This is a genomic window from Micromonospora sp. DT48 (genome assembly GCF_049844495.1).
GTDB lineage: Bacteria > Actinomycetota > Actinomycetes > Mycobacteriales > Micromonosporaceae > Micromonospora.
Window position 1 is genome coordinate 1 of the sequence record NZ_JBNCLE010000014.1, and the last position, 57671, is coordinate 57671.

The 57671-nt window shown below is 70.6% G+C and carries 43 protein-coding genes (1 of these 43 running past the window's edge); 29 read left to right on the plus strand and 14 right to left on the minus strand.

Annotation, left to right across the window (positions count from 1 at the left end):
- Positions 1-60: 60 nt before the first annotated feature.
- The 7 genes from ACLQ2S_RS18100 (at position 61) to ACLQ2S_RS18130 (ending at position 7185) form a co-directional block, all read left to right on the plus strand.
- A complete protein-coding gene (locus tag ACLQ2S_RS18100; protein WP_196222627.1) occupies positions 61-315 on the plus strand; it encodes a phosphopantetheine-binding protein in 255 nt (84 codons plus the stop codon).
- 9 nt (positions 316-324) lie between these two features.
- The gene (locus ACLQ2S_RS18105; protein ID WP_425702156.1) at positions 325-954 is read left to right on the plus strand and encodes a 4'-phosphopantetheinyl transferase superfamily protein; all 630 of its coding nucleotides are present in this window, start codon (positions 325-327) and stop codon (positions 952-954) included.
- Between the two features lie 174 nt (positions 955-1128).
- Positions 1129-2796, plus strand: coding sequence for a fatty acyl-AMP ligase (locus ACLQ2S_RS18110; RefSeq protein WP_425702157.1), 1668 nt, complete (start codon positions 1129-1131; stop codon positions 2794-2796).
- 112 nt (positions 2797-2908) lie between these two features.
- Positions 2909-3172: an MbtH family protein gene (locus tag ACLQ2S_RS18115; protein WP_309223857.1), complete on the plus strand. Its 264-nt coding sequence runs from the start codon at positions 2909-2911 to the stop codon at positions 3170-3172.
- Positions 3169-4578, plus strand: a complete 1410-nt coding sequence (locus ACLQ2S_RS18120; protein ID WP_196222625.1) for a cation:proton antiporter — start codon at positions 3169-3171, stop codon at positions 4576-4578. Before ACLQ2S_RS18115 ends, ACLQ2S_RS18120 begins: the two co-directional genes overlap by 4 nt.
- A gap of 66 nt (positions 4579-4644) precedes the next feature.
- Complete coding sequence (locus ACLQ2S_RS18125; protein WP_155221865.1) at positions 4645-5214, plus strand: helix-turn-helix domain-containing protein; 570 nt, start codon at positions 4645-4647, stop codon at positions 5212-5214.
- A 177-nt stretch (positions 5215-5391) separates the two neighbouring features.
- Positions 5392-7185 (plus strand): non-ribosomal peptide synthetase, encoded by a 1794-nt coding sequence (locus tag ACLQ2S_RS18130; protein ID WP_309223856.1) that lies wholly within the window; start codon positions 5392-5394, stop codon positions 7183-7185.
- A 109-nt stretch (positions 7186-7294) separates the two neighbouring features.
- Here the strand turns inward: ACLQ2S_RS18130 and ACLQ2S_RS18135 are convergent, their stop codons facing one another.
- From ACLQ2S_RS18135 to ACLQ2S_RS18150, 4 genes are all read right to left on the minus strand, one after another.
- The gene (locus tag ACLQ2S_RS18135) at positions 7295-8869 is read right to left on the minus strand and encodes a flavin-containing monooxygenase (protein ID WP_155221863.1); all 1575 of its coding nucleotides are present in this window, start codon (positions 8867-8869) and stop codon (positions 7295-7297) included.
- Positions 8870-8989: 120 nt separating this feature from the next.
- On the minus strand, positions 8990-10201 hold the full coding sequence (locus ACLQ2S_RS18140; RefSeq protein ID WP_155221862.1) for a cytochrome P450: 1212 nt from the start codon (positions 10199-10201) through the stop codon (positions 8990-8992).
- A gap of 76 nt (positions 10202-10277) precedes the next feature.
- Positions 10278-10958: a response regulator transcription factor gene (locus ACLQ2S_RS18145; RefSeq protein WP_309223855.1), complete on the minus strand. Its 681-nt coding sequence runs from the start codon at positions 10956-10958 to the stop codon at positions 10278-10280.
- Positions 10955-12187: a sensor histidine kinase gene (locus ACLQ2S_RS18150; protein ID WP_230462910.1), complete on the minus strand. Its 1233-nt coding sequence runs from the start codon at positions 12185-12187 to the stop codon at positions 10955-10957. Before ACLQ2S_RS18150 ends, ACLQ2S_RS18145 begins: the two co-directional genes overlap by 4 nt.
- A 152-nt stretch (positions 12188-12339) precedes the next feature.
- On the opposite strand from ACLQ2S_RS18150, the gene ACLQ2S_RS18155 reads away from it, so the two are divergent.
- Positions 12340-12771, plus strand: coding sequence for a DUF6220 domain-containing protein (locus ACLQ2S_RS18155; RefSeq protein ID WP_155221861.1), 432 nt, complete (start codon positions 12340-12342; stop codon positions 12769-12771).
- On the plus strand, positions 12768-14726 hold the full coding sequence (locus ACLQ2S_RS18160; RefSeq protein WP_155221860.1) for a multicopper oxidase family protein: 1959 nt from the start codon (positions 12768-12770) through the stop codon (positions 14724-14726). The genes ACLQ2S_RS18155 and ACLQ2S_RS18160 overlap by 4 nt, the downstream gene beginning before the upstream one ends.
- A 6-nt stretch (positions 14727-14732) precedes the next feature.
- Here the strand turns inward: ACLQ2S_RS18160 and ACLQ2S_RS18165 are convergent, their stop codons facing one another.
- From ACLQ2S_RS18165 to ACLQ2S_RS18185, 5 genes are all read right to left on the minus strand, one after another.
- The gene (locus ACLQ2S_RS18165) at positions 14733-15266 is read right to left on the minus strand and encodes a winged helix-turn-helix transcriptional regulator (RefSeq protein ID WP_155221859.1); all 534 of its coding nucleotides are present in this window, start codon (positions 15264-15266) and stop codon (positions 14733-14735) included.
- An 18-nt stretch (positions 15267-15284) separates the two neighbouring features.
- A complete protein-coding gene (locus tag ACLQ2S_RS18170) occupies positions 15285-15854 on the minus strand; it encodes a flavin reductase family protein (protein WP_155221858.1) in 570 nt (189 codons plus the stop codon).
- A 100-nt stretch (positions 15855-15954) separates the two neighbouring features.
- A complete protein-coding gene (locus ACLQ2S_RS18175) occupies positions 15955-17202 on the minus strand; it encodes a pyridoxal phosphate-dependent aminotransferase (RefSeq protein WP_309223854.1) in 1248 nt (415 codons plus the stop codon).
- Positions 17203-17252: 50 nt separating this feature from the next.
- A complete protein-coding gene (locus ACLQ2S_RS18180; RefSeq protein ID WP_155221856.1) occupies positions 17253-17999 on the minus strand; it encodes an SDR family NAD(P)-dependent oxidoreductase in 747 nt (248 codons plus the stop codon).
- Complete coding sequence (locus ACLQ2S_RS18185) at positions 17996-18763, minus strand: thioesterase II family protein (RefSeq protein WP_425702158.1); 768 nt, start codon at positions 18761-18763, stop codon at positions 17996-17998. The genes ACLQ2S_RS18180 and ACLQ2S_RS18185 overlap by 4 nt, the downstream gene beginning before the upstream one ends.
- 123 nt (positions 18764-18886) lie before the next feature.
- On the opposite strand from ACLQ2S_RS18185, the gene ACLQ2S_RS18190 reads away from it, so the two are divergent.
- The 11 genes from ACLQ2S_RS18190 (at position 18887) to asnB (ending at position 40430) form a co-directional block, all read left to right on the plus strand.
- Complete coding sequence (locus ACLQ2S_RS18190; RefSeq protein WP_425702159.1) at positions 18887-20512, plus strand: (2,3-dihydroxybenzoyl)adenylate synthase; 1626 nt, start codon at positions 18887-18889, stop codon at positions 20510-20512.
- 41 nt (positions 20513-20553) lie between these two features.
- Positions 20554-21282 carry a tryptophan 2,3-dioxygenase family protein gene (locus ACLQ2S_RS18195; RefSeq protein ID WP_425702160.1) on the plus strand — a complete coding sequence of 243 codons (729 nt, stop codon included), beginning with the start codon at positions 20554-20556 and terminating at the stop codon, positions 21280-21282.
- 57 nt (positions 21283-21339) lie between these two features.
- Complete coding sequence (locus ACLQ2S_RS18200; RefSeq protein WP_155221852.1) at positions 21340-22947, plus strand: tryptophan halogenase family protein; 1608 nt, start codon at positions 21340-21342, stop codon at positions 22945-22947.
- Positions 22948-23038: 91 nt separating this feature from the next.
- Positions 23039-23902, plus strand: coding sequence for an alpha/beta hydrolase (locus ACLQ2S_RS18205; protein WP_309223534.1), 864 nt, complete (start codon positions 23039-23041; stop codon positions 23900-23902).
- Positions 23903-24120: 218 nt separating this feature from the next.
- Positions 24121-28674, plus strand: a complete 4554-nt coding sequence (locus tag ACLQ2S_RS18210) for an amino acid adenylation domain-containing protein (protein ID WP_425702161.1) — start codon at positions 24121-24123, stop codon at positions 28672-28674.
- A complete protein-coding gene (locus ACLQ2S_RS18215; RefSeq protein ID WP_425702162.1) occupies positions 28671-32999 on the plus strand; it encodes an amino acid adenylation domain-containing protein in 4329 nt (1442 codons plus the stop codon). The genes ACLQ2S_RS18210 and ACLQ2S_RS18215 overlap by 4 nt, the downstream gene beginning before the upstream one ends.
- On the plus strand, positions 32996-34123 hold the full coding sequence (locus ACLQ2S_RS18220) for a Gfo/Idh/MocA family oxidoreductase (protein ID WP_425702163.1): 1128 nt from the start codon (positions 32996-32998) through the stop codon (positions 34121-34123). The genes ACLQ2S_RS18215 and ACLQ2S_RS18220 overlap by 4 nt, the downstream gene beginning before the upstream one ends.
- 157 nt (positions 34124-34280) lie before the next feature.
- On the plus strand, positions 34281-36032 hold the full coding sequence (locus tag ACLQ2S_RS18225) for an ABC transporter ATP-binding protein (RefSeq protein ID WP_425702164.1): 1752 nt from the start codon (positions 34281-34283) through the stop codon (positions 36030-36032).
- Positions 36029-37744: an ABC transporter ATP-binding protein gene (locus tag ACLQ2S_RS18230; RefSeq protein ID WP_155219900.1), complete on the plus strand. Its 1716-nt coding sequence runs from the start codon at positions 36029-36031 to the stop codon at positions 37742-37744. Before ACLQ2S_RS18225 ends, ACLQ2S_RS18230 begins: the two co-directional genes overlap by 4 nt.
- A gap of 9 nt (positions 37745-37753) precedes the next feature.
- Positions 37754-38542 carry a thioesterase II family protein gene (locus ACLQ2S_RS18235; RefSeq protein WP_425702165.1) on the plus strand — a complete coding sequence of 263 codons (789 nt, stop codon included), beginning with the start codon at positions 37754-37756 and terminating at the stop codon, positions 38540-38542.
- Between the two features lie 46 nt (positions 38543-38588).
- Positions 38589-40430, plus strand: coding sequence for an asparagine synthase (glutamine-hydrolyzing) (gene asnB, locus ACLQ2S_RS18240; protein ID WP_155219894.1), 1842 nt, complete (start codon positions 38589-38591; stop codon positions 40428-40430).
- Positions 40431-40562: 132 nt separating this feature from the next.
- Here asnB and ACLQ2S_RS18245 read toward each other — a convergent pair whose 3' ends face one another.
- Positions 40563-41399, minus strand: a complete 837-nt coding sequence (locus ACLQ2S_RS18245; protein WP_155219891.1) for a TetR/AcrR family transcriptional regulator — start codon at positions 41397-41399, stop codon at positions 40563-40565.
- A gap of 354 nt (positions 41400-41753) precedes the next feature.
- Positions 41754-43157, minus strand: coding sequence for an MFS transporter (locus tag ACLQ2S_RS18250; RefSeq protein ID WP_309223532.1), 1404 nt, complete (start codon positions 43155-43157; stop codon positions 41754-41756).
- Between the two features lie 218 nt (positions 43158-43375).
- Between ACLQ2S_RS18250 and ACLQ2S_RS18255 the strand changes: the two genes are divergently transcribed.
- Positions 43376-44059 carry a TetR/AcrR family transcriptional regulator gene (locus ACLQ2S_RS18255; RefSeq protein WP_309223531.1) on the plus strand — a complete coding sequence of 228 codons (684 nt, stop codon included), beginning with the start codon at positions 43376-43378 and terminating at the stop codon, positions 44057-44059.
- Positions 44060-44150: 91 nt separating this feature from the next.
- Here the strand turns inward: ACLQ2S_RS18255 and ACLQ2S_RS18260 are convergent, their stop codons facing one another.
- Positions 44151-45512 (minus strand): extracellular catalytic domain type 1 short-chain-length polyhydroxyalkanoate depolymerase, encoded by a 1362-nt coding sequence (locus ACLQ2S_RS18260; RefSeq protein WP_309223530.1) that lies wholly within the window; start codon positions 45510-45512, stop codon positions 44151-44153.
- A gap of 286 nt (positions 45513-45798) precedes the next feature.
- On the opposite strand from ACLQ2S_RS18260, the gene ACLQ2S_RS18265 reads away from it, so the two are divergent.
- The 3 genes from ACLQ2S_RS18265 to ACLQ2S_RS18275 all read left to right on the plus strand — a co-directional run bounded on the left by ACLQ2S_RS18265 (position 45799) and on the right by ACLQ2S_RS18275 (position 50524).
- Positions 45799-46854 carry a PaaX family transcriptional regulator gene (locus ACLQ2S_RS18265; RefSeq protein ID WP_309223529.1) on the plus strand — a complete coding sequence of 352 codons (1056 nt, stop codon included), beginning with the start codon at positions 45799-45801 and terminating at the stop codon, positions 46852-46854.
- Between the two features lie 52 nt (positions 46855-46906).
- The gene (locus ACLQ2S_RS18270; protein WP_155219889.1) at positions 46907-47545 is read left to right on the plus strand and encodes a nitroreductase family protein; all 639 of its coding nucleotides are present in this window, start codon (positions 46907-46909) and stop codon (positions 47543-47545) included.
- 126 nt (positions 47546-47671) lie between these two features.
- Complete coding sequence (locus ACLQ2S_RS18275; protein ID WP_425702166.1) at positions 47672-50524, plus strand: helix-turn-helix transcriptional regulator; 2853 nt, start codon at positions 47672-47674, stop codon at positions 50522-50524.
- 3 nt (positions 50525-50527) lie between these two features.
- On the opposite strand, the gene ACLQ2S_RS18280 is transcribed toward ACLQ2S_RS18275, so the two are convergent.
- On the minus strand, positions 50528-51637 hold the full coding sequence (locus ACLQ2S_RS18280) for a GNAT family N-acetyltransferase (protein WP_425702167.1): 1110 nt from the start codon (positions 51635-51637) through the stop codon (positions 50528-50530).
- A gap of 57 nt (positions 51638-51694) precedes the next feature.
- On the opposite strand from ACLQ2S_RS18280, the gene ACLQ2S_RS18285 reads away from it, so the two are divergent.
- Positions 51695-52144: a MarR family winged helix-turn-helix transcriptional regulator gene (locus ACLQ2S_RS18285; RefSeq protein ID WP_425702168.1), complete on the plus strand. Its 450-nt coding sequence runs from the start codon at positions 51695-51697 to the stop codon at positions 52142-52144.
- Positions 52145-52161: 17 nt separating this feature from the next.
- Here the strand turns inward: ACLQ2S_RS18285 and ACLQ2S_RS18290 are convergent, their stop codons facing one another.
- Entirely contained in the window at positions 52162-53628 is a 1467-nt protein-coding gene (locus ACLQ2S_RS18290; RefSeq protein ID WP_309223528.1) for a hypothetical protein, read from the minus strand.
- A gap of 234 nt (positions 53629-53862) precedes the next feature.
- Here ACLQ2S_RS18290 and ACLQ2S_RS18295 point away from each other — a divergent pair, with 234 nt between their 5' ends.
- The 4 genes from ACLQ2S_RS18295 to ACLQ2S_RS18310 form a co-directional block, all read left to right on the plus strand.
- Positions 53863-54129 carry a DALR anticodon-binding domain-containing protein gene (locus ACLQ2S_RS18295; protein ID WP_309223527.1) on the plus strand — a complete coding sequence of 89 codons (267 nt, stop codon included), beginning with the start codon at positions 53863-53865 and terminating at the stop codon, positions 54127-54129.
- Positions 54130-54381: 252 nt separating this feature from the next.
- Entirely contained in the window at positions 54382-55836 is a 1455-nt protein-coding gene (locus ACLQ2S_RS18300) for a glycoside hydrolase family 43 protein (protein WP_425702169.1), read from the plus strand.
- 97 nt (positions 55837-55933) lie between these two features.
- Positions 55934-56161, plus strand: a complete 228-nt coding sequence (locus tag ACLQ2S_RS18305; RefSeq protein WP_155219874.1) for a potassium transporter TrkA — start codon at positions 55934-55936, stop codon at positions 56159-56161.
- Positions 56162-56211: 50 nt separating this feature from the next.
- Positions 56212-57671 carry the 5' portion of a cation:proton antiporter gene (locus ACLQ2S_RS18310; protein WP_425702170.1) on the plus strand. It continues 19 nt past the right edge of the window, so only the first 1460 of its 1479 coding nucleotides appear in the window; it begins with the start codon at positions 56212-56214; the stop codon falls past the right edge of the window.

Genomic DNA, 57671 nt, shown 5'->3' on the forward strand with positions numbered 1-57671 from the left:
TGGATGACGCGTCGGGTTTCCAGGCGTTGGTGGCGAAGTTCGTCGACGAGGTCGAGGCGAATGCCTGACCAGGTAACCCAGACCCGGCAGCGCATCCGTGAGCTGCTGGTCGAGATGCACGGCCCGGACAGCTTCGTGCGGAACGTATCCGACACGGTGTCGCTGCGTCAGCAGGGACTGTCCTCGGCGGCCCTGGTCAGCCTGCTGGTGCGGATGGAGGACGCGTTCGGCTTCGAGTGGGACGACGACATCCAACCGGAGGTGCTGCGCTCGATCAGCTCGCTCGCCGACCACGTCGTGGCGCTGCGCGTGTGAGGTGACTCGGTGACCGCCGTACTCGGGACCCCCACCGCCGTCACGCCGGAGGCGTCCATTCGGTGGTGCCCGGTGCCGCCGCCGTACGGGCCGCGTGAGCAGTCCGAGGCCGGTCGTCAGGCCGCGGCGGCGGCACTGGCCGCAGCGGGATCGGCGGTGCGGGCCGTCCCGCGCGCCACCGGCGGCAGGCCGGACTTCCCGCGTGGGTACCCGGGGTCGATCGCCCACACCGACCGGATGGCGGTCGCGACGGTGGTCCCCGGTGCGGCCGGGGTCGGCGTCGACATCGAGGATGCGGCGGTCACCGAGCGCATGGCCAGGTTTGTTCTCAACGATCGGGAGCGACGCACCCTGCTGGCGCCGGCCGGCCGGCACAGTCCGGTCGAGCTGTTCTCGGCCAAGGAGGCGGCGTTCAAGGCGTTGGCCGGGACGGTGGTCGCGGACGGCCTGCTGTTCTGGCGGATCGGGTTGGTCCGGTCCGACGCCGGGCTGGTCGCCTCATTCGGCGGTCTGTCGATGCCGGTATGGGTGTGCTCCGAGGCTGGTTCCTCGTTCGCCTTGGCGGTGCGGCGGTACGGCACCGAGGAGCCCGAGGGGAACGGGCGGTCCACCGCAGACGGCGGGTCGGGTGAGCAGTGACATCGCGAGAGACCACGTGGTGCGGAACGTGGTCGACGAGTTGACCGTGCGGTTCGGGACCGGATCGGCAAGCCACAAGCATCGCCTCCGGACTCGTCACGGGTTGTGGGGTAGGGCCGTCCTAGGTTGTGAGGAGCGGGGTTGATGAGGGGTAGTGTTCCGAACCATCCCACCGTGACGCATGCGCTGGTGGCGCAGGCGGAGCGTGGGTCGGACGGTAAGCAGATGACGGTCGTGCCCGAGCCGGGTCGGTTGGAGTCGCGCCGGTACGACGAGGTCCTCGACGAGGCCATGCGGTGCGCGGCGGTCCTCGCCGACTACGGCGTGGGCCGAGGCGATCGGGTCCTGCTGTGTCTGCCGACGAGTTGGACGTTCGTGACGGCGTTCTTCGGTTGCCAGCTGCTCGGCGCGGCCCCGACGGCGATCGCGGTGCCGACGAGCTTCGGGCGCGCGGCCGGGTTCGACGGTCAGGTCAAGGAGCTGGTGGCCTATCTGCGGCCGGCGGCGGTGGTGGCCAAGGGTGCCGTGGTCGAGGCGTCGGAGACCGTGGTGGACACGGTGTTCGTCGACGGTGACGTGTTGCTGGAGCGTGCGGCGTCGGCCGAGGCGTCACTGCGGCAGTTCCGGCTGCCTTCCGAGGACGAACTGGCGTTCATCCAGTGCACGTCTGGATCGACCGGCAGGCCCAAGGGCGTGATGATCTCGCACGCCAACCTGTCCGCGAACATGACGCAGAACGTCAAGGCGACGGGATGGTCGATCGACGAGACGGGAGTGAGCTGGCTGCCGCTGTACCACGACATGGGCCTCATGTCGGGGTTGATGGTTCCGACGTTCGTCGGAAGCAACACCGTGCTCATGCCCCCGACGCAGTTCCTGCGTTCGCCGGTCGAGTGGCTGCGCAACATCAGCGCGACGAGGGGGAACTTCTCGGCGGCGCCCAACTTCGCCTACGGCTACGCGGCCGACCGGGTACGCGACAGTGACATGGAGAACGTGGACCTGTCGTCCTGGCGGATGGCGTTCTGCGGAGCGGAGCCCATCCACCCCGGCACCGTCCAGCGTTTCGTCGACCGGTTCGCCCGGTGGGGCCTGCGACGGGACCTGCTCATGCCCTGCTACGGCATGGCCGAGGCCACCCTGACCATCACCATGGCGCGGGACAACGGACCGGTCCAGGTCGACACCATCGACCGTACGGCCGCCGTCACGCACGGCCAGGCGATCGACGTCGACCCGGGCGACCCGAGCGCGATGCACGTCGTCGCCTGTGGCGCACCCGTCGTGGACACCGAGGTCCGGGTCGTCGACAGTGACGGCAACCCACTGGGCGACAACCAGATCGGTGACATCCAGTTCCGCAGCCCCGCCCGGACGGTCGGCTACTTCGACATGCCGGAGGAGACCGCCGCGTCCATCGCCGAGCCGGGCTGGTGGAAGACCGGCGACGTGGGTTACCTGCGAGACGGCGAGATCCGCATCACCGGACGGTCGAAGGATCTGATCATCATCCGCGGGTCCAACTACTTCCCGTCCGACTTCGAGCAGGCCGTCGAGTCGGTGCCGGGCATCCGACTCGGCACGGTCGTGGCCGTCGGTCACCGACCCGAGGACGGAGACTCCGAGGAACTGCACCTCATCGTCGAGTCGTACGTACCCGCCGATCAGCAGGAGGCGCTCCGCCAGGCGGTGCGCAGCACGGTCAGCGCGAAGACCGGCGTGCCCGTGGCGCAGGTGCACCTCGTCCCGAGACGAAGCATTCCCAAGACCACCAGCGGAAAGCTGCAACGAGCGAAGGCACGTCAACTGTTCATCGAGAACCCGGCGTCCGCGCCGACCTGACAGCCGGATGCCCACCGACCTCGCCGGCTCACCGGCCACGAGGACTGGGGCCTGCCACAACCCTGACCTGTCACCGTCCGGAAACCATTCGAGATCCTGAGGGGTTGTCCGCGTGTCCAATCCGTTCGACGACGACAGCCAGGAATTCCTGGCCCTGCGTAATGACGAGGAACAGTACTCCCTGTGGCCGGTCGGGATCGCCGTCCCCGACGGTTGGCACGTGGTGTACGGGCCGGCGGCCCGACGCCAGGTCGTCGACCACATCGACCGGACCTGGACCGACATGCGCCCGAAGAGCCTGCGGGACGCCGGGTCGGGGGCCGGTTGGGTAGGCCCGGACCCAGGCCGAACCTGGTCAACCGGCTTGCGAGCGTGATCACCCTGTCCACACGGACCCGGACCCTGCTCGGTGCGGCCCTCGGGCTTGTCGTGCTGGTGAGCACGGTGCCGCTGTGGGACACGGCGGGTTCGCCCGACGGGGACTCGCTCACCCGATTCCTGCTCGCGATCGCGGTGGTCCTGGTGACCTGCCAGGCCATCGCGGCGCTGGCCCGGCGGCTGGGTCAGCCGTCGGTCGTCGGCGAGATGGTCGGCGGCCTGGTGCTCGGCTCGTCGCTGCTCGGCGCTGTCTGGCCGTCGGCGACCGGGTTCCTGTTCCCTCCGATGGTGATGGACGGGCTCGACAAGGTCGCTCAGCTGGGTCTGGTCATCTTCGTCTTCCTGCTCGGCTGTGAGCTGCGTACCGACCGGATCGAGCGCAAGGGCGTGGTCGGCGCGGTGGTGGTCGCCGGCATGGGTCTGCCGTGGCTGGCGGGGATGGGCATCGTCGCCCTCACCGGTGGTCTGTTCGTCGGCTCGCAGGACTCGCCGACGGGCACGATGATGTTCGTCGGGCTGGCCATGGCGGTGACCGCGTTGCCCGTGCTGGCCCGCATCCTCGACGACCTGAAGCTGCGCCACACCAGCGTCGGTGTGCTGTCCATCTCGGCGGCAGCCATCGGCGACGGGCTGCTCTGGCTGGTGCTGGCCTTCCTGTTGGCCGGGCAGAGCACGAGCGGTGGGGGAGTACGCGTCCTGCTGCTCGGGGCCGCGCTGGTCCTCGTCACGGCGCTGTGCGTACGCCCGTTGCTGGTGGCGCTGGTGCGACGACTGGGTTCCGCCCCGTCGTTGACGGTGGTGCTGGTGGCCGGGGCGATCGGCTACTCGGTGCTCACCCAGTCCATCCACCTGCACCCGGTGGTGGGCGCCTTCCTCTTCGGCGTCGCCGTGCCGCGCGACTCCCTGGTCGTGGAACGGATCTGCCAGCAACTGGAGGGTTTCACCCTGCTCATCCTGTTGCCGCTGTTCTTCGCCGGGGTCGGCATGACGACCTCGATCGGGCTGCTGGGCACCACGCCGGTCACCTGGCTGGTGTTCATCGGGGTGCTGGTGGCCGCGTTGGTCACCAAGATCATCGGGGCGGGCGGGGCGGCGCGGTTGACCGGGATGCCGAACGGCGAAGCGCTGCGGTTCGGGATGCTCATGAACTGCCGAGGAGTCACCGAACTGGTCGTGTTGAGCATCGGCTACCAAGCCGGCTTCCTCAACCAGTTGGGCTACAGCGTCCTGGTGCTCGTCGCGGTGCTCACCACGGCGGCGACGGGGCCACTGGTGCGCTGGTCACTACGGCACGACGGGCGGGTCGCAGCGGCGCTACCGCCCTCCACATCCGACCGGCGGGAACACCCGCTGGTGGCCGGCGCGCCGGCCGATCGCTTCGACGGAAAGAAGAGAGACCTGTGAGGAGTGTCTCAGGGGTGGCATTTCTTAATTCCCATCGAGACATGGTGGCTATGGGGGATGCAGGCGATGGTCGATGTCAAGAACCTGGTTAAGTTCGTACGTTGGCCTGCGGAGAGTGACATCCGCGCGGAATGCCACGAGCAGCAGCATCTCTGTCTGCTGATCGTGGAGCACGGCGCGGCACCGCCAGACCAACTGAGTATCTACGAGGACTGGGTGCGCCCGCCGATCGGCCGGGAGGACCTCCAGGTCCGGATCCGCCAGTTGGCGGCCCGGGCGGTCCTCAACGAGAAGCCGGTGCTGGACCCGGCCGGGATGCTGTACTTCAACAACACATCCGTCACGCTCTCGCTGATGCAGTGCGAGATGCTGGCGCCGCTGCTGAACAGATACGGCCAGCTGGTCTACCGGACAGAGCTACGGGAGATCCTGGAAAGCTCCGGTGCCAGCTCGTCGAGCAACGCGCTCGACCTGCACGTCATGCGGCTCCGTCGACGTCTTGAGATCGTCGGCCTCGCGATCCGTACCGTCTGGGGCCGTGGCTTCTTCGTCGAGCCCGCCTCCCGAACGTCGACCCCTCAGGTGGACACCCGGCGGGCGGTCACGGCGGCGTCGAGAAGGTCCCGGTCACGGTGAGCGGAGGTGACCCCGTCGACCTCATCCGACCCTGACCGCGACCGGTCACCCGGATCCGATCGTGCGGTCCGTCGGAGCGCAAGCAATCTGAAAGACCCGGGAAAGCGTACGACAAAGCGTGGTGTGACCACGGCTATGGTCGATACACATTGGCAGGAAAGCTGCGTCGGAGGCGGAGTGGACACTGTTTCGGAGTTCTTTGAGGCGAGCGTGCTGACCTCCGGTGAGGCTCCGGCGGTCATTTTCGGGGAAACCGTCGTCGGGTATCCGGAATTGAACGCACGCGCGAATCGACTGGCCCGTCGGCTCATCGCGGCCGGCGTGGGGCCGGATTCGCTGGTCGCGATCGCGGTGCCACGTTCCGACGCGCTGATCACGGCGGTCCTCGCCGTGTTGAAGGCGGGCGGTGCGTACCTGCCGCTCGATCCCACCTACCCGGCCGAGCGGTTGACCCACATGGTCACCGACGCCCGTGCCGTGCTGTTGTTGCGGACCGGCAGCGTCGCCCCGCTGGACCTGGGCGTGCCGGAGCTGGTGCTCGACTCCGCGGAGTGCGTGGCGCAGTGCGCGGGCGAACGCGGTGACGACGTCACCGCGGACGAACGGCTGGGACCGCTGACCGCCGATAACCTGATGTACGTCATCTACACCTCGGGATCGACGGGCGTGCCCAAGGGCGTCGCGCTCACCCACGCCGGGGTGGCGGACCTGGTCTCCACGCAGGCCCGGGTGTACGGCATCCGCCCCGGCGAGCGGGTGTTGCAGTGGGCGTCGTTCAGTTTCGACGCCTGGTTCTGGGACTTCACCATGGCCCTCATGCACGGGGCGACGCTGGTGATGGCCGAGCAGGACGCCCTGATGCCCGGTGACTCGCTGCGCGAGACGATGTTGACCTACCGGGTGGACCACGCGACGCTACCGCCGGTGGCGTTGAGCATCACCGACAGCGCGGGCCTGTTGTCCGGCGGCACCCTCACCTCCACCGGGGACGTCTGCACCAGGGCTCTGGCGACCGAGTGGTCTCAGGGGCGGCGGCTGTTCAACGGCTACGGCCCGACCGAGGTGACCGTCGGCACGTCGATCGGTGGACCGGTCGACGGTGTGCAGGAGGCGGTGAGCATCGGGTCACCCTGGGACGGCAGCGCGGTGTACGTGCTCGACGAGCAGCTGCGGGATCTGCGCGACGGTGGCGAGGGTGAGCTCTACCTGGCCGGCAGCGGTGTCGCACGGGGGTACCTGCACCGTCCGGGCCTGACCGCGGCACGGTTCGTCGCCAACCCGTACGGCCCGCCCGGCAGCCGGATGTACCGCTCCGGTGACCGGGGCAGGCGCGCGGCCGACGGCGAGCTCTACTTCACCGGGCGGGTCGACGACCAGGTGAAGGTTCGCGGCTTCCGGGTCGAGCTCGGCGAGGTCGAGGCGCGGTTGGAGAGCCACCCGGCGGTGGAGTTGGCGGTGGCGGTGCTCGGTGGCGCCGACGCCTCGTCCCAGCACATCGTCGCCTACGTGACCGCCTCGGGGGAGCGCAGTCCGGAGGCGGCGGAGGTACGCGAGCACGTGCGGGCGGCGCTGCCCGACCACATGGTCCCGTCGACCGTGGTCGTGCTGGACCGGCTGCCCACCCTGCTGAACGGCAAGATCGACCGCAAGGCACTCGCCGAGCGGGCGGCGACGGCTGCGGCCGAGCAGCGACCCGGGCCGGAGGATGCTCCGTCGGGCGCCGTCGACCCGCCCGCCACCGGTGACGCGCCTTCGCTGGAGGTGCTGCTCTGCGGCCTGGTGGCCGAGACGCTGGACCTCACCGAGGTGACGCCGCAGGACAACTTCTTCGAGTTGGGCGGCCATTCGGTGCTCGCGGCCAAGCTCGCCAGCCGGATGCGTAAGGAGTTGGGCGTGAGCGTCGCGATGCGTTCGGTCTTCGAGGCCGAGAGCCTGGCCGAGCTGGCCGAGATCATGGCGCGGTCACGGTAGGCGTGGGTGGGGTGCTGCCCGGACCGTCGGTCGTGGGCAGCACCCCGGCTCACCGTGGTTGTCGGGTGGAGCGGGCGCGCGGCGGTGACGTGTACCGCCGGCTCCGGAGTCAGTAGACGCCGTCGCGTTTCACCAGGCCCACCGCGCCGAGCGCGCGGGTGACACCGGTGAGCGCGGTGGCCAGGATGATCTCCGCGGGGCCGAAGGCGACCGGTAGCTCCAGGATCCGGCGCTTGGCGTTCTCCCGGTCGCTGTGCGGCCCGTACAGGCGGAAGACGAGGGGCACCTGCGAACCGCACCAGAGGTGGTACGCCAGCCGAGGCTCGCGGAACACCTCCGGTCGCCACGGCGAGCAACCGATCACCTTGGCGAAATCGATCATGTAGCGGTTGTAGTGCACCAGCGTACGCAGCTCGGGGTTGCCGGTGAAGAACTCGTCCTCGTAGGCCGCCTGCCGCTTGATCAGCTGATCGAGTTCGGCCGGCGGCGGCAGGGTCCGCTTGCCGCTGCACAGCAGCGCGAAGTAGCGGGCCTGCATCTCCGAGCAGGCCGGGACGCCACCCGCCGCGGGCCGGGCCCACCCGATGAAGACCACACCGGTGCCGAGCTCCGGGTGGATCATGTGCTTGTACATCTGGCGCACGTCGGTGATCTGCACGTCCTTGAGCAGGGTGAAGTCCTCGGTGTAGCCGGTGTTCAGCATGATCGTGTCGATCGTGACCCGCCTGCCGTCCTTGAACTGGACGTAGTCCGGACCGAGTCGCTCGATGCCGGTGGCGTTGACCGTCAGCGTGCCGTCGACGATCCGGTGGATAAACGCCTCGTTCTTGGTCAGGAAGTGGTTGAAGAAGGTCTTGTTGTGCGAGTTCCACTCGGCCACCGCCCGGCTCACCGGGTTCTTGCCGAACCGCTTGCCGATCAGCGTCCCGACGCGGTGCACTGCGGTGGCGGCCGCCAGCGGCAACGCGTTGAGCATCTCCGAGGTGTAGGCGTCGTTCGGATGCGGGCGGTTCCCCGGAAACCGTGCGACGACCGACTGCCAGCGGCGTACCGACAGGGTGCAACTCGCCGCCACCTGGGCGATCTCGTTGACGACGTCGGCAGCGGTCTCGCCGATGCCGATGCACAGCACCCGCTTGCCCCGGAACGGCTCGGCGTTGCGGTAGTAGGCCGAGTGGGTGATCACCCCGGTGAAGTCCTCCTGACCCGGCAGGCTGACCTTGTTGGGAACCCGGTGCGTGCCGCTGGACACCACCACGGCGTCGAACTGATGGCTGGTGCGGGCGGCGGGGTCGTCCACGGAGGCGGTCTCGACCACGTAGCCGTCGCCGGTGTCACTCCTGGCGATGCTCAGCACGTCGGTGCGGGGGCGCAGCAGGGGCCGCAGACCGAAGGTGTCGGCGAAGTCGTTGAGGTACTGCCGGTACTCGGCGGCCGTCCAGAACCGCCGTTCCTGCTTCTCCGGCGGCGGGAAGCAGGAGAACGCCATCATGTAGTTGGAGATGGTCAGCAGCGTCGAGTCGTAGGCAGCCGGCTCGTCGTTGCCGGCGTCCGCGCGGAACACTCCACCGATCTCGGCGTTGTGATCGAAACAGGTCACGGTGTGACCCTCGTCCAGTAGTTCCTTCATCGCGATGAGGCCCGACGGGCCCGCGCCGATGACACAGACGTTTTTCACGGTCACCTCGACATTCTCGAAATGCGGTCTCGGGGGTGGGATCGCCCGGCCGCGGCGGTCGCGCCCGTCGGGGATGGACACGGGTAGCCGGGTCGCCCAGGGGCTGCCGCCCGGTGTCGCCGTGAATCAGCCGGTTTCGAAACGGACGGGCAGCGTGTCGTAGCCGGAGACGAAGTTCGAGTAGATGGGACGCGGTTTGCCGCACAGTTCCATCCGGGCCACCTGGGTGGTCAGGGTGGCCAGCAGTGCCCGCAGTTCGGCGCGGCCGAGGAAGGCGCCGAGGCAGTAGTGCGGGCCATGACCGAAGGAGAGGTGTTTGTTGGGTGACCTGGACAGGGTGAACCGACGCGGCTGATGGAAGACCGCCTCGTCGTTGTTCGCCGAGGTGTTCCACAGGGTGACGATGTCGCCGGGGCGGACCCGGTGCCCGTGGATCTCCAGATCGCTCACCGCGGTGCGTGCCACGTGCATCCCCGGGGTCGCCCAGCGGAGCACCTCCTCGACGGCGGAATCGAGGTCGACCGCGCCGGTGCGGAGGGCCTCCCACTGGTCGGGGTTCTCGATCAGGGCCAGGACCGCGCAGATCGCCGAGATCCGGGACGTCTCGTCGCCGCCGAGGATCAGGCTGTAACAGTTGACCGCGATCTCCTCGACGGTCAGCGCGACCCCGTCCACCTCGGCGCTGGCGAGCATGCTGATCACGTCGTCGCCGGGCTTGTCGCGCCGCTCCTGCGCCAGGTCGACGAAGTAGAGCAGGATCTCGTTGCGAGCGCTGAGCGCGTCCAGGTCGGTGCTGTCGGCCCGGTCGGACGACAGCGCCATCTTGTTCCACTGCAACAGGTCCTTGCGATCGCCGAGCGGCACCGACAGCAGGTCGCAGATGGTGTTCATCGGGATCTGGTCGGCCACCTCGGCGGCGAAGTCGACGGGCCCCGCACCGACGACCTGCGCCACGAGTTCGGTGGAGCGGATCTGGACCTTGGCCACCACCTCGCCCAGCGCGCGTGGGGTGAAGGCGCTGAACATCAGGTTGCGCAGCTTCCGGTGCTGCGGTCCGTCGGTGACCGCGAGCATGCTTCCGCCCGCCGAGTCGTCGCCCCGCAGCACCACATCGAGCACGTTGCCGCGTTCGGAACTGAGCGCCGCGTCGTGGTAGAGCGCCTGGACGTCGGCGTACCGGGACACCACCCAGAACCCGGGACCGCCCTGCGTGGCCTCGTGCCAGTAGACCGGCCTCGTCGCCCGTACTTCCCGCCAGAACGCGTGCACGTCGTTGTCGACGAAGGTGGCGGGATCGACCAGGTCCAGGGACCGGACACCGAGGGCAGACTCGCTCATGGCAAGATGGTGGCAGCCAGAGCACCCTCTGGTGTGGACTCTTGCCTGTTCCTTTCGGGCCCGACCCGCTACGGGTTCAGTGCTGCTCGGTGTACTGGCCCAGCCCGGTCTGGTAGGCGATCGCCACCAGCTGCGCACGATCGCGGGCGCCGAGTTTGCCCATGATGCGGCTGACGTGCGTACGCGCGGTCGCCGGACTGAGGAACAGCGCGGCACCGATCTCGTCGTTGCTCAACCCCTGCGCGACCAGCGTCAGCACCTCACGTTCGCGGTCGGTCAGTACCGCGAGCCGCTCCTCGCCCGCCTGCGCGGCCTTACGTCGTGCCGTGAACTGGCTGATGAGCCTGCGGGTGACCCGGGGGGCGAGCAGCGCGTCCCCGGCGGCGATGACCCGGATGGCGTGCAGCAGCTCGGCGGGGCCGGCATCCTTGAGCAGGAAACCACTCGCGCCCGCCTGGAGGGCCTCGAACACGTTCTCGTCGGTGTCGTAGGTGGTGAGGATGAGAATCCGCACCTGCTCCAACCCCGGCATCTCGGCGATCTGCGCCGCGGCACGGATGCCGTCCAGTCGCGGCATGCGGATGTCCATGAGGATGACGTCGGGCCGGGTGACGCGGGCCAACTCGACGGCCTCGGCGCCGTTGGTGGCCTCGCCGACCACGGTGATGTCGTCCTCCAGGTCCAGCAGTAGCCGGAAGCCGGAACGGACCAGCCGCTCGTCGTCGGCGAGCAGCACCTTGATGAGCGGGTCGGTCACTGGCGTGCCGCAACCGGCGCGAGCGGCAGGCGGGCGATGACCTCGAAGCCGCCGTCGGGACGGGCGGTGGCGTGCAGGTCCCCGCCGAGCAGTTGGCAGCGTTCCCGCATCCCGATGATGCCCCGACCACTCGACGGTGGACCGCCCGCACCCACCGCGACGAGCGCGGAGTCGCGTACCCCCTCGTCGGTGACCCGGATGTGGAGCGTGTCGGACGCCGCCTCGATCGTCACGCTCACCCGGGTCGGCCCGACATGGCGGATCACGTTGGTGATCGATTCCTGGACGATGCGGTAGGCCGCGCTGTTCACCGCGCTCGGTAGCGGCGATGTCGCCGACGTCTGCTCGATGCTGATGTCGAGACCGGCCGCACGGCCCTTCTCGGCAAGCTCGTGGAGCTGGTCGAGGCCGGGACTGGGCTCGCGCCCGTCCTCACGCAGGACCCCGAGCACGGCACGCATCTCGTGCAGCGCCCGTGAGCTGGTCTGCTCGATGGCGCGTAACGCGTCGCGGGCCTGAGCCGGTCGCTTGTCGAGCACGTGGGCCGTCACGCTGGCCTGCACGTTGATGATGGCGATGGCGTGTGCGACGGTGTCGTGGACCTCGCGGGCGATGCGCAACCGTTCGGCGTCGACCCGCGCCCGGGTCTCCTCCTCGCGGGCCCGTTCGGCCAGCTCGGCCCGCCGCTGGGCGTCGGCGGCGATGACCCTGCGGGATCGTACGGACTCGCCGAGCGTGATGCTGATGACCGATGCGCCGATCCGGAGGAACACCCAACCCACGGCCTCCACCGGCTGGATGTCCGCCCCGGCGACCAGCCAACCGACGGCGAGCACCGCGGTGCCCGCGCCGGCGATCAGCAGCGAGCGGCGTCCGTCGCCGTAGGCGGCGAGGGTGTAGAGGGCGACGAAGAGACCGAGGCAGGCCATCCGGTCGGGGAACCCGAGACCGAAGTAGACCAGGCTGGTCACGCCGGTGACCGCGAACACGGCGATCGGCCACCGGCGTCGCACGGCGATGGCCAGGCCGCTCACCACCACCAGGCCGAAGCCGGCGTACCCGAAGTCGGAGACGGGTCGGGCGATCGGCTCGGGGAGGACGGCACCGTGCTTGCTGACGCTCTGGACCTGCATCACCGTGACGAACAACGCCAACAGCAGGTCGACGAACCAGGCAGGCCGCCGCGCGAACCAGGAGCGCAGTCGTTCCGGCATCACCCGCAGGTTCATGCCGCGATCCTACGACAACGACCGAACTCTCCGGTGCGTGGCCGACTACGCCCTGCGACGTACCCGCAGCGGCGTCCGCTACGCGCATCGGCGTAGCGGATGCCGCGTTTGGTGCCATGCGCGCGGGGCGGTGCGACGCGACGATCTGTCCCATGAAGAAGCTCTTCGCGGGTCTGGCCTCGCTGCTGCTGTTCGCCGAGGTCGTGCAGTTCTACCTCGCCGCGAGTGGGGCGTTCGATACCGCCCCCATCGAGGAGTCGTTCTCACCCCACCGCTTCCTCGGGTACTCGATGCTCGCGTTCGCCATCGTGCTCGTGGGGGTCTCCGCGCTCGCCCGGATGCCCGGACGGGTGATCGGCAGGACGGCCGTGGTGGCCGGACTGGTGCTCGTCCAGTCGCTGATCCGGGAGGTGGCCCGGTCCTTCGGCGAGGGTTCCGAGGCGGGGCACCTCATCTTCGGCGTGCACGCGGTCAACGGGCTGGTCATCTTCGGCGTCACCCTGTGGGTGGTCCGTCAGGCACGCCAGATCGCCTGGCAGCCCACTGAGAGCAGCACTGAGACCAGTCACGCCGCCCGGTCATGACGACGGCGGCACTGACCGTCCTGGATCACGCCTGGGCGCTGTTGGCCGCCGTCGGGTGGCTCGCCGCCGCCGTGACGACGTTACGCGGCTACGCCAGGGTCGCCCTGACGTTACTCGTCGCGGCGCTGGCGCTGACCGTCGGCAAGGCCGTGTCGGTGGCACTACTGGCCGGGCGGGGCTGGTGGTTCGCCCAGGAGAAGGTGCTGCTCGGGATGCCGCTGCTCGCGGTGGCCGCGGTGATCGCCGTGGCGGTGGCCGGGCCGCCGCTGTACGCGCGGGTCACCGGGGCGTCCGGCCGGGCCGGTGACCGACCTACCGGCGTCGTCGCGTTGTTCGGCGCCGGGTACGCCGCGTTGGCCGGGTTCGGGCTCACCTACCTGGCCGGGTATCCGCTGACCCTGCCCGTGGCACTGATCACGGTCGGTCTGGTGCTGGCGGCGGTGCTGCTGACCGCGCGATCGTTGGCCGCGCCCCTCGAGGCGGGGGAGGCGAACCCGGATGCCGGGCCGAGCCTGTCCCGTCGCGGTTTCCTCGGCGTCGCCGGCGGTGTGGCCGCAGTGGGCGCCACCGGCACCGGCGTGGGCCTGACGTTGCTGTCCTCCGCGCCGAAACACACGGCCGGTGGTGGTCCCGGCCCGTCCGGCGCCTCCCCGGTCTCGGTGGCCGACCTGCGCGGGCCCGACACACCCGCGCCGGGTGGCGTACGACGCGCCTACGAGCTGACCGCCCGCAAGGCCGCCGTGCGGCTGCCGTCGGGGCAGGACGTCGACGCCTGGACCTTCGAGGGCGTGGCCCCCGGCCCGCAGATCACCGCGACCCAGGGGGACCTCGTCGAGGTGACGCTGGCCAACCACGACATCGACGAGGGGGTGACCCTGCACTGGCACGGCTACGACGTGCCCTGCGGGGAGGACGGAGTGGCCGGCCTCAGCCAGCCGAAGGTGAACCCCGGAGCCACCTTCGACTACCGGTTCCGCGCCGACCAGGTCGGCACCTACTGGTACCACACCCATCACGTGTCCCACGTCGGCGTGCGGCGTGGCCTCTACGGAGTCCTCGTCGTGACACCCCGCGCGGATCCCCAGCCGGCGGATCTCGACGTGGTCGTTCCGGTGCACACGTTCAACGGCGGCCCGGCGGTCGCGGGCGTCGAGCATGTCGCGCCGGCCGGCGCGACGGTCCGGATGCGCCTGGTCAACACCGACTCCGACCCGCGTCGCTTCGCGCTGGCGGGCACCGGGTTCCGGGTGGTCGCCGTCGACGGCCGTGACCTACAGGGGCCCGGTGAGACGAGCCGGACGGCGCTGCGGGTCGCCGCGGGTGGGCGCCGCGACCTGGTGTTCGCCATGCCGGAGACCCCCGTGGCGCTGTTCGTCGACGGCGTGGCCGCCGTGTGGGTGCGACCCCGACCGGACGCGCCCGACGGCGAGGCGGCCACGCAGGACACGGCCGGCTGGCCGGAACTGGACCTGCTCACCTACGGCACCTCGGCACCGGTGCCCCTGCGTACGGCGACCCCGGACCGGCACTTCACCCTCGTGCTCGACCGTGGGGTGGCCATGGTCGACGGGCGGCCCGCGTTCGCGCAGACGGTCAACGGGCGGGGCCATCCGTCGATCCCCGACCAGATCGTGACCGAGGGCGACGTGGTGCGTTTCACCGTGGTCAACCGCAGTCTGGAAACCCATCCGTGGCATCTGCACGGTCATCCGGTGCTGATCCTGTCCCGCGACGGCAAGCCCGCCGAGGGCAGTCCGCTCTGGATGGACACCTTCGACGTACGCCCCGGCGAGGTGTGGGAGGTGGCGTTCCAGGCGAACAACCCCGGCATCTGGATGAACCACTGCCACAACCTGCCGCACGCCGAACAGGGCATGATGCTGCACCTGCGCTACGACGGCGTCAGCACCCCGTTCCACGGCTCGCACGCGGCGGGGCACCGCCACCCCTCCTGACGGCACTCAGGTGGCCAGCATGATCTTCGGGTATCTCGCCGCGACCTTCTCGCTGGCCTTCGGTCCGCGAGCGAACACCACGTTCTCGGTGTCGATCCGCCGACCCGTCCGCCGGTCCACCACGACCGGGTCCACCTCCGCCGAGGTCTCGGTGTCGACCAGCACGACGCTGCGGTCCTCCGGGGCCAGCCGGTGGTTGCCCCAGGCGGCGATGACCAGCAGCAGCGGACGAAGCGTCCGGCCCAGGGGGGTCAGTCGGTACTCCCGGTCCTCGGCGCCCGCGACGTCGGCGACCTGCTCGATCAGGCCCCGGGTGCACAGGTCGTCGAGTCGCTCCGTCAACAGTTCGGTGGGTGTCTCGAGGTTGGTTCGGATGGCCGCGAACCGGGTGTGGCCGTTGAACAGTTCGTGCAGGATCTCCAACGTCCACCAGGCGCCCACCGTCTCCACGGTGCGTCCCAGCGGGCAGTCGGGGATCCGGGCCTTCGGGCCGGAGGAACGCGGTGCGCCCTGCTGGGCGCTGGTGCGGACACTGCTCATCTCAACTCCAGGTCTCGTTCACCGTCGAGCGTCCGGATCCGGCCCGGACGGTTCGGACGGCGGGGTGCCGGCCAGCGACCAGTACCGCCGCATGCCGTACAGCAGCGGGCTGACCGGGGCGACCGCGTGGGCGCGGATCCGCAACACCGTGCCGAAGACCACGACGTGGTCACCGACGGGCATGGCGTTGCTGACGCGACAGTCCGCGGTCGTGTGGGCGTCGTCGACCAGGTGCGGCATGCCGGATGCCGGATCCGGGGCCCAGGCGACCTTCTCGAACCGGTCCGGCGCGCCGGAGGCGAACAACTGCGCGGCCCGCTCGGCGTGGTCGCGCAACAGGTTGACCGCGAAGGTGGACACCGCGAGCAGCGCCGCCAGTGTCGGACTCGCGGCGCGCAGGCAGACCAGCAGGGTCGGCGGCTGTAGCGCGACGCTGCACACCGACGAGCAGGTCAGTCCCCACGGCACGCCGTCCGACGCCGTGGTCGTCACGATGGCGACCCCGGCGGGATGTGTGGCCATGAGGGAACGGAACTGCGCCGGGTCGACCAGCGGTGACGTCACGGTGCCTGTGACGGGCTCCGGCATGGTGTTGCCCACCTCCTCGCTCGAACGCACAGGGAGCCTTGCGGATCGCCGCACCTGCCGGTCGGGCAGAACCCGACGGCAGGTGATCGGCGCGACCGGTCTATCGGGGACCCTCTTCGCCGCATTCGTCGACGAACTCCAGGATCTTGCGTACGCCGGTCTCCAGCCAGCCGGGATCCACACAGAACGCGACCCGGACCAGGTGCCGCGCCCAGGGTGCGAAGTCGTGGGCACGGATGTGGCCCCGGTCGTCGAGTTCGGGACGCATGGCGAAGCCGTTGCCGGCGACCACGGCGACACCTTTGCGCTCCAGCAGGCGCAGCGCGAACGTCTCCGCGTCCAGCCCGGTCCGGGCCACGTCCAGCATCGCGTACCAGCCACCTGCGGGCAGGTCGCTCAGCAGTCCGGCCTTGACCAGCGGTGGCAGGGCCACGTCGCGGTTGCGTTGCACCAGCTTCCGGTTGGTGGCGGCGGCGTCGTGCCGGCTGGCCAGCGCGGCCACTCCGGCGTGCTGCACCGGGGTGGAGGTGCCGATGATGTTCGCCTCCTGGACCACCCGCATGACATCGGCGGCGCGGTCGTTGGCCAGCACGACGTACCCGAGCCGGTAGCCGGTCATCGCGAAGCTCTTGGAGAAGCTGAAGACGCTGTGCACGATGCGCTCGTCGACCGGGACGTCGCGTTCCAGGGACGCTACGGAGAGATGCTCGCGTTCGTAGCAGAAGTGTTCGTACGCCTCGTCGCTGACCACGTGCCAGCCCCGGGTGCGGGCCAGGTCGAGCAGGGCCCGGATCTCGTCGGGGTTCAGCACGACACCGGTGGGGTTGGCGGGCGAGTTGATCAGCAGCACCTTGGTGCGTGGGCTGGCGGCGGCCGCGATCTGCTCGACGTCGGGTCGGAAGCCGGGCCCGAGCGGGTACAGGACCGGCCGGAGACCGGCGAGCAGACTCTGCTGAAGGTGGACCGGCCAGTGCAGTTCCGGCAGGAGGATCTCGGCCCCGGGCTCGGTGAGGGTTTGCAGCAGGGCGGCGAGTCCCTCGCACGAGCCCGGCGTGACGAGCACCCGGTCGACGACGGTGTCCACACCGTTGTCCGTACGCAGCTTCTCGACCGTCGCCTCGCGCAGCTCGGGCAGGCCCTCCGGCCCGGTGTACTTGGTGTCGCCACGCCGCACCGCGGCCACGAACGCGTCGGCGACGTTGTCGGCGGGATGGAAGTACGGGTCACCGACGTGCAGCTTGACCACCTCCGCGCCGGTGCGCTGCTCCATGTCCTGGGCGGCGCGGAAGATGGTGTGCAGACACGAGGAGGGGATGAAGCTGGCAGCGGACGAGATTTCGGGGCTCACGCTCTGACCACCTCTGTTCCGTGAAGGGTTGGTACCTGACTGGGCGGGGCTCATGCCGTGCGGCCGCCGTCGACGGGAATCAGCGCGCCGGTGACCCAGCCGGACAACGCCGGATCGAGCAGGTTGCAGACCCATTGGCCGATCTCCGTGCGGTCGCCGAAACGGCCCATCGGGGTCGCCGCGGTCAGGTCGGTCCGCAGCCGCTCGATGCCGGCGTCGTCCAGTCCGGCGTTGGTCCACAACGGTGTGTCCACCGGGCCCGGGAGAATGGCGTTGACGCGTACGTCCGGGGCGAGTTCGCGGGCCAGGGAACGGGTGAGGCTGTTGAGGGCCGCCTTGGTCGCGCCGTAGTAGGCACGACCCGGCATCGACAGCACGCCGCCGACCGAGGAGATGTTGACCACGCTGCCCTTGTTGGCCCGCAGCTGCGGCAGCGCGCACCGGATCAGGTCGGCGGGCGCGCGGACGTTCACCGCGAACATCTCGTCGAACCGTGCCGGGTCGAGTGTGTCGATCGGGCCGAACTGGGCCATGCCGGCGTTGTTGACCACCGCGTCGAGGCGGCCGAAGGTCTCCGTGGCGACCGCGACGACCCGCTCGGCGGTGCCGGGGGCGCAGACGTCCGCCGCCACCACCGCCACGGCGAACGGGTGGCGGTCCGCCAGCACCCGCAGCGGCTCCTCGCGGCGGCCGACGACCGTCACCTTGGCGCCCGATTTCACCAGGCACTCGGTGATTCCCAGGCCGATGCCGGTGGCGGCGCCGGTGACGACGACCGAAGTGCCGTCGAGGCTCATCGCCGTACCCCGCTCTCTGTCAGGGCCGCCATGATGTCGGCGACCATCTCGTCCGGGTGGGACAGCAACCGGAAGTGACCCCCCGGCAGGGCTCGCATACTGAATTCCCCGTCGTTGACCGCCGCCCAGGTGGCCACCTGATCGGCGTCGACCAGCGGGTCCTCGGTGTTGTAGTAGCCCCGCACCGGGCACTCCAGCGGCGTGGCCTCCGGTGCCGGGCGGTAGGTCTCGTGCAGGGTGATGTCCGACCGCAGTACGGGCAGCAGCAGGTCGCGCAGTTCGGGCTGGTCGGCGATCTCCGGTTCGATCCCGCCGAGTCGCACGACCGACGACCACAGTTCGTCGTCACCGAGTCGGTGGGTGGTGCCGCCACCGGCCAGCCACGGCCCGGCCGCGCCCGAGACGAACAGGTGGTGCACGGGGGCGCCGCTGTCCCGCATCGCGCGGGCGGTCTCGTAGGCGACCAGCGCGCCCAGGCTGTGTCCGATCAGCGCGCACCGGACGGGCGGCAGCTGTCGTAGCTCCGCGGCCACCTGGGTCGCCATCTCGGCGATGCTGTCGGCGGGCGGCTCGGCCAGTCGGTCGGCGTGGCCCGGGTACTGCACGGCGTGCAGCGCCACGTCGGCCGGCAGCGCCGTCGACCAGGGGCGGTACACCGCCGCCGTGCCTCCGGAGTGCGGAAAACAGACCAGCCGTGCGGTGGGTTCTTCGACGCTGGTGAGCGTACGTAACCAACCCCGATTGGATCTCCGTGTTCGGCTCACGATATCGAGCGTCACCGAGGCCGCTTGATCATCTAGACAATCTGTCAAGGCTCTGTCGGGTGTGACGCGGCCCCTGGGCTGCTACCGGAATCTGTTATCGCCGTACCGAAGGAGGACAGACACATGCTCGACGGGTTCGTGCCCTGGCCGCCCGATGTCGCCGAACGCTACCGCCAAGCGGGCTACTGGCGAGGTCTTTCCCTTCGGCAGCTCTTCGACGACAGCGTCCGCCGCCATCCGGACAGGATCGCCGCAGTGGACGCCACTCGTCGCGTCACCTACGCGGAGCTGGCGGACGAGGCCGATCGCATCGCCGCGGGCCTGCTCGACCTCGGTGTCGGCAGTCGCGACCGGCTGATCCTGCACCTGCCGAACGTGAACGAATTCCTGTCGGTCCTGTTGGCGGTGTTCAGCATCGGCGCGATACCGGTGCTGGCCCTGCCCGGTCACCGCCGGGACGAGATCACCCACCTGGCCCGTGCCTCGGACGCGGTGGCCTACATCGGTCCGGACCGTTTCCAGGGGTTCGACCACCGTGCGCTGGCTCGCGAGATCGTCGCCGACGTGCCGAGCATGCGGCACGTCGTGATCGTCGGCGACAGCGCCGAGTTCACCCCGCTGGCCGAGTTGGTCAAGTCCGAACCGCGTACGCTGCCCCCGGTCGACGCCTCGGAGATCGCGCTACTGCTGCTGTCCGGCGGGACGACGGGTGTGCCGAAGTTGATCCCCCGCACCCACGACGACTACGCCTACAACATCTTCGCGTGCGCCGAGGTGACCGGGTTCGGCGCGGACAGCGTCTATCTCGCCGCGAACCCCGTACCGCACAACGCCGCGCTCGGCTGCCCGGGTGTGCTCGGCGCGCTGCTCCTCGGCGGGAAGGCCGTCCTGGCCGCCAACCCCAGCCCGGACCACGTCTTCCCGTTGATCGGTGGGGAGGGGGTCACGCACACCGCACTGGTCCCCGCGCTGGCCCTGCTGTGGACCGAGGCGGCGCAGTTCATGCCGGTCGACATGAGCGGCATGACCCTCCAGGTGGGCAGCTCGAAGTTCAGCCCCGCCGCGGCCGAGCGGGTCAGGTCGGGCCTGAAGTGCCGCATCATGAACGTCTACGGCATCGGCGAGGGCCTGATCACCCACACCCGGCTCGACGATCCGCTGGAGGTGGTCTACACCACCGAGGGCACGCCCATCTGCCCGGACGACGAGGTCAAGATCGTCGACGCCGAGGACCGCGAGCTTCCGGCCGGGGTGACCGGCGAGCTGCTCACCCGTGGCCCGTACACGATCCGGGGGTACTTCGCCGCGCCGGAGCACAACCGTCGGGCGTTCACCGCCGACGGGTTCTACCGCACCGGCGACCTGGCCAAGCTGACCGAGGACGGGCGCATCGTCATCGAGGGCCGGCTCAAGGACATCATCCACCACTTCGGCGAGAAGGTCTCCGCCGAGGAGGTGGAGGCCCACGTGTTGACCTACCCGTCGGTGCGGGACGCGGCGGTCGTCGGCATTCCCGACGACGCCGTCGACGAGCGGATCTGCGTGTTCGTGGTACTCACCGCCGAGGCGGAGGCGGCGGCGACGCCGTTGTCACTGCGCACCATCCGGGAGCACATCCGCGACCGTGGGTTGGCGCCGTACAAGCTGCCCGACGAGTTGGTCGTCGTGCCGGATCTGCCTCGTACCCCCGTGGGAAAGATCGACAAGAACGCCCTGCGCGCGGGGCGGCGGGAGCTTCAGCGCCGCTGAGCCACCGTCGCTGCACCTTGCTGAGGAGGGCCTGCACACCGATGACCAATCCGACGGACACCAAGCGCGACCGTGCGTACGGGGAGATCCTCAGGCTGGCGGAACTGCTCGACATCGCCTGCGTGCGCGACGAGCCGGACCGAACCCTCTTCTTCGCCGCCCACCAGGCGTGCGAGCTGTGGTTCGCGGTCATCCTGCGACACCTCGAGTCCGCTCGGGACGCGTTGAACCGCGACCGGGCGGACGACGCCGCTGACCACATCGAACGGCTACCGTCGGCGATGCGGGTGCTCAGCGGACACTTCGACGTTCTGAGCACGCTGGCACCCGAGTCGTTCGACGAGATCCGAGCGACCCTCGGCTCGTCGAGCGGCTTCCAGTCCGCACAGTATCGGGAGATCGAGTTCCTGTGCGGGGCCCGGGACCCGCGCTTCCTCAACACGCCAGGGTTCACCTCGGGAGAACGGGCTCGGCTCGTCGCCCGCTGCGAGGAGCAGTCGCTGTCGTGCGCCTTCGCCGAGTACCGCGACCGGGCACGGATTGTCGGTGACCTGAGGTCGGTCGAGCGGGTACGCGCCGCCCTGGTGGCCTTCGACGACGCGGTGCGCTCGTGGCGTGCCCGCCATGCCCAACTGGCCGAGCAGTTCCTCGGCGCGGCCCGTGGCACGGCCGGGTCGGCCGGTGCCGCCTACCTGTGGCGGTCGACTGAGCGCACGTTGTTCCCGGAGGTCCTGACGCCAGCGATCAGCGGCGGGGTCGACCAGCACTGAGCCGAAGCACACCCCTTTCGTCGAGTCCCGGGTAATCGGGTACAAGGAGGAACCGCAATGACTGTCAGTGGTGCCGCCGCCAAGAACACGCGCGAGCCCGGCAGGACACAGCGAGTCGTCATCGTCGGTGGTGGTACGGCCGGTTGGATGACCGCGTCGTACCTGGCAGCCGCCTTCGGTGGCCGGATCGACGTCACCGTCGTCGAGTCGGCGAGCGTCGGCACGATCGGCGTCGGCGAGGCGACCTTCAGCGACATCCGGCACTTCTTCGAGTTCTTACGGCTCAAAGAGTCCGACTGGATGCCGGCCTGCAACGCCACCTACAAGCTGGCCGTCCGGTTCGAGAACTGGCGCGAGCCGGGCCACCACTTCTACCACCCGTTCGAGCAGATGGCCTCGGTCGACGGGTTCCCCCTCAGCGACTGGTGGCTGCGTTACCCGACGACGTCGCGGTTCGACAAGGACTGCTTCGTGATGGCGTCGCTGTGTGACGCCGAGCGTTCCCCCCGGTACCTCGACGGGAGCCTGGTCGACCAGGGATTCGTCGAGCAGAACCAGGACGAGACCACGGCCCGGTCGACCATGGCGGAGTACCAGGGTGCGCAGATCCCCTACGCGTACCACTTCGAGGCGCACCTGCTGGCGAAGTTCCTGACCGGCTACTCCACCGAGCGGGGCGTCAAGCACATCGTCGACAACGTCGTGGACGTGGCGCTCGACGAACACGGGTTCATCTCGCACGTACGCACCGCCGAGCACGGTGAACTCGCCGCCGACCTCTTCGTCGACTGCACCGGTTTCCGGGCGTTGCTGCTGAACAAGGCGCTCGGCGAGCCGTTCGTGTCCTACCAGGACACGCTGCCCAACGACAGCGCGGTCGCCCTCCAGGTGCCGCTGGACATGGACCGCAAGCCGCTGCGGCCGTGCACCACCGCGACCGCGCAGGAGGCCGGGTGGATCTGGACGATCCCGCTGATCAGCCGCATCGGCACCGGCTACGTCTACGCCAGTGAGTACACCACGCCGGAGGAGGCGGAGCGGACGCTGCGCGAGTTCGTCGGGCCGGAGGCGGCCGACGTGCCGGCGAACCACATCCGGATGCGCATCGGCCGCAGCCGCCGCTCGTGGGTGAAGAACTGTGTCGCCGTCGGTCTGGCCAGCGGCTTCGTCGAGCCACTGGAGTCGACCGGCATCTTCTTCATCCACCACGCCATCGAGCAGATCGTCAAGTACTTCCCGGCCGGGCGCGGTGACGACCTGCTGAGGGAGCAGTACAACAAGTCCGTCTCGCATGTCATGGACGGCGTGCGTGAGTTCCTCTGCCTGCACTACCGGGGTGCGAAGCGGGTCGACAACCAGTACTGGAAGGACACCAAGACCCGTACGATCCCCGACTCGCTCGCCGAGCGCCTGGAGATCTGGCAGCACAAGGTGCCGGACTCCGAGTCGATCTACCCGTACTACCACGGTCTGCCGCCCTACTCGTACAACTGCATCCTGCTCGGCGCGGGCGGCATCGACGTGCGGCACTCGCCGGCGCTGGAGTTCGCCGACGAGCGGGCGGCGATGGCGGAGTTCGAGCGCATCCGCACCAAGGCCCAGAAGCTGGTGCAGGAACTGCCCACGCAGAACGAGTATTTCGCCGCCATGCGCGCCGGTCTCTGAGAGCGTGTCGTCGGTTTCGTCTCCGGTACATCGAGGTGCCGGAGACGAAGCCGACGGCCAGTAATTGTTCCGGCACCGGAAGCGAAGAGACGTGTATCTGACGTACGACCAACGATCCCTGGATATTCAGTACTCGCCGAGTTCGTGCGTTCCGGACATCAACGTTTTCCTGCGCGAGTACGCGGAACGTAGCGCACTGGCGCGCGACCGGCTCGAGGTGCATTCCGGCATACGCTACGGCCCGCGCCCGGAGCAATTGCTCGACTATTTCCCGGCTGCCGGGGCGGGCGGAAACCTGCTGGTGTTCATCCACGGCGGGTACTGGCAGGAGTTGAGTCGACTCGAATCGTCCTTCATGGCGCTGGACCTGGTGCCGCGCGGCATCTCCGTCGCGGCGTTGGGATACGGCCTGGCCCCCCGGTACCGGCTGCCGGAGATCGTCGACATGGTCGCCGAGGGAGTGCGCTGGCTGGACCGCAACGCCGCGCAACTGCCGTCGAGCCCCTCGTCGATCTACCTGAGCGGGTGTTCCGCAGGCGCGCACCTGGCCGTCATGTCCCTGCTCGACGAGGTCGGTTGGCAGCGGCACGGGAAGCGTCCCGACCGGGCGGTGACGGGCGCGGTCCTGCTCAGTGGCGTCTACGATCTCGAGCCGGTGCGCCGGACGTACGTGAACGAGGTGCTCGGGCTGGATCCGCGCACGGCGCGGGAGTGCAGCCCCATGCACCGGCTGCCGTCGGCGTTGCCGCCGCTGGTCGTCGCGCGGGGGGAGAACGAGACCGACGAGTTCGGTCGGCAGCACCGGGAGTTCGTCGACGCCGTGCGGGCCGGCGGCGGCCGGGTGACCGACCTCGTCGTGCCGTCGCGGAACCACTTCGATCTGTCCTTCGATCTCGGTGTTCCGGGAACGCGGCTGGGTGATTCCCTTTCCGAAATGATGGGCGTCGACCGGTAGGTGGGCGTCGATGTGTGATTCTCATGGCGTTACCCACGATATTCACGGCCACCCATGCGGTGGTGATGCATTGCTCGGCGCTGCGGGCTGCTGTTAGGGTCGGTGTCAGGTGTCGGCGTTGATGTCGACAGTTAGTCCGGCATCAATCTCGCATCCCGCCCGTCGACGTATTTCGAACATTCCGCAGCGGAGTCGATAGCGCGCAAGGGAGCTAGAGAATGTTATCGGAGAACACCGACTGCGGCGCCGGGACGGATCGGGACGCCCTGCGCGCTGCGGTGTCCGAACTGCTCGGCATGGAGCTGACCACAGCGGACGACGACAGCAACCTGTTCGAACTCGGCCTCCAGTCGCTGCACCTGATGCGGCTGGCCAGCCGGCTCAACGCCACCGGCGCCGAGGTGACGTTCACCCAACTGGCCACCGACCCGCGACTGTCGGCCTGGGTCGAGTTGGTCGGCGTACCCGTGGCTGCGTCCGAGCCCTCGGCGTCCACCCCGCCGGTGCCCGACGTCGAGCGCCACGACCCGGACGCGGCATTTCCGCTGACCCCGGTGCAACAGGCATACCTCTTCGGTCGCTCGGGCGACCACGCGCTCGGCGGCGTCGGCTGCCACAACTACCTTGAGTTCGACTCGACCGCCGTGGACGCCCAGCGACTCGAACGGGCGGTCCGGGCGTTGCTGGCCCGCCATCCGATGCTGCGGGCGCGGTTCGACGAGGACGCTACCCAGCGGATCCTGCCGGAGTCCCCGTGGCCCGGGCTGACCGTGCACGACCTGCGCGATCGCAGCGCCGACGAGGCGGCGACCGCCGCGCTGGAGCTGCGGGACCGGCTATCCCACCGCATCCTGGAGGTGGGCCGGGGCGAGGTGGTCGACGTGCTGCTGACCCGGCTGCCCGGCGGGGTGGACCGGCTGCACTTCAACATCGACCTGCTGGCCGTGGACCTGGCCAGCTTCCGGGTGATGCTCTCCGACCTGGTCGCCCTGTACGACGACCCGGAGGCGCTCGGCGAGGTCGGCTACACCTTCGGCCAGTACCTCACCGAGCAGGCCGGCACCCGTGCCGACGAGCGGGAACGGGCCCGCCCGTACTGGCAGCGCCGACTGCCGACGTTGCCCGGCGGCCCGAAGCTGCCGCTCGCGGTCGACCCGGACGCGCTCACCGTGCAACGCTTCGCCCGTCGCTACTTCGACCTCACCGTGCCCGAGTGGCGGGAGCTGGAGCGTCGTGCCAACGAGGCGGGGCTGACGCCCGCGGCGGTGCTGGCCACCGCGTACGCCACGGTGCTGAGCCGGTGGAGCGGGGACGAGCACTTCCTGCTCAGCCTGCCGCTGTTCGACCGTGATCTCGACGTGCATCCCGAGATGCCCCGACTGGTCGGCGACTTCTCCGGGCTGGTGCTGTTGGAGGTCGACCTCTCCGGCGACAGCTTCGCCGACCGCGCGCGCACGCTGCAGAGGCAGATGCACGAGGACATCGGGCACGCCGCGTACACCGGTGTCGACGTGCTGCGCGAGTTCACCCGCGCGGATCCGGAGGCACCCCGTACGGCACCCGTCGTGTTCTCTGTGGACCTGTCGGCTCCGCTGATCCCGGAGGAGTTCGCCGCCCGTTTCGGCGAGCCGACGTGGATGATCTCCCAGACCCCGCAGATCTGGCTCGACCACCAGATCTACCGCACCGCCGACGGCACCGTACGCCTGGTGTGGGACGCCGTCGAGGCGCTGTTCCCCGACGGCATGCTGGACGCGATGCTGTCCGCGTACGAGACGCTGGTCCGCGACCTGCTCGCCGGCGCGTGGACGAGCACGGTACCGGAGATCGCCCTGCCCGAGGCGACCCGACGCACGCGGGCGGCGGTCAACTCGACCACCCGCACGATGACCGACAACCTGCTGCACACCCGGTTCTTCGCCGAGGCCGGCGCACGGGCCGGACGACCCGCGTTGCTCTGGGGCGAGCAGGAGGTGCTGCACCACGACGAACTCGCCGCGCGTGCCCTCCGCGTCGCCGGCGCGCTCGCCGAACGTGGCGTGGGCCGGGGATCGTATGTGGCCGTGCTGGCGCCCAAGGGCGTACCGCAGATCGTGGCCGTCCTCGGCGTGCTCGCCGCCGGTGCGGCGTACGTCCCGATCGGGGTGGACCAGCCCGCCGAGCGTCGCGCCCGCATCCTCGAACTCAGCGGCGTCCAGGTCGTCCTCGACGGCAGTGGGCTGCTGGATCCGGCCGGTGCGGCTGCCGAGATCCTCACCATCGAGGCCGCCGAGGCGGCCGAGCCGTTGGCCGCGCCGGTCTCCGCCGACCCCGACGACGCCGCGTACGTGATCTTCACGTCGGGCTCCACCGGCCTGCCGAAGGGGGTCGAACTCACCCATCGGGCGGCGGTGAACACCGTCGAGGACATCAACGAGCGGTTCGACGTCGGCCCGGCCGACCGTGTCCTGGCGGTTTCCGCGCTGGACTTCGACCTCTCGGTGTGGGACATCTTCGGTCTGCTCGCGGTGGGTGGCGCCGCGGTGCTGGTACCCGAGTCCGGCCGACGCGACGCCGCCGAGTGGCTGGCGCTGTGCCGTCGGCACGGGGTGACCGTGTGGAACACGGTTCCCGCCCTGCTGGACATGCTGCTCACCGCCGCCGACGACGCCGATCTGCCCGCCACGATGCGGCTCGCCCTGCTCTCCGGCGACTGGATCGGTCTCGACCTGCCCGGCAGGCTGGCCGGTGCGACCGACGGCCGGTGCCGGTTCATCTCGCTCGGTGGTGCCACCGAAGCGGCGATCTGGTCGAACTCCTTCGAGGTCGTCGAGGTGCCCGCCGACTGGCGGTCGATCCCGTACGGTGTGCCGCTGCGGAACCAGAAGTTCCGGGTGGTGGACAGCCGTGGCCGGGACTGTCCCGACTGGGTGCCGGGCGAGTTGTGGATCGGCGGTGCCGGGGTGGCGGTGGGCTACCGGGGCGACGCCGAGCTGAGCGCGCTCCGTTTCCCGCTGGTGGACGGCGAGCGCTGGTACCGCACCGGTGACCTGGGCCGGTACTGGCCCGACGGCAACCTGGAGTTCCTGGGCCGCCTCGACCAGCAGGTGAAGATCAACGGCTTCCGGGTCGAACTGGGCGAGATCGAGTCCTGCCTGACCGCGTACCCCGAGGTGGCCCAGGCCGTCGCCGTCGTCGTCACCGACGGTCGACGCGAGGTGGTCGCCGCGGTGGTCGAGCGTTCCTCGACACCGGACGTCGATCGTCCGGCCGCCGCGCCGGCTCCCGGGCGGCCCGGTGACGAGTTCCTGCCGCCGACGGGCACGCCGACCGGGGACGACCCGCTGCTGCTCGAACATCAGCTGGTGGAGGTGCTGCTGGCCGAGGTCGTCGCGTCGCTGGTCGAGCCCGGGAGCACGCCGTTCGCCGTCTGCGCCCAGCAACGGCCGGTCGTGGACGTCTGGTGCGACTACCTGGCGCAGCGCGACGTGCTGTCCCGGGCGTCCGGCGGGTTCGTACCCGCAGCGAGGTGGGCCGAGGTCACGGACGCGAACTGGGCCAAGCGGGTCCGGGAGAGCGCCCACGGCACGCGCCTGGCGCCGGTCGCGACCACTCTGGAGTACGCGGCGGCGCTCTACACGGCCATCCTCTCCGGCGACGCCGACGCCACCGCGTTGCTGGACGACCCGGTGCTGGCCCCGGAGGCGCTCAACGACCTGATGCCCGCCACCGCCGAGTGCCTCGCCGCGGTCGGCCACGACCTGAAGGAGCGCGGTGGCACGTCACCGTGCGCGGTGGCCGACTGGCAGACCGACAGCGGCCGGGGCGCGGCCCGACTGCTGGCGGCGCTGTCCGGGACGGCGGTCGACTACACGCTGCTCGGCGCGGCCCGGTCGACCCTGGCCAAGGCCGAGGCGTCGCTGCGTGAGCACGGGCACCGCGTCCAGGTGGCGGTGCAGGGCCCGGACGCGGTCGCCGCACCGCACGTGCACGCCTTCGACGCCGTGGTGGCGAACAACGTCCTGCACCGGATGTCCGACCCGGAGACCGCGGCGGCGACCATGGGGCTGCTGCTCGCCGACGGTGGTCGGCTCTACCTGCTCGAACGCGCCCACCCGACGCCGCTGGCGCTGGTCAGCGCGCTGCCACTGGAGGCGCGGGCGGGACGACTCGACGCCGACGGTCGAGCCGGCTGGCTCCACGGCCCCGACCGTTGGACGCAGGCGTTGGCCGCGGCGGGGCTGACCGACGTGCGGGTGCTGCGCACCGAGGCTACCGGCGAGATCCTGTTGACCGCCGACCGTCCCGCGACTGCGGGCGGGGTCGACCCGGACCGGGTACGCCGGTGGGCCGAGGAACGGTTGCCCGAGCACATGGTGCCGGCCCACATCGCCGTGTTGCCCGCGCTGCCGCTCAGCGCCAACGGCAAGGTCGATCGGCGGCGGATCCAGACGGTCCTCGAACAGGCCGTCGACCGACCACGCGACGTGGGCGCCCCGCCGAGGGGCGGCACCGAGATCTTCGTCGCCGAACGCTGGGCCAAGCTGCTCGGACTGGACGCGGTGGGCCGCGACGAGAACTTCTTCCGGCTCGGCGGTGACAGTCTGCTCGCCACCCGGTTCGTCGCCGAGGTACGCGGGGTGTGGGGCGTCGACCTGCCCATGCGCGACGTGATGCGGGCGGCGACGGTCGCCGGGCTGAGCGCGCTCATCGACGAGTTGCGGGACGCCAAGGGCGAGCCGCGACCCGCCGGCTGGGACACCGCCGAGGACTTCGAAGAGGGTGCGGTGTGAGCGCCAGCGACCTGCTCGACGAGTTCGCCAGCGCCGGGATCCAGGTCTGGCGGGAGGGCGAACAGCTGCGGTTCCGCGCTCCCCGAGGCAGCATGACCGACGAGCTGCTCGCCCGGCTGCGCGGGAGCAAGGCCGAACTGCTGGCCAGCATGTCCGACACCAGCGGCGACGCCGTCCGCGGGCCCGATCCGGTGTGGCGGGACCACCCCCAGGAGCGCGACGAGGCGTTCCCGCTGACCGACATCCAGTCGGCGTACCTGTTCGGACGCAATCCGGCGTTCGCCTACGGCGGGGTCTCCTGTCACCTCTACCAGGAGTTCGAGTACCCGGCGGAGATCGATGCGGATCGCCTGCGGCAGGCGTGGGACGGCCTGGTACGCCGCCACGACGCACTGCGGACGGTCATCGACCAGGACGGCACCCAACGCGTGTTGCCCGCGCCACCGGGCACCGGCATCACGGTGGTCGACCTGCGTGGGGCACCGGCCGACGCGGTGGGGGAGACGGTCGCCCGGGTGCGCGACGAACTGTCCCACCGGGTGCATCCCACCGGTGAACGGCCGATGTACGAGCTGCGCCTCACCCTGGCCGCCGACCGGAGCCTGCTGCACGTCTCGGTGGACTTCATGGCGTTGGACTGGCTCAGCCTGCAACGGGTGCTGGCCGAACTGGACCGCAGGTACCGGCAGCCGGACTGCGTCCTACCGCCGCTGGAGGCCACCTTCCGGGACTACGTACTGGCCGAACGCCGGCTGCGTGACACCGACCGCTACGCCCGGGACCGGGCGTACTGGTTGGAGCGGATCGACCAGCTGCCCGGCGCACCGGCCCTTCCCCTGCGCGACGACCAGGATCCGGCTGCCGGGCCGGCACGGTTCCGGCGCCTGGCGGCCACCGTCGACGACCGGGTGTGGCGGTCGCTGAAGGCCCGCGCCGCCGAGCACGGGGTCACTCCCGCCAACGCCGTGCTGGCCGCGTACACGGAGACGATCGCCCGTTGGAGCGGCAGCGAGCGGTTCTGTGTGGGGCTGCCGGTGCTCAACCGGATGCCGCTGCATCCGCACGTCGACCACCTGCTCGGCGACTTCACCTCGCTGAGCGTGCTCGCGGTGGAGCGTGCGGAGCGCACGAGCTTCGCCGAGCAGGCCCGCGCGCTCGGCGAGCGGGTCTTCGACGACCTCGACCACCGCCTGTTCAGCGGCGTGGAGGTGCTGCGCGAACTCGCCCGGCGTCGCGGACGGGACGCCGCGGCGGTGTTGCCGGTGGTGTTCACCGGCGCCGTCGGAGTCGGCGGCGGCGAGCCGTCGGTCGCCGGCCGCAAGCCGAGACCGGTGTACGGCGTCAGCCAGACCCCGCAGGTGTGGATCGACTGCCAGGTGGGTGACCAGTTCGGCGGACTGGACATGAACTGGGACGTCCGCGAGGGGGTCTTCCCCGATCATCTCGTGGACGAGATGTTCACCGCGTTCGTGGACCTGCTGCACCGGCTGGCCGCCGAGGACGCGTCGTGGGCGGCGGTCGACCCACAGCCGTTGCCGCAGGCGCAACGGGAACGCCGGGCCGCCGCGAACGCGACCGACGCGCCCGTGCCGGACGGCCTGCTGCACGAGCCGTTGGTCGACTACGCCCGCGCGCATCCCGACCGGGTGGCCGTCGTCGATGCCACCGGCTCGATGACGTACGGGGACTGGCTGACCCGCGCCGCCGGGGTCGCCGCCCGACTGCGCGCCGGGGGATGCCGACCCGGCGACCTCGTCGGCGTCCTGATCGACAAGTCGCGAGAGCAGGCCGTGGGCGTGCTCGGGGTGCTCCTCGCCGGTGGGGTGTACGTACCCGTGGACATCGGCCAGCCCGCCGTGCGTCGGGACCGCATCCTGGTCGACAGCGGTGCCCGGTTCGCGGTCGTCGCGGGCGCCCCGGTCGACATGCTCCCGCCCGAGGTCACCGGTGTCGACGTGGCGGGGACGCCGCCGGTGCCCGTGACGGAGATCCCGGACGACCCCGGGCCGGAGCAGACCGGGCTCGCCTACGTCATGCACACCTCGGGGTCGACCGGGACGCCCAAGGGCGTGATGATCAGCCACCGGGCCGCCGCCAACACGGTGCACGACATCAACGAGCGGTTCGGTGTCACCGAGGCCGACCGGGTGCTCGGCCTCGCCGCGTTGAGCTTCGACCTGTCCGTCTACGACCTGTTCGGCCCACCCGCCCGGGGTGCCGCGCTGGTGCTGCCCGACCCGGCGCGTCGAGGTGACCCGTCACACTGGGCGGCGATGGTGGCCGCGCACGGCGTCACGCTGTGGAACTCGGTCCCCGCACAGTTGCAGATGCTGATGCACTACCTGGACGTGGAGCCGGCCGACCTGTCCAGCCTGCGGCTGGCGCTGCTGTCCGGCGACTGGATCCCGCTGTCGCTACCCGGCCATGCCGCGCGGCACGTGCCCGGCGCCGAACTGGTCAGTCTCGGCGGGGCGACGGAGGCGGCCATCTGGTCGAACTACCACCGCATCCGGACGGTGGAGCCGCACTGGCGCAGCATCCCGTACGGGGTGCCGTTGGCGAACCAACGGTTCCACGTGCTCGACTCCGCGCTGCGCGACCGACCCGACCTGGTCCCCGGCGAACTCTTCATCGCCGGTGTCGGGCTGGCCGACGGCTACCTCAACGACCCGGTCCGCACCGCCGAGCGGTTCATCCACCACCCGGAGACGGGGGAACGGCTGTACCGCACCGGTGACCTCGGTCGGTACCTACCCGACGGCGAGATCGAGTTTCTCGGCCGGGCCGACCAACAGGTCAAGATCCGTGGCCACCGGATCGAACTCGGCGAGATCGAGGCGGTGCTCGGCGAACACCCGGCGGTCAGCGGCTGCGTGGTCCTGGCGGCGGGCGACGACACCCTCGAACGCGCGCTGGTCGCGTTCGTGGTGCCGCAGCGGCCCGGCGGCACCGTCGACCCCGGCGAGGTCGTCGCCTGGGTGGCCGACCGGCTGCCCGCCTACATGGTCCCGGCGCGGGTACGCGTCGTCGAGGCGTTGCCGTTGACCGCGAACGGGAAGATCGACCGTAAACGGCTGCTGGAGTCCGCGCCCACGCCGACCGCGGTGCCCGACGGGCGGTCCGAACCGCCCCGGCCGGGTGTCGAGCAGCGCATCGCCGACCTGTGGAGCGAGGTGCTCGGCGGCCAACCAGCCAGCCGTGAGCTGGGCTTCTTCGACGCGGGCGGCAACTCCCTGCTGGCCGCGCGGTTCGTCGGCCAGCTACGCGAACAGCTGCCCGAGGCCGCCCGGTTCCCGTTCGACGTACTGCTGCGTGCCCTGCTCGACGAGCCCACGGTCGCCGGACTGGCGACGCGGTTGGTGGCGGAGACGACACCGGCCCCGGCGGTGGCCGAGCCGGCTCGGCGATCGGCCCTGGTCCCGCTCGGTGGCTCCGCCCAGGGGCCGGTGAGACTTCTCGTGCACGACGGTACGGGCAGCCTGACGGCGCTGCGGGCGTTGGCCGCCGGGCTCGGCGCGGCCGGGCCGGTCTTCGGGCTCGTCGCGCCCGACGACGCCGTCAGCGCGGACAGCGACCCGGCCACGCTGGTCGAGCAGTTGGCCGTGCGCTACGCGGGCGAGATCCGGGCCGCCGGGTTCGACGACGTCGACGTGATCGGCTACTGCCTCGGCGCTTCGGTCGCCCTGGAGGTGGCCCGGGCGTTGAGTGAGGCCGGGACGACCGTACGCCTGACGGTCGTGTCCGGACAGCGGGTGCCGTACCAGGTGGACGACGGACTGGTGACGGACTACGCCTTCGGGCAGTCCGCCGGCATCGATCCGGCGGCCCTCGGTTGGCCCGCCGACGAGGCGACGGTGGACCGGGCGGTCGCCACCGTACTGGCCGGATCGCCGGGCGTGGTGCCGGCGGGCGTGTTGGCTTCGCTCGAAGGTGACGAGCAACTGACCGAGGTCGCCGAGCGGTTCGGTGCCCTCGGTCGGCGTACCGTCGGCGAGCTGCACCGCGAGCTGCACGAGGCGGTCGCCGCGACGGACCCGGCGTGGGGTGGCCCGGCGCGGGTCGCCACGGCGCACGCCGTCTTCGGGCGGACCCTCCGGGCGGTGGCCCGGCACGAGCCCGAGCCGTACGCCGGCGACATCACCCTGGTGCGTCCCACGGCGGCCCGGGACCTGCTCCCCGGGGCCGGCGCCGAGGCGGCCCGCTTCTGGCCGGAGGTCTGTCTCGGTGAGCTGACCGTCGTCGACGTCCCCGGCGACCACGTCAGCTGCCTCCGACCGCCCAACGTGGCGACGGTGATCGCGGCGGCGACGGTGGTGGACCGATGAGCGACTCCCCGTCCCGGCCGATGCGGGTCGTCGTCTGCGGCACCCGGTTCGGTCAGGTCTACCTGTCGGCCATCGCCCGCGCGCCACAGCGGTACGAACTCGCCGGCATCCTGGCGCGGGGCAGCACCCGGTCGGTGACCCTGGCGAAGGAGTACGGCGTCCCGCTGTACTCCTCGGTCGCCGACCTGCCGCAGGACGTCGACGCCGCCTGCGTGGTGGTCTCGACCGCGGTCGGCGGCGGGCCGGGCGTCGAGCTGACCAAGGAACTGCTCGGCCGTGGTATCCACGTGTTGCAGGAACACCCGGTGCACCCGGCGGAGTTGGCGGACTGTCTGCGTACCGCGCGCCGCGCCGAAGCGCAGTACGTGGTCAACACTTTCTACCCGCACGTGGAGCCGGTGCGGCAGTTCATCTCGGCCGCCCGCACGCTGGTCCGGCTGCGCAAGCCGGTCTTCGTCGACGCGATCTGCGCGGTGCAGGTCTGCTTCGACCTGATCGACATCCTCGCGCAGGTCTTCGACGGGCTGCGTCCGTGGTCGTTGTCAGCCGTCGGTGACCGCGCCGGACGCCCGCTGGCCAGCGTGGACGGACAGGTCGCCGGGGTGCCGCTGACGCTGCGGGTGGAGAACCGGATGCAGGCGGGCGACGACAGTACGAGCCTGCTGCTGCACCGGATCACCGTGGGCACCGACGCGGGTAACGTGATGCTGGCCAACACCCATGGCCCGGTGCTGTGGAGTCCGGTGCTGCGCGCGCCGGCCGATCCGGAGGGGATCTTCCTCTCCGGATCGGCGGACGCGGACACGCGGTGGTCGGACGTGCTCGGACCCACCGCTGACTACGTAGGTGCGCCGCAGTCGCCCACCTGGTCGGGTGTGGTGCGTGAGCTGTGGGGGGACGGGGTGCTGACCGCCCTCGACGACCTGCGCGAACGGGTCGAATCGGGGGTCGACCCGTTGCGGGGCGGTCAGCGGCACCTGGCCGTCGCCACCGCCTGGAAGGAGCTGACCGAGGCCCTCGGCTATCCCGAGGTCGCCGTCCCGGACCCGGGCGACCCGCTGCGGGTCGCCGATCTTCGCACCGAGCCGGTCGCTGTTCGTCCACACCCTGCCGGTTCACCGTAGATCGGTGGATGGGGCCAGGGTAGAGTGATTCTCGAACACGTTTGAAAATAGGGACGGGAGAGCGATGAGTGCGACCCAATCCGTTGAGGCAGGAGAGCAGTCCACGCCGTCACCGGGAGGCACTCCCACGGCACGGCAGCCGGTGAGCACGGGGCCGTTGCTGCGTCCCCATGCGCCGAGTTTCGCGGTGGTGGTGGTCTTACAGGTCATCGGCGCCGTCGCGGGGCTGGCGCCGCTGTTCGCGGTGATCGAGGTGGGTCGTGCGCTCCTGTCGCCCGGCCCAGTCGATTCTAACCGCGTGTGGACCGCGGTGGTCATCGGTGCGATCGGTCTGTTCATCAGACTGGTGTTCACCGGAGCGTCGTCCGGGCTCGGTCACATCCTCGACGGCAAGGTGCAGCTGTCGCTGCGCCGGGCGCTGGCCCGCAGCCTCGGGGAGGCCCCGATCGGCTGGCTCGCCCGCCGTCGCAGTGGCGAGTTGGCCAAGGTGGTCGGTGAGGACGTCACCGCCGTGCACCCCTTCATCGCCCACGCGCCCGGCGAGCTGGTCTCCGCCTTCGTGGTGCCGTTGGTGTCACTGGTCTACCTGCTCACCGTCGACTGGCGGCTCACCCTGATCACGCTGATCCCCGTGCTGCTGGCCATCGCGCACGTCCCGCTGCTGATGACTCCGGCGCGTACCCGTGAGCAGCAGGACTTCGACGCGGCGATGGGCCGCATCGCCACCTCCGTGGTGGAGTTCGTGCAGGGCATCGCCGTGGTCAAGGCGTTCGGCGGCTCCGAGCGTGCCCACCGCAAGTTCCTCACCGCCGCTGACGAGTTCGTCGACATCTTCACCCGTTGGGTACGCGGTGTCTCCGCGGTCGCCGCCGGCATGCAGTTGGCGTTGTCCCCACCGTTCGTGCTGCTGGTGGTGCTGATCGGCGGCACGGTGCGGATCACCTCCGGCGACATGGCCGCGGTCGACCTGCTGCCCTTCCTGCTGCTCGGGTTGGGGCTGACCGCCCCGGTCGCGGCGCTCGGCCACGGCTTCGACGACATGCAGGCCGCCGGTCGCGCGGTGGGCCGCATCCGCGAGGTCCTCGGCGCGGGCACCCTGCCGCAGCCGGAGCGTCCGGCCGCCCCGCAGGACAACCGGGTGGAGCTGCGCGACGTCCGGTTCCGCTACGACGACGACGGCCCCGAGGTGCTGCGCGGGATCGACCTGGTGTTGGAGCCGGGCACACTCACCGCGGTGGTCGGGCCGTCCGGTAGTGGGAAGTCCACTCTGGTGCAGCTGTTGCCCCGGTTCTTCGACCCGACCGAGGGCTCGGTGCGCCTCGGTGGCGTCGACCTGCGCGACATCGACACCAGGGAGCTCTACCGTCGCGTCTCGTTCGTCCTGCAGGACGTCCGGCTGCTGCGCGCGTCGGTGGCGGACAACATCGCGCTGGCGGTGCCGCACGCGACGCCCGAGGAGGTGACGCGTGCCGCGCAGTTGGCGCACATCCACGACCGCGTCCGCGCGCTGCCCCGGGGCTACGAGACCGTGATCAGCGAGGAGGTCAAGCTCTCCGGCGGCGAGGCGCAACGCATCGCCATCGCACGTGCCCTGGCCGCCGACACGCCCGTCCTGGTGCTGGACGAGGCGACCGCCTTCGCCGATCCGCAGACCGACCAGGCGGTACGACAGACCCTGGCCACGTTGCGTGACCGGACCGTCCTGGTCATCGCCCACCGCCTGGAGACCATCGCCGACGCCGACCTCGTCGTGATGCTGGAGGACGGGGTGGTCGTCGAGCAGGGCAGGCCGAACGACCTGCTCGCCCAGGACGGAAAGTTCGCCGCGTTCTGGCGGACCCAGCAGTCGGTTGTCGCCGACGACAGTGAAGCCCGCGGTGGTGTACTGCAAGGAGACCTTTCCCGATGATCAGAATGTTGTTGCGGGTGCTCGGCGACGAGTACGCCAAGCCGATGCGCCGCACGGTCGCCCTGATGACGGTGACCGCCGTGCTGGAGGGTCTGCTCTACGCGCTGCTGGTGCCCGTGCTGCGGGCACTGTTCGGCAGCACCCCGTCGGACGCCTGGCCGTGGCTGATCGCGTTCGGGGTCGGCGTCGCGGTCTACGCGGTCCTGCGGTACACCAGCGACCTGTCCGGCATGCGGGTCGGCACCACCATGCTGCGCGGCATGTACCACGGTCTCGGCGAGCACCTGGCCCGACTCCCGATCGGCTGGTACAACGCCGCTCGGGTCGGTGAGGTGTCCGTGATGGCCAGCCGTGGTCTGCTCGCGGCGATGGGCGTGTCGGCCCACCTGCTCGGGCCGTTCATCTCCGCCTGTGTGACGCCGTTGACGATCGTGGCCGTGATCACGGTGTTCAACTGGCAGCTCGGCCTGGCCGCGCTGGTGGCGGCACCGCTCGTGGTGCTCACCCAGAGGTGGACGGCGCGGTTGATGGCCGCCAACGACGCCGACAACGCCGCTCGTAACAACGAGGCCAGCGCCCGGGTCATCGAATACCTCCAGGCCCAGCCGGTCCTGCGGGCCGGTGGCCGCAGCAGCGAGCGCTTCGGTCTGCTCGACGACGCGTTGCAGGGGGTCGAGCGGGCCTCCCGCCGGCAGACGATGTCGGTGTTGCCCGGCGCGGTGGGCCTGACGCTCATCGTGCAGGTCGTCTTCACCACGGTGCTGGTCCTGGGGACCTACCTCGCGCTCGACGGCGACATCGGTACCGCGGAGGTCCTGTCCATCCTGGTGCTCGCGGCCCGCAGCGCGGACCCGCTGCTGTCCCTGTCGGACATCGGCGGCAAGCTGCGCACCGCCCGCGCCGAGCTGGACCGGCTCGACAAGGTGCTGCGTACCGAGCCGCTTCCCGAGGCGGCTCAGCCCGTCCGACCGCAGCGGTTCGACCTGGAGTTCGACGCGGTCAGCTTCCGGCACGGCGACCGTACGGTCTTCGACGGCGTGTCGCTGTCGGTGCCGCAGGGGCAGCGGTTGGCCGTCGTCGGTCCCTCCGGTGCCGGCAAGACCACCCTGCTCCAGCTGATCGCCCGGTTCTACGACGTGGACTCCGGCACGGTACGGGTGGGCGGCGTCGACGTGCGAGAGATCGACCCGGCCGTGTTGATGTCCCAGATCGCCATCGTCTTCCAGGACGTCTACCTGTTCGACGGCACGATCGAGGAGAACATCCGGCTCGGGCGCCCCGACGCCAGCGAGGACGAGGTGCGGGCGGCGGCGACCGCCGCGCGGCTGGACGAGGTCGTCGAGCGGCTGCCCGGCGGCTGGGCGGCGAACGTCGGTGAAGGTGGCGCGTCGCTGTCCGGTGGTGAGCGTCAGCGGGTGTCGATCGCGCGGGCGCTGCTCAAGGACGCGCCGATCGTGCTGCTCGACGAGGTGACCTCGGCGCTCGACCCGGTGAACGAGGCGGCCGTCCACGACGGCATCGAACGCCTGATGGCGGGTCGGACGGTGGTCATGGTCGCGCACCGGATGCGGACCATCCAGCGCGCCGACCGGGTCGTCTTCGTCGACGACGGAAAGGTCGTCGAGGAGGGCAGCCACGAGGAGCTGCTGGGTCGCGGTGGTCGCTACGCCGACTTCTGGAGCCTTTCCATGGTCTCCGGCGCGAGCGAGTGAGCTGCCACAATGCCGGCCGATGAGCTGTCACCGGGCGCGTTCCGCAGGCTCGCACCCCGGCCCTACGCCCGTGCTCGGGTGATCCTGTTTCCCCATGGTGGGGGCAGCGCGAGCTACTACCGGCCGTGGACCACCTCGGCACCCTGGGACATCGAGTTCCTCGCCGTGCAGTACCCGGGTCGGGAGGACCGGTTCGCCGAGCCGGCCCCGGCGGACATGCGGGACCTGGTCGACACGGTGGCGGCGGACCTGCCGGTGGAGGGAACGCGGACGCCCACGGTCCTGTTCGGGCACAGCATGGGTGCGATCGTGGCCTACGAGGTCGCCCGCCGCCGCACGGCGGCGGGCGACCCGCCGGCGGCGCTGGTGGTGTCCGGACATCCCGCCCCGCACCTGGCCCGCCCGGGTGAGGTGCACCTCGGTAACGACGACGAGTTGATCGAGGAACTGCGCCGCACCGAGGCGACGCACCTGGACATCCTCGACAACCCGGTGCTCATCCAGGCGTTCCTGCCGGTCATCCGGTCCGACTATCGGCTGAGCGAGACGTATCGGCCGCTGCCGGGTGTGCGACTGCGGTCACCGGTCACCGTGCTCTACGGCGACCGGGATCCGGAGGTCACCGCCGACGAGGCCGCCGGGTGGCGCGCCGCCACCGACGGCGGGTGTGAGTTCCGCACCTTCAGCGGCGGCCACTTCTACCTGGACGAGCACCGCGACGCGGTGGTCGAGCTCCTCACGGCGCGCGCCCGCGCGATCTCCGCCACGTCGGCGGTGCCGTGGCCGTCCACCCCTTGACCCGGACCGACGAGCATCGCCTACGACCGAGTGGAATGAGGACGAGATGTGTGGCATTACCGGGTGGGTATCGTTCGACGCTGATCTGACGCGTCAGGGCGCGACGCTCGACGCGATGACCGAGACCATGGCCTGCCGGGGGCCGGATGACCGTGGGGTGTTCGTGCGTACGCACGCCGCGCTCGGCCACCGGCGGCTCGCCGTCATCGACCTGACCGGCGGCGTGCAGCCGATGACCGCGAGCACGCCGGCCGGTGAGGTGGCCCTGGTGTACTCCGGAGAGGTCTACAACTTCCGGGAGCTGCGCGAGCGGCTCAGGGCACTCGGGCACACGTTCCGGACCGAGAGCGACACCGAGGTCGTGCTCCGTGGCTATCTCCAGTGGTCGGAGAGCGTCGTGGACCACCTGGAAGGCATGTACGCCTTCGCGATCTGGGACGAGCGTGACCAGAAGCTGGTGCTCATCCGGGACCGGATGGGCATCAAGCCGCTCTTCTACTACCCGACGTCGGACGGCGTCCTCTTCGGCTCCGAGCCCAAGGCGATCCTGGCGAATCCGCTGGCGCCCAAGGTGGTGGACACCGACGGGCTGCGCGAGCTGTTCGCCCAGACGAAGGCACCCGGCTGGGCGCTGTGGAAGGGCATGCACGAGGTGCTGCCCGGCGAGTTGGTCACGGTGGACCGCAGGGGCATCAGGCAGCGGGTCTACTGGCGGCTGCGCGCGGTCGAGCACACCGACAGCCTCGACGACACCGTGGGCCGCGTACGTGACCTGCTCACCGACGTGATCGACCACCAGTTGATCTCCGATGTGCCGCAGTGCGTCCTGCTCTCCGGTGGCCTGGACTCCAGCGCGATCACCTCCATCGCCGGGCAGCGGCTCGGCCTACGGGGCGAGCAGGTCCGCAGCTTCTCGGTGGACTTCGTCGGCCAGGAGGACAACTTCGTACCCGACGAGATGCGGGACACCCCGGATTCGCCCTTCGTACGCGATGTGGTGGCCCACGTCGGGTCGGCGCACCGGGACGTGGTGCTCGATCCCGCCGAACTGTCCGACCCCGCGGTGCGCCGCGCGGCGGTGGCCGCCCGCGACATCCCGAACGGCTTCGGTGACCTCGACCTGTCGCTGTATCTGCTGTTCAAGGCGATCCGGCAACACTCCACCGTGGCGTTGTCCGGGGAGGCGGCGGACGAGGTGTTCGCCGGCTACCCCTGGTTCCATCACGAGGCGGCGTTGAACGCCGGCACGTTCCCCTGGATGACCGTCATCCCACCGTTGACCCTGCCGGGGCGTACCGATCACATCGAGCAGGGCCTGCGGGAGCGGCTCGACGTCGCCGCCTACACGGCGGACCAGTACGCCTCGGCGCTCGCCGAGGTGGAGCATCTGGACGGGGAGTCCGCGGCGGAGCGACGCATGCGGATCGCCTGTCATCTGCACCTGACCCGGTTCGTGCGGTCCCTGCTCGATCGCAAGGACCGACTGTCGATGGCGGTGGGACTCGAGGTACGGGTGCCGTTCTGCGACCACCGCCTCGTCGAGTACGTCTACAACACGCCGTGGTCGATGAAGGTGTCCGACGGTCGGGAGAAGAGCCTGCTGCGTCAGGCCGCCGCTCACGTGCTGCCCCGGTCGGTGGTGGAGCGGGTCAAGAGCCCGTACCCGTCGACGCAGAACCCGGCGTACGCGGGGATCCTCCAACAGCAGGTGAAGGAACTGGTGGCCGACCGGGACGCGAAGGTGTTCGCGCTGATCGACCGGAACTGGGCCCAGCAGGCCGTGGCGCAGGACCCGGCGCGGATGCCGGTGGCGATGCGCGGTGCGCTGGAACGGACCCTCGACCTGCACACCTGGCTGGATCTGCACTCGCCCCAGTTGCAGCTCTAGCGTCAGCGACGGCGTACCCCGACCACCCGCGTGGTCGGGGTACGCGCACGTGGCGACCGACCGGGACCGGTCGTGGCTCGCAGCACCGATGTCGAGGAGGCTCGCCCGTGGCGAGCCTCCTCGAACACGCGCCTAGGCCCGGGTGGCGGGGGACCAGTTCATGCTGAACTTTGGGGGAGAACCGTACGGCGGGAAGCACAACGAGATGAACAGTTCCAGGTGACTCGGTTCGCTGCCGCCCTGCCGTTCGAGCTTGGTGTTCGTGGTCGCCGCACCTGAGGTGTCCGCCGTGCGGCAGGCGGGTGCCGCTGCCGGGCGGGCGGGCAACAGCCCGTCGACGATCGCCACCAGCGCCTCGTGGTGGCGCTCGCGGGCGTTCAGGTCGGCCCACCGGTCGGCGATCCTGCTCAGCTGAGGGTGGGTGGCCGTGGTCAACTGGGCGACGATCTCGTCCTGGTGGGCGGTGCGAGCGGGGCGTCGGGAGCGGGTCACCCGGATGATCAGGTTCCCCACGATGTAGTACCAGATCGTCCGGTAGACGTGGTGTGCCTCGTCGGGGGAGTAGCCGTAGTCGGCCGCCGCGCCCAGCATCTCCTCCACGATCCACAGCGCCGATGGACCGATCAGGTTGTCGCCGGTCAGCACCTCGACGATCCAGGGACGTTCGGCGAGCAGGTCGTACAGCAGGACCGAGGCGGCGATGAGCCGCTCCCGAGGCTCGGCGGGCAGGTCGGGCCGGGGGATGCACTGGGCCTGCGACTCCATCACCCGCGCCAGCAGTTCGTCCTTGTCGGCCACGTGGTGGTAGAGCGCCATCGGGGCACTGCCCAGTTCGTGCGCCAGGCGCCGCATCGACAGCCGTTCGAGGCCCTCGTCCTGAAGGATCCGGGTGGCCGTTTCGATGATCGTTTCCAGGGACAGGCGTGGTGGTCGACCGACGCCCCGCCTGCGGGGTACGTCTGTGGGCATTTTCCATCCTTCGGATGCGGCACGCTCCACGTTGCGGAGGCGGGCCGCCGGGTCGCGGGGCCGGGCCCGGGCCGGACTTCCGGGGCCGGTGGGACGACCGTGTGCGGGCACGCGAGTCCGGCGACGGTGTGTTGCCCGGCCGGGGCCGGCGCGCGACGGGGTGTTCCGTCGCGGGCCGACCCCGGCCGGCACCGAGTGAGCCGCTCATGACGTACCGGCCGCCGACGCAGTGCCGCGTGTCTCGAAGCGTGTTCTCAGAGACGGAGGATCCGCCGAAGGGGGGTGCCGGGTCCTCGTCGCGGCGTGTCGACCGACATCGCGATGCGCGGTTTCTGCGTGGTTACCGAGTTCCGATCAGACCGCCTTCTCCGGCACGTCGACCAACTCGCGGTCGTCCGGCGCGGGCTGCGTAGCCGGGTTGACCCGAGGTAGCACGACGAGCGCGATGACGGCGGCGACGATCCAGAGACCGGCGCCGAGGGTCAGGGCGAAGGCGTACCCGTCGCTGAGCGCGCTGGGCGTGCCCTCCTTGCCGGAGTACTCGAAGGCGGCGGTGCTGAGCGCGGCGAGCCCGAGCGCGGCACCGAGCTGCCGGGAACTGTTCAACAGGCTGGACGCCGTGCCGGTCTCGTGCTGCGCGACGCCGTGGGTGGCGGTGGAGACCATCGGCCCCAGGCAGAGTCCGAAACCGACGCTGGCGATCACCGACGGCACGAGGACGTCGGCGAGGAACGAGCCGTCGGCACTGATCAGGCCGAACCCGGCGAAGCCGACCGCGCTCACGAACGCTCCGGTGACCATGAGCGTCCGCGCGGGGACCTTGTAACCCAGCTTGATGGCGATGACGGAGCCGATGACGACGCCGATCGCCAGCGGCAGGAACTTCAGACCGGTCTCCGCCGGGCTGGTGCCGAGCACCCGCTGGAGGTAGAGCGAGACGAAGTAGAAGGCCGAGGCCATGGTGGCACCGAAGATGAGGTTGTAGCTGTTCGCGCCCGCGACCGAACGGTTGGCCAGCAGGCCCACCCGGACCAGGGGGTCACGGGTGGTGTTCCGCTCGACGTAGACGAACGCGGCGAGCAGCACGAGCGCCGCCCCCAGGGTGCTGAGGGTGACCATCGAACTCCAGGCGTACCGGTCGGTGCGGACGATGCCGAGCACCAGCAGCGTCATACCGCCGGTGGCCAGCAGGGCGCCGAGCACGTCCGGGCGGCCGTCGGGCCGGACCGGCACGTCCTTGGCGATGCCGCGCCAGGTCAGCGCCGCGGCCACCGCGGCCATCGGGGCGCTGACCCACATCACCCACTCCCAGCCCGCGTACTCGGTGAGCACACCGCCGATCAGGACGCCGAGGGCGCCACCGGCGGCGTTCATCGCGGCCCACACGCCGAACGCCTTGACCCGGGGCTTGCCGCTGGGGAAGGTCGCGGTCAGCAGGGCCAGCGCGGCGGGGGCGAGCAGGGCGGCGCCGACGCCCTGGGCGACCCGGGCGGCGACGAGATGACCGGGCTCCTCGGCGAAGCCACCCGCGAGGGAGGCGATGCCGAACACGAAGAGCCCGATGAGCAGGATGCGCTTGTGGCCGTACCGGTCGGCGATCTTGCCGCCGAGCAGGAGGAGCCCGCCGAAGGCCAGGGCGTAGGCGTGGATCACCCAGGTCAGGCCCAGTTCGCTGAAGCCGAGGCTGGTGGCGATCTCGGGCAGACCGAGGTTCACGACCGACAGGTCCAGCGAAACCATGAACTGTACGACGGCCACTGCGGCGAGGGTGAGCCCTGGGCTGGCCCCTCGTTCGATTGGTGATTGTTCGTTGAGTAGTGCCTTGTTGGTCACCGCAAACCCGGTCCTCTGCTGTCGTGACTGATGAGGATGGCGATCGACTTTTCGAACGCGTTCTGAAATTAACATCGTCGCTGATGGCTGTCTAGCGCGTTACCTCGGAGCAACCCGGTTGGCAGAGGGGGCATGATGGGGCGGTGCCCCAAGTCAACGCGCCACGACTCAAAGCCGGCAGACCGCCGACGACCTCCCGTTCCCAGATCCTGGCCGCCGCGCGAGGTCTCATCGATCGCAATGGGTGGGAGAGGCTGACGATCCGCAAGTTGGCCGCCGAGATCGGCGTGGGGGCGACGACTCTGTATCACCACGTACAGGACAAGGAAGACCTGCTCTTCCTGCTGATCAACGAGTACGGGGAGCAGGTCGCCTATCCCGAGCTGCCCGACGATCCACGGGAACGGGTCATCGCCGCCGCCACCACCATCCACGACGCGCTCGCGGCGTGGCCGTGGGCGGCCGACGTCCTCACCACCGACGGGTTCATCGCCCGGCTCAGTGACTCACCCCTGGGGTTGGTCGAGGCGGTCGTGGCCGGTGCCGTCGACTACGGCTGCACCCCCGAGCACGCGGTCTACGTCTTCCGCAGCATCTGGTACTACACGGTCGGGGAGATCCTCGTCCGTTCACACACCGCCCGCCGGGGCGGCCAGGAGGCGATCAACCGCAGAGGCGACTTCTTCGGCAGCATCGACGCCAAGAAGCTGCCGCACCTCGCCGCGCTCGGTGACCGCTGGGCCGTGCTCGCCCCGCGCGACACCTTCGTCGACGGCCTGCGCGCCCTGGTCGACGGCCTGCTCGCCCAGGGAGTCGCGGCCAGGTAGCGGGCCCCTCAGGGGCGCCCATGGGTACGCCGCCGACGAGCGTGCTCCCGGGGAGGCACGCGAGCATGCCTCCCCGGGAGCGCTGGTGGGGTCAGGCGACCGTGCAGGCCGCGCCGTTGAGGGTGAACGAGGTGGGTTTCGCGGTGTTGCCGGTGTGGGTGGCCTGGAAGCCGATCGTCACCGATCCGTTGGTGGGGATGCTGGCGTTGTAGGAGAGGTTGCGGGCGGTGACCTGCCCGGTGGAGGGGCTGTAGTCGGCGTTCCATCCGCCGGTGATGGTCTGGCCGCTGGGCAGGGTGAAGACCAGCGACCAGCCGTTGACGGCGCTGCCGGTGTTGGTGATGGTGATGTTCTGGGTGAGGCCGTTGTTCCAGGCGTTGAGGTCGATGGTCACCCGACAGGCGGCGTTACCCGGCGGCGGCGTGGTCGGGTTCGGCGGCGGGGTGGTGGGATTCGGCGGTGGCGTGGTCGGGTTCGGCGGCGGGGTGGTCGGGTTCGGCGGTGGCGTGGTCGGGCTCGGGTTGGTCAGGCCGAAGAACTGGACGGCGACCGCCGCCATCCCACCGGAGGGCAGGCTGTGTCCGGCACCCTGGATGCTGTACGCCTCGACCTGAACGGTGCCGCTGGTGTCGGCGAACCTGCGGCGGTTCCAGTTGGCCTGCGGCGTGTCCGTGGAGGTCGGCGTCTGGCTGAGCCCGAACACGTTGGTCCACTGCTCGACGGCCTCCTGCAACAGCGAGTACGGCACGAGCGTGTCGTTGGTGCCGTGCCACAGCTGCACCCGGGGACGCGGACCGGAGTAGCCGGGGTAGGCCTGGCGTACCGCGTCACCCCACTGCTGCGGGGTCCGGTTCATGTTGCCGCCGGTGCACTGGCTGCTGCCGGGCGGGTAGTCCGCCGCGTTGGCGAAGCAGTTGTACGGCACCCCCATGAAAGCGGCGCCGGCCTTGAAGACGTCCGGGTACAGCGCCAGCATGTGGTTGGTCATCATGCCGCCGGACGAACTGCCCGTGGCGTAGACCCGGTCCGGGTCGGCGCTGTGCTGCTGCTGCGCGTACCGGATCATCGACATGATCGAGACGGGGTCGCTGCCACCACCACGGCGCTTGGCGGCGTCCGACCACGTGTCGAAGCAGTTGCCGAAACCGGCCTGTTGGGTCGCGGACGGGTAGATCACGATGAAGCCGTGGCGGTCGGCCAGGCTGGCGAACTCGCTTCCGGAGTAGAAGCCGGGGCCGGAGCCGCCGCATCCGTGCATGGCCACCACCGTGGCCGGCCTGGCCGGGCGGTTGTCCGGCACGTAGATGTGCATCCGCATCCGGCCGGGGTTGTCACCGAAGTTGGTCACCTCGGTCAGCGAGGCCGCGTACGCGGGACTGTAGGTGGGCACCACCAGGCCCGCCGCGACCAGTGACATGGCCACGCCGAGCAGCAGTTTCCTTCTGATTTTCACGGCGACTCCTTCGCACACCTGTGGTGCAGGCTGGGGACGGTCTGTGCGTTGTGCTCGCGGGTTCGCCCAACTCCCCGCGTGGTGATCACGGCATGTCCACCACGTCTGGCTTGCCCTGCCCGGCTCCGGGTGGCGTCGTGTAGCAGATATTGTTCTCCCGGGTCCAGGAAGTGTCAATTGACGCACCTCGATCAACTGGGACCTTCGTTCCGGCCTGGTGGGGAACCGGCGAATCGGCGTCGATCTACAGTCGATACCCCGTCCCCGAGTCAGGTCCGGAGCGCCCGTGACTAGCCCGTTCCACATCGAGGAGATCTACTCCGACGACGAGAGCGACACGCTCCGGATGCCACGGCGGCAGGTGGGCAACTCGCCCCAGGGCTTCGCCATGACGTTGCTGGCCGACTACACCCTGCGAACCCGTGCCGCGCTTCCCTCCGCCGCGATCGTCGCGCTGCTCACCGAATCCGGGGTCTCCACCGCCGGTGCCCGTACCGCGATCAGTCGGCTGGCCCGCCGTGGCGTGCTCGAAGGCAGTCGACACGGACGTCGTAGCTCCTACCGGCTCAGCCGCGCCGCCGCCGCGAACCTCTCCACCGGCGGCAACTGGATCCTCACCTCCGCCGCCGCGGCGGCACCGTGGGACGGATGCTGGACCATCGTGGCCTTCTCGCTGCCCCAGGACCGCAGCGCGCAGCGCCGGGCCCTGCGCGGCCAACTCCGCTGGCTCGGCTACGCGCCGCTGTACGACGGCCTGTGGATCTCGCCGTACGAGCTGACCCCGCAGGCGCGGGCGCAGCTCGAACAGTTGACCCTCGGCACCGTCACGGTCTTCCGTGGCCGCCAGGACGCGCTGGGTTCGATCAGCGAGCGCGCCCCGATCGAGGCCTGGGACGTCGACGCCATCGGCCGGCACTACGAGGAGTTCCTGGAGCGTTGGACGCCGCTGCTGCCCCTGGTCAGGTCCGGGCAGGTCGACGGTTCGGCGGCGGTTCGGGCGCGTACCGAGGTGATGGACACCTTCCGTCGCTTTCCCACCCTGGACCCGCAACTGCCGGTGGAACTGCTGCCACCCGGCTGGCTCAGGCAGCCGGCCCGGGAACTGTTCGCGGCCGTCTACGACGGTCTCGCCCAGCCCGCCGAGCAGCACGTCCGCGCGGTCGTTCGCCGGTTCACCGACAGCGCGCCGCTGGGCATCCGCGCCCACACCACCGCCGACCTGATCGCCGGTATCCGTGGTGACGGCGCGCACCCGGCCGAGGCAGGGCAACCCGCCTCGTGCCGGAACCTGGAACCGACCGTCGGCTGCGACGGGCGGGCCACCCCGGACGAGCTGGCCTGACGCTCCGGAGACGGGTGGTCGGCGGGGCGGCGACGGTGGCAAGATCACCGGCATGCAGTTCGCAGAGGTTATCCGTCGTCGCCGTATGGTGCGGCACTACGCCGACCGGCCACTCAGCCCCGAGGTCGTGGAGAGGATCCTGGCCAGCGCACTACGGGCGCCGTCGGCCGGTTTCTCACAGGGTTGGGCCTTCCTCGCCCTCACCGAGCCGGACGACCGGGCCAGGTTCTGGCCGTTCGTACCGACCCGCGTGGCGCAGACCCCCACCATGCAGAACGCGCCGCTGGTGGTCGTGCCGCTCGCGCACAAGGCGGCCTACCTCGCCCGGTACGCCGAAGCGGACAAGGGCTGGACCGACCGGTCGGAGGCCCGCTGGCCGGCACCCTACTGGTACGTCGACACCGGCATGGCGGCGCTGATGATGCTGCTCACGGCCGTCGACGAAGGGCTGGGCGCGTGCTTCTTCGGCATCACGCCGGCCGCCGGCGAGGACTTCCGGCCCGAGGTGGACGTACCCGCGCACACCGCCGCCTTCAAGGCCGAGTTCGGCATCCCCGACGAGTACACGCCGATCGGCGGCATCTGTGTCGGGTACCGGGCCGAGGACCTGCCACCGCAGAACCCGGCGGTCGCCGCGCGTCGCCGGGACGTCAGCACGGTCGTCCACCGTGGCCAGTGGGGTACCACCTGACGTACGGGTCACCTCGCCGGTACGCCACCGCCCGGTTACGGCATCGACGATGCCGACAGACGTTCGGGGCCGATAGTCGATGGTTACCGATGGCTGTCGCTGTGACACTCCCCGTGGGGAGGCGAGATGGCAGTCAGCCGAGAGGTGGGATTCGGCGGCGATCCGGCGTTGGTGGGCCGGGCGGCCGAGCTGGAGTCGCTGGACGCCGCGCTGGCCACCGTGCTCGGCGGACGGTGCGTGGTGGTCGAGATCTGCGGCGAGGCGGGGCTGGGCAAGACGCGGCTGCTCCGTGAGCTGGCGCGGCGAGCCGCCGACGCCGGGTTGCTGGTCCGTGTCGGCCGGGCCACCCAGTACGAGCAGGGGGTGCCCTTCGGGCTCTACGCCGAGGTGGTGGAACCGGTCGGCGTCGGGCCGACGGACCCGGGGCAACCGTCGGTGCCGGCGATGGTGCGGTCGGTGCTCACCCAGGCGTCGCACCCCGGGGTCGCGTTGCTGCTCGACGACGTGCACTGGGCCGACTCGGCGTCGCTGGAGCTGACCGAGCACCTGATCGTCAAGCCGCCACTGACCCCGCTGCTGCTCGCGGTGACGTTCCGCACCGCCTCCCCACCGGCCCGGCTGGTCAACGCCATCGCGCGGCTCGGCGCGGCGGCCACCCTCATCGACCTCCCACCGCTGGACGCGGCCAGTCTCGACGTACTGCTGGCCGGGGTGCCCCGCCGCCGTCGTGAGCTGATCATGCGGGCCAGTCTCGGCAACCCCCTGTACATCCAGGCGTTGTCCCGGCTGGGCGACGACGAACTGGACGGTGTCGCGGCGCTGGCCGGTCGGCACGACCCGGTCGACGTCGACTGCCTCACCGGATCGCGCCGGTCGGTGCTGGCCGGTCTCGCCGCGGAGATCACCGCCCAGCGGCTACCGGTGCGGCAGGTGGCGTACATCGCCGCGGTGGTGGGCGACCACACCACGATCGACCTCGTCAGACACGTCGCCGACCTGCCGATGCCGGTGGTCACCGCGGCGGTCGACCAACTCGGGCGGCTCGGCCTGCTCGACGCCGACGGTGGGCGGCTGCGCTACCGGCATCCGCTGATGCGAGCCTCGGCGTACGCGTTGACCGGCGCGGCCTGGCGTTTCGAAGCGCACACCCGCACCGCCGACTATCTGCGCGGGCGGCGGGCCTCCCGGCAGTTGGTGGCCCACCACACGGAACGATCGGCCCGCCACGGCGACGAGACCGCCGTGGCCACGTTGGTCGACGCGGGGGTCGCGTTCGCGCACGAGGCGCCCGCTCAGGCGGCCCGCTGGCTCGGCACCGCGTTGCGCATCATGCCGGACACCGGCCCGGACGACGAGCGGCGTGCCGAGGTGGCGATGTGGTACGCCCGTGCCCTCGGCCGCAGCGGCGAGTTGGTCCGCAGCCGCGAGGTGCTCCAGGTGCTACGCCGCACCGGGGGCCCGGTCCGGACGCGGGCCGAGACGTTCAGTGTGGCGGTGGCCCGGCAACTCGGCGACTTCGCCGAGGCCGCCGCGACCCTCGGCGCGCGACTCGGCCGGGGCGGGCTCGACCCGGCCGACGAGGCGAAGCTGCACGTGGAGCTGGCCGCCGTGGACGCGTTCCGGGAGGAGCCGACCTCGGCGGTGCACCACGCGCAGCGCGCGCTGGAACTGCTGGACGAGCGTCGTTCGGTGCTCGTGGCGGCGGCGCGGACGTTGCGTGCACTCGCCACCCTCTACCTCGGCGACGCCGAGTCAGCGCGCGACCAGCTCGCCGAGGCCGTCGTGGCGGTGGACGCCACCAGCGACGCGGACCTGCGCCCGTACGCCGAGATCGTCTCGCCGCTGGCACTGGTGGAGATCCAGGTGGGCAACCTCGCCGACGCGGATCGGCATCTCACCCGGGCCAGACGGATCCTCGACGGCCTCGGGCCGACCAGCGCTTCGCCGTACCTGCTGGTGATGGAGTCGTTGGTGCACACCCGCCTCGGTCGGTTGGCCCGCGCGGTGCTGGCGGCGGAGGAGGCGCAGGCGGCCGCCGAGCGGGTGGGCAGTACGGAGATGGGTGCCATGGCGGCGGCGGTCCGGCTGCGCCCGGTGCTGTGGACCGCCGGCCCGGCCGCCGCGCTCGCCGCCGTCGAGCCGACCACCGGTACCGGCTGCGCCGTCGAGCCGACCGCTGGTTTGAGCGGCGACCGGTCGGGCGCGACGGTCGGGCCGCCACGGTCCCGGGCGTGGTGGCGGATAAACCGGGTGGAGCTGGCCCTGACCAGGGCGGTCGCGGGCGACTGGGGCCGCTGTGCCGACCTGCTCACCGAGCCGGCGACACCGCCGTCGAGACATCCTCCGGTGCTGGTGGCGCGGGATGTGGTCACGGCCGTGGTCGCCGCCGGGCGCGGTGAGCGAACCACCGCCGCCGAAGCCGGTAAGCGGGCGGAGCAACGGGCCACCGCCGCGAATCTGCCGTACGAGATCGGGCTGGCCCGGTTCGCGCGGGCGTTCACCGCGTACCGGATGGGAGTGCCGGACCGGGCGACGGCGTTGGCGGAGAGCGCGGCGGCCAGCTTCGCGACGGCCGGCACCCCGGTGGAGGAGGCGGCGTCGCACCACCTTGCCGGTGCCGCGCACCTGGTCGCCGGTCGGCGTGCCCCGGGCACTGCGGCGTTGGACCGCGCCGAGGCCGGCTATCGGGCCAGCGGCGCCGGATGGGCCGTGTCCGTGCTCGACGGACACCGGGCCGTCGGCCTGACCCGCTCCGAGCGGCCGGCCGTCGACGCCGTCCTCACCGCCCGGGAACGGGAGATCGCCGGTCTGGCCACCACCGGTCTGAGCAACAAGGAGATCGCCGCGCGACTCTTCCTCAGCCCGCGCACCATCGAGTCGCACCTGAACCGGATCTTCGCCAAGCTCCAGGTCCACTCCCGTACCGCGATGGCCCGTCGACTCACCGACGGTGCCCGCGACCACGGGTCGCCGGTGTAGCCGTCACACCACACCGGCACGGTGGTGGACAGCGCCGGCCAGCCGGCCATGGCGTGGCTTGGACAGCCGTACGCTGCCCGCCGGGGTGTCGTCGGTCGCGCTGCGGGTGTAGCCGGCGCGTTCGTACAGGCTGATGTTGCGGGTGCTGCGGTGGCCGGTGAACAGGGTGCAGTGCGTGGTCTCCCCGGGGGCCTGGCCTTCGGCGTACGACAGCAGCCAGGAGCCGATCCCGTTGCCCGCCTGGTCCGGCGCCACCATCAGCCGACCGATCAGCCAGGCCCGCCGGTGCGCCCTCGCCCGCACCGCTGCGACGAGACGGCCGTCGCGACGTACGCACCACCACCGCCACGTCGTCGTCGACGCCCGCAGGTCGTCGAGGGTCTCCCGGAGCGGCGCCAGGTCGAGGGTGTCGTTGGCGATGGCTTCCTGGACCCAGCAGCACCGCTGGAGGACGAGCAGTTCCGCCATGTCGTCGGCCTGGGCCTCGCGGAGCGTGAGACCGGTGACGGGCCCGTCGGCGTCCGTCGGGTCGTTCCCGCCGCGCAACGGACGCAGCGCGCGGGCCACCCGGCTCAGTTCCACCAGCAGCGTGCGGGCGGCGGCGTCGAGCGCCGTGGATCCGACCACCCGACCGTCATGGACGCTGTCCGCGATGCGCAGGGCGACGGACGCGCCGATCGGCATCATCCGCAGCGTCGTGACGACCTGCTTCGCCATCTGCACCGACCGGGTGCCGGCCGAGGTGTTGCCGTAGCTGACGAAGGCCACCGGCTTCCAGGCCCACTCGTGATAGAGGAAGTCGAAGGCGTTCTTCAGCACCGCCGGCATCCCGAAGTTGTATTCGGGCGTCACCACCACGAAGGCGTCGGCGGCAGCGACGGTGCGGCTCCACCGGCGGGTGTGCTCGTGCTGGTAGCTGCCACTGGCGGGATGCTCGGGCTCGTCGAGCAACGGCAGCGCGATGTCGGCCAGGTCGGCGACGTCGACAGTGGTCGCGTCGGACGCGGCGTCCGACCGGACGGTCCGGACGAACCAGTCGGTGATCGCGGGTCCGAGCCGGCCGGGGCGGGTGCTGGCGGTGATGACGAGGACGCGGAGGTCGTTCGATGACATGTCAACGACCGTAGGCGCAGTTTCAGTGACATGTCAACGACAGGTAGGGTGGCTGACATGGAAACCGCCTGGCTGAGCGCGGACGAGGAGCAGGCGTGGCGGGCCTTCCGGCGGCTGCTCATCGCCCTGCCCGCCCGGATCGCCCGGGACCTGGCCCGCGACTCGGGACTGTCCGCCGCGGACTACGAGGTGCTGAGCACGCTGTCGGAGAAGCCCGACCGCCGATGGGCGCTGCGGGAACTGGCCGGCAAGATGCAGTGGTCGCGCAGCCGCCTGTCCCACCACGCCGCGCGGATGCAGGCGCGGGGACTCATCGACAAGGAGCCGGATCCGCAGGACGCCCGTGGTTGTCTGCTGCACCTGACCGACGACGGCTTCGCCGTCCTCGAACAGGCGGCCCCGCACCACGTCGTCTCGGTGCGATCCCGTTTCCTGGAGCACGTGAGTGCCGAAGAACTCTCGATGCTGCGCGAACTCTCGACCCGGATCGCCGACCTGCCCGACTGAGAGGCTGCGCGCCGCGGTCAGCCGCCAGCCGCCGTCGGGGTGCCGCAGAGCTTCGTGCCGGGCGGAATGATCTCCTCGTTGCGGTGGATGACGTACGGCGGCGGCCCCAGCTTGCCGGACGAGTTGATCGGCTTGATGTTGACCAGCCGGAGGAACTTGTTGATCACCTTCACCACCGGGGCCAGGATGGTGTAGCCGATGCCGTACGAGGCACGCACGCCGATGCCCACGCCTCGGCAGACCGCCAGCGGCGAACCCAACGCCGACCCGATGGTCGTGCCGTAGGCCGTGGACACCTCGAAGAACAGCCCGGCCTTGAGCACGAACGCGCTGAAGCCGACGTCGAAACGGACCTGGTGCTCGATGAGCAGGCCCATCACCCCGACCGGGACGCCGCTCAACGAGTTGATCAGGCTTTCCTTACGCTGGAAGTTCTTGCTGACCTGCGGGCCGAACGTGCCCTTGGCGTAGCCGTAGCCGAGCGAGCCGGCGAGGGAGAACTCACCCTTGCCCTTGATCGTTCCCAGCTTCGCGCCGAACGCGGTGGTGACCTTCAGCGTCTGGCTGATGGTCAGGGCCAGCGGTACGCCGAGCACGGTGCCGATCGGCACGCTGAAATCCACCGGGATGGGGAGCACCGCGCTGACGTTCTGCCCGTCCTGGAGACCGGCCTCGAACGAGTAGCGGATGCCGAAGCCACCCTTGATCGCTAGATCCGCCCGGGTCACCTTGCCGCCCCGGACGTTCAGGTGGAAGTCCGCCTTCGGCCGGGCGAAGGTGAGCGCGGCCCGGCCGGACAGCTTCGTGCCGTCGCGGTCGTAGTGGAAGCTGACCTCCGCGCCGCCGTTGAGGCTGACACCGGTGGAGAAGTTGGCGACGACCGACCTGACCTCGCCGCCGCCGCGAACCGGTGGTGGCTGGTTCGGCCGGGGTGGCGGCGGGGCGAGTCGCGGTGGCCCGGCCCGCCCGACGCGGCCCGACGGCGTGGCGCCCAGCGCCTCGGCCTCCTCCTCGGACATCGCCCAGATCGGCTCACCCGCCTGGTAGGCGACCGGGTTCTCGATGGTGATGTCCCGCTGTTCGAGGGTGCCGTCGCGGATCACGTCGGTGACCGTGACCGGGCCGATCGTGACGAGCAGGTCGCCGCCGTCGCGCTGGAGGTCGAGCACCCGGCCGACGCCCCGGCCGGTGACGAACATGACCTTCCCGGGCGCCAGGTCGTCGGCGCGGGGCGCGTCGCCGTCGAGCCGCCAGGTCAACCCGTCGGCGGTGACCGACCGCACCGAGCGCCCGCCGCCACCGACGAGGACCACGTCCGGTTGGTACGTCAGCTCGGGGTGCGGCACCGGCGCCATGCCGTAGCGCAACGCCGACTCGCCGTACGGATCCTCGGCGACGTCCGGATCGCCCGGCGACCCGCCGACGCACCCGGTGGCGGCCAGCGCGAGGACCACGGTGAGCGCAGCCGAGACAACCTTGCGCACGGGACTCCTCGTCGGATCGCGGACGGTGTGGTCAGGTCGAGGCCGCCGACCTGGGCCGTACGCCCAGCCATCGTCGGTCCGACGCGGACCGCGACGTCAGGGCCGGTCGCAGGGGTGCGGACCGGGACGGTCCATGCGGTCGACCCTAGACAGCGTCCGCTGCGGGGGAATCAGGGTTTTCCCCACCGCTCACGGCGGGAACGGGCACGTCGACCTCACCCACGCCACCGTCGGGTGAGGCGTACACTCTCGGCATCTGGCCGCGCTCGGATCGCGTTCGCCGACGTGCTGGCCGAGGTGGTCGCCGGTTACGAGCCGCACCGCCTCTGCGGCTACCTGTACCGGCTGGCGCAGACCTTCACCACCTTCTACGAGCGGTGCCCGGTGCTGCGGGCCACCGGAACGCGGCGGGCCAACCGGCTCGCCCTGTGCCGGCTCACCGGCGACACCCTGCGTACCGGCCTGCACCTGCTCGGCATCCCCGCCCCCACCCAACTGTGACCCCCCACCCGCCCGATCGTGTTGATCAAGAAGTTTTGGTCTCGGCGAGCGCGTGTCGGAGACGAAAACTTCTTGATCAACACGGGTGGGGGTGGGGTGGGGGCGCGGTGGGGTGGGGTGGGGTGGGGGTGGGTTGACGGGGGTCGATGGGAGGGGGAGGATGCGTAACACCCCTGAAATAGTGAGCTGGGGTGTGTCGGTGGCGCGATGTTAGCGCTAACGTTCATCGCGCGGACGGACGGAGAGCCGGACATGTCCCGAGTGCTGACCAGGGCCAGTGCCCTGCTCGCCGCCCTGTGCCTGCTGCTCCTGTCGGCGGTGCAGACCCCGCGTGCCGAGGCCGCCGCGCTCGACCCGTTCACCGGTTACCTGATGGCGCACTTCACCGGGGAGTCGGCCATCGGCGAGCAGGTCTACTTCGCACACAGCCGCGACGGGCTCACCTGGCGTGACCTGAACAACGGCTCACCCGTGCTGCTGTCCACGATCGGCACCCGGGGCGTACGCGATCCCTCCCTGCTCCGCTCGCCCTCCGGCGACCGGTACTGGATCGTCGCCACCGACCTGCGGATCGCCAGCGGCACGTCGTGGAACGACGCGGCGAACCGGGGCAGCACCTCGCTGGTGGTGTGGGAGTCCCGAGACCTGGTGAACTGGTCCGCTCCCTGGCTGCTCAACGTCGCGGCGGCCATCCCCGGCGCCGGCAACGCCTGGGCGCCGGAGGCGATCTACAACGAGGCGACCGGCGACTACGTCGTCTACTGGGCGACCAACTCGGCGCGCAACGGCGTGACCAAGCACCGCATCTGGTACGTCCGGACCAGCGACTTCCGCAGCTTCACCGCGCCGCAGCTCTACATCGAGCGCACCGGCGGGGGCCAGGGCATCATCGACACCCAGATCGTCGAGGTGCCGGGCGCGGTGGGCGGATACCGCTACTACCGGGCGTCTGCCGACGGGCACATCACCATCGAGGCCAGCAACTCGATCCTCGGGTCGTGGACCACGCTGGGCAACCTCTCGCACCTGGGCATCTCCAACGGCACCGGCGGCGGCAACGTGGTCGAGGGGCCGATGTGGATGCAGTTCAACGGCCGCAACGAGTGGGCGCTCTGGCTCGACCAGTACGCCACCGGCCGCGGCTACCTGCCGGTCACCTCCACGAACCTGGGCAGCGTCACCAACTTCCGGACCCGGACGGACTACCAGCTGGGTGCCAGCCGCAAACGGCACGGGTCGATCCTGAGCCTCACCGCCGCCGAGGAGAACGTGGTGCTGGGGCGGTGGGGCGCCACCACGCCGGCCAACCGCATCCAGGCGTACACGCACCAGGACCGGTACGTGCGGCACGCCAACTACGACGTCCGGATCGACGCCAACGTCAGCCCGGCCCAGGACGCCCAGTTCCGGGTGGTGCCCGGGTTGGCCGACGCCAGCGCGGTGTCGTTCGAGTCGGTCAACTACCCCGGCCACTACCTGCGGCACTACGGCTTCGACTTCGTGTTGGCGGCCAACGACGGCAGCTCGATCTTCGCCGCCGACGCCACCTTCCGGCAGGTAGCCGGTCTCGGCAACTCGTCGTGGTCGTCGTTCCGGTCGTACAACTACCCCGACCGGTACATCCGGCACTACGACTACCTGCTGCGGCTCGATCCGATCAACGACGCCCAGGCGCGCAACGACGCCACGTTCCGGATCACCTCGTGACCTGAGGGCGTCGCCGGGCCGGTCGGCGCGGCGACGAGCGTTCGGTCGGTGGGCTCGTACCATTGCGCAGTGATCGCTGACCGTACGGGGAGGGTCGATGGGTAGTGGCATCTACGTGCAGGACCTGCCGGGCATCGGCAAGCGGTACGACGTCGATCTGGGCAGCAACACCCAGCGGATCTCCGTGGTGGTGCGCCGTGACGGCAACCGTGACCTGTACGTCTTCGCCGCCGGGCACGATGATCCGGTGGCCGTGATCGAGATGTCGGAGGAGCAGGCGCGCAAGGTGGGCGCCCTGCTGGCAGGCACGTACTTCACCGAGTAGCCTTCGCGTCCCGCGCGTCTACGGTTCAGACCGCCTCAGGAGTCCTCACCGTGCATGCTGACCTCGTCGGCTTCGGGGCCCTCGTGCTGATCGCGGGCCTGCTGGCCCGCGCGGGTCGCCGGATCAACCTGCCCACCGTGCCGTTCTTCATGCTCGCGGGCATCCTGCTGGGGCCGGGCACACCCGGCCCGGTGCTGGTCGCCCATCCCGAGGACCTGAGCCTGCTCGCCTCGCTCGGCCTGGTGCTGCTGCTGTTCCACCTGGGCGTCGAGTTCCCGGTCGACCAGGTGCTCGGCAGCGGCAGGCGGCTGTTCATCGCCGCCGGAGCGTACATCGGCCTGAACATCGGCGCTGGTCTGCTCTTCGGCCTCGCGTTGGGCTGGGGCGGCTACGAGGCGTTGGTGATCGCCGGGGCGCTCGGCATCTCCTCCTCGGCGATCGTGACGAAGCTGCTCATCGAGTTGCGTCGACTGGCCAACGCGGAGACGCCGGTCATCCTCGGCATCATCGTGATCGAGGACCTGTTCCTCGCGCTGTACCTGGCGTTGCTCTCGCCGGTGCTGGCCGGCGCCGGCTCCGCCGGGGAGCTGGCCCTGCACATCGGTCTGAGCTTCGCCTACCTGGTGGTGCTCTTCGCCGTCGCCCGCTTCGGTGCCCGTCTGGTCGGCAAGGTGATCGACAGCAACGAGGACGAGCTGTTGGCGATCCTGATGGTCGGGCTGGTCGTGCTCGTCGCCGGGGTGTCGGCCGAGATCGGCGTCTCCGACGCGATCGGCGCGCTGATGATCGGTCTGGTGGTGGCCCGTACCCCGATCCGGGAACGGGTCGAACGCCTGGTGCTGCCGCTGCGCGACGTCTTCGCGGCGGTCTTCTTCCTGGTCTTCGGGCTGAGCATCGACGTCGGCGGCTTCGGCTCGGTGGCGGTGCCGGTGCTGCTGGCGGTGCTGATGACCCTCGTGACCAACGTGCTGGCCGGCCTCGTCGCCGGCCGGTTGTTCGGGCTCAACCAACGCGGCGCGGCCAACGTCGGCCTGACCGTGCTGGGTAGGGGCGAGTTCTCGCTGATCCTGGCCACGCTCGCCCTCGCCGCCGGTCTCGACGGGCGGCTCGGCCCGTTCGTCGCGCTGTACGTGCTGATCCTGGCCGTGGCGAGCCCACTGCTCGCGGCGAACTCGCGTTACCTGGCCCGGGTCATTCCGGACCGGCTGCTGCACGGCGGCTGGCGGTACGTGCGCGAGGAGACGATGAGCACCGCCTGCACCCACCTCGACCGGGTCTACATCACCGAGTCCGACGCCGAGGCGTGCCCGCGGTGCGTGGAGAGCGGCGACGACTGGGTGCAACTGCGGATGTGTCTGACCTGTGGGGCGGTCGGCTGTTGCAGCGACTCGGTCAACAACCACGCGGAGGAGCACTATCGACAGACCGGCCACCCGCTGATCCGGTCGCTGGAGGAGGGTGAGGACTGGCGTTACTGCTACATCGACGGCAGCCTCGTCCGCGAACCCAT

Bases quoted from the DNA above. Each gene is read 5' to 3' on its own strand.
- ACLQ2S_RS18195 (WP_425702160.1), top strand. From the start codon at position 20,554: ATGACCAATCCGACGGACACCAAGCGCGACCGTGCGTACGGGGAGATC.
- ACLQ2S_RS18245 (WP_155219891.1), bottom strand. From the start codon at position 41,399: ATGCCCACAGACGTACCCCGCAGGCGGGGCGTCGGTCGACCACCACGC.
- ACLQ2S_RS18270 (WP_155219889.1), top strand. From the start codon at position 46,907: ATGCAGTTCGCAGAGGTTATCCGTCGTCGCCGTATGGTGCGGCACTAC.
- ACLQ2S_RS18285 (WP_425702168.1), top strand. From the start codon at position 51,695: ATGGAAACCGCCTGGCTGAGCGCGGACGAGGAGCAGGCGTGGCGGGCC.
- ACLQ2S_RS18280 (WP_425702167.1), bottom strand. From the start codon at position 51,637: ATGTCATCGAACGACCTCCGCGTCCTCGTCATCACCGCCAGCACCCGC.
- asnB (WP_155219894.1), top strand. From the start codon at position 38,589: ATGTGTGGCATTACCGGGTGGGTATCGTTCGACGCTGATCTGACGCGT.
- ACLQ2S_RS18155 (WP_155221861.1), top strand. From the start codon at position 12,340: ATGAAGAAGCTCTTCGCGGGTCTGGCCTCGCTGCTGCTGTTCGCCGAG.
- ACLQ2S_RS18180 (WP_155221856.1), bottom strand. From the start codon at position 17,999: ATGAGCCTCGACGGCACTTCGGTCGTCGTCACCGGCGCCGCCACCGGC.
- ACLQ2S_RS18165 (WP_155221859.1), bottom strand. From the start codon at position 15,266: ATGAGCAGTGTCCGCACCAGCGCCCAGCAGGGCGCACCGCGTTCCTCC.
- ACLQ2S_RS18125 (WP_155221865.1), top strand. From the start codon at position 4,645: ATGGTCGATGTCAAGAACCTGGTTAAGTTCGTACGTTGGCCTGCGGAG.
- ACLQ2S_RS18190 (WP_425702159.1), top strand. From the start codon at position 18,887: ATGCTCGACGGGTTCGTGCCCTGGCCGCCCGATGTCGCCGAACGCTAC.
- ACLQ2S_RS18160 (WP_155221860.1), top strand. From the start codon at position 12,768: ATGACGACGGCGGCACTGACCGTCCTGGATCACGCCTGGGCGCTGTTG.
- ACLQ2S_RS18170 (WP_155221858.1), bottom strand. From the start codon at position 15,854: ATGCCGGAGCCCGTCACAGGCACCGTGACGTCACCGCTGGTCGACCCG.
- ACLQ2S_RS18235 (WP_425702165.1), top strand. From the start codon at position 37,754: ATGCCGGCCGATGAGCTGTCACCGGGCGCGTTCCGCAGGCTCGCACCC.
- ACLQ2S_RS18230 (WP_155219900.1), top strand. From the start codon at position 36,029: ATGATCAGAATGTTGTTGCGGGTGCTCGGCGACGAGTACGCCAAGCCG.
- ACLQ2S_RS18200 (WP_155221852.1), top strand. From the start codon at position 21,340: ATGACTGTCAGTGGTGCCGCCGCCAAGAACACGCGCGAGCCCGGCAGG.
- ACLQ2S_RS18275 (WP_425702166.1), top strand. From the start codon at position 47,672: ATGGCAGTCAGCCGAGAGGTGGGATTCGGCGGCGATCCGGCGTTGGTG.
- ACLQ2S_RS18305 (WP_155219874.1), top strand. From the start codon at position 55,934: ATGGGTAGTGGCATCTACGTGCAGGACCTGCCGGGCATCGGCAAGCGG.
- ACLQ2S_RS18210 (WP_425702161.1), top strand. From the start codon at position 24,121: ATGTTATCGGAGAACACCGACTGCGGCGCCGGGACGGATCGGGACGCC.
- ACLQ2S_RS18140 (WP_155221862.1), bottom strand. From the start codon at position 10,201: ATGAGCGAGTCTGCCCTCGGTGTCCGGTCCCTGGACCTGGTCGATCCC.
- ACLQ2S_RS18220 (WP_425702163.1), top strand. From the start codon at position 32,996: ATGAGCGACTCCCCGTCCCGGCCGATGCGGGTCGTCGTCTGCGGCACC.
- ACLQ2S_RS18300 (WP_425702169.1), top strand. From the start codon at position 54,382: ATGTCCCGAGTGCTGACCAGGGCCAGTGCCCTGCTCGCCGCCCTGTGC.
- ACLQ2S_RS18150 (WP_230462910.1), bottom strand. From the start codon at position 12,187: ATGAACCTGCGGGTGATGCCGGAACGACTGCGCTCCTGGTTCGCGCGG.
- ACLQ2S_RS18100 (WP_196222627.1), top strand. From the start codon at position 61: ATGCCTGACCAGGTAACCCAGACCCGGCAGCGCATCCGTGAGCTGCTG.